This window comes from Pontibacter chitinilyticus (assembly GCF_039748935.1).
Taxonomy (GTDB): domain Bacteria; phylum Bacteroidota; class Bacteroidia; order Cytophagales; family Hymenobacteraceae; genus Pontibacter; species Pontibacter chitinilyticus.
Map to the genome: position 1 here is coordinate 1 of NZ_JBDIZJ010000020.1, position 43,875 is coordinate 43,875.

The 43,875-nt window shown below is 49.7% G+C and carries 41 protein-coding genes; 29 read left to right on the forward strand and 12 right to left on the reverse strand.

From position 1 onward, the window contains the following. The 5 genes from ABDW72_RS19810 to hisB all read left to right on the forward strand — a co-directional run. Positions 1–1,635: MBG domain-containing protein (locus ABDW72_RS19810; RefSeq protein WP_347160362.1), on the forward strand; the 1,635-nt coding region annotated here is incomplete at its 5' end. 351 nt (positions 1,636–1,986) lie between these two features. After that, complete coding sequence (gene hisG / locus ABDW72_RS19815) at positions 1,987–2,838, forward strand: ATP phosphoribosyltransferase (protein WP_347160363.1); 852 nt, start codon at positions 1,987–1,989, stop codon at positions 2,836–2,838. A 4-nt stretch (positions 2,839–2,842) separates the two neighbouring features. After that, the gene (hisD, locus tag ABDW72_RS19820; RefSeq protein WP_347160365.1) at positions 2,843–4,132 is read left to right on the forward strand and encodes a histidinol dehydrogenase; all 1,290 of its coding nucleotides are present in this window, start codon (positions 2,843–2,845) and stop codon (positions 4,130–4,132) included. After that, on the forward strand, positions 4,125–5,168 hold the full coding sequence (gene hisC, locus ABDW72_RS19825) for a histidinol-phosphate transaminase (RefSeq protein ID WP_347160367.1): 1,044 nt from the start codon (positions 4,125–4,127) through the stop codon (positions 5,166–5,168). Before hisD ends, hisC begins: the two co-directional genes overlap by 8 nt. Positions 5,169–5,257: 89 nt before the next feature. Then, positions 5,258–6,361 (forward strand): bifunctional histidinol-phosphatase/imidazoleglycerol-phosphate dehydratase HisB, encoded by a 1,104-nt coding sequence (gene hisB / locus ABDW72_RS19830; protein ID WP_347160368.1) that lies wholly within the window; start codon positions 5,258–5,260, stop codon positions 6,359–6,361. Positions 6,362–6,404: 43 nt separating this feature from the next. On the opposite strand, the gene ABDW72_RS19835 is transcribed toward hisB, so the two are convergent. Beyond that, positions 6,405–6,818: a hypothetical protein gene (locus ABDW72_RS19835; RefSeq protein ID WP_347160369.1), complete on the reverse strand. Its 414-nt coding sequence runs from the start codon at positions 6,816–6,818 to the stop codon at positions 6,405–6,407. A 549-nt stretch (positions 6,819–7,367) separates the two neighbouring features. Here ABDW72_RS19835 and ABDW72_RS19840 point away from each other — a divergent pair. From ABDW72_RS19840 to hisIE, 13 genes are all read left to right on the forward strand, one after another. Next, positions 7,368–8,780 carry an anthranilate synthase component I family protein gene (locus tag ABDW72_RS19840; RefSeq protein WP_347160370.1) on the forward strand — a complete coding sequence of 471 codons (1,413 nt, stop codon included), beginning with the start codon at positions 7,368–7,370 and terminating at the stop codon, positions 8,778–8,780. A gap of 1 nt (position 8,781) precedes the next feature. Continuing rightward, positions 8,782–9,345, forward strand: a complete 564-nt coding sequence (locus tag ABDW72_RS19845) for an anthranilate synthase component II (protein WP_347160372.1) — start codon at positions 8,782–8,784, stop codon at positions 9,343–9,345. 195 nt (positions 9,346–9,540) lie between these two features. Beyond that, positions 9,541–10,548 (forward strand): anthranilate phosphoribosyltransferase, encoded by a 1,008-nt coding sequence (trpD, locus tag ABDW72_RS19850; protein ID WP_347160374.1) that lies wholly within the window; start codon positions 9,541–9,543, stop codon positions 10,546–10,548. 40 nt (positions 10,549–10,588) lie between these two features. Further along, the gene (gene trpC, locus ABDW72_RS19855) at positions 10,589–11,407 is read left to right on the forward strand and encodes an indole-3-glycerol phosphate synthase TrpC (protein WP_347160375.1); all 819 of its coding nucleotides are present in this window, start codon (positions 10,589–10,591) and stop codon (positions 11,405–11,407) included. Further along, the gene (locus ABDW72_RS19860; RefSeq protein WP_347160376.1) at positions 11,404–12,027 is read left to right on the forward strand and encodes a phosphoribosylanthranilate isomerase; all 624 of its coding nucleotides are present in this window, start codon (positions 11,404–11,406) and stop codon (positions 12,025–12,027) included. The genes trpC and ABDW72_RS19860 overlap by 4 nt, the downstream gene beginning before the upstream one ends. Positions 12,028–12,124: 97 nt before the next feature. After that, entirely contained in the window at positions 12,125–13,315 is a 1,191-nt protein-coding gene (gene trpB, locus ABDW72_RS19865; protein WP_347160377.1) for a tryptophan synthase subunit beta, read from the forward strand. Continuing rightward, positions 13,305–14,081, forward strand: a complete 777-nt coding sequence (gene trpA / locus ABDW72_RS19870; RefSeq protein WP_347160378.1) for a tryptophan synthase subunit alpha — start codon at positions 13,305–13,307, stop codon at positions 14,079–14,081. The genes trpB and trpA overlap by 11 nt, the downstream gene beginning before the upstream one ends. 1 nt (position 14,082) lies before the next feature. Next, positions 14,083–15,093 (forward strand): bifunctional 3-deoxy-7-phosphoheptulonate synthase/chorismate mutase, encoded by a 1,011-nt coding sequence (locus ABDW72_RS19875; protein WP_347160379.1) that lies wholly within the window; start codon positions 14,083–14,085, stop codon positions 15,091–15,093. A gap of 268 nt (positions 15,094–15,361) precedes the next feature. Continuing rightward, entirely contained in the window at positions 15,362–16,705 is a 1,344-nt protein-coding gene (gene mgtE / locus ABDW72_RS19880) for a magnesium transporter (RefSeq protein ID WP_347160380.1), read from the forward strand. A 264-nt stretch (positions 16,706–16,969) separates the two neighbouring features. Continuing rightward, positions 16,970–17,551 carry an imidazole glycerol phosphate synthase subunit HisH gene (hisH, locus tag ABDW72_RS19885; protein ID WP_347160381.1) on the forward strand — a complete coding sequence of 194 codons (582 nt, stop codon included), beginning with the start codon at positions 16,970–16,972 and terminating at the stop codon, positions 17,549–17,551. After that, on the forward strand, positions 17,548–18,270 hold the full coding sequence (hisA, locus tag ABDW72_RS19890; RefSeq protein WP_347160382.1) for a 1-(5-phosphoribosyl)-5-[(5-phosphoribosylamino)methylideneamino]imidazole-4-carboxamide isomerase: 723 nt from the start codon (positions 17,548–17,550) through the stop codon (positions 18,268–18,270). Before hisH ends, hisA begins: the two co-directional genes overlap by 4 nt. Further along, on the forward strand, positions 18,264–19,031 hold the full coding sequence (gene hisF / locus ABDW72_RS19895; RefSeq protein WP_347160383.1) for an imidazole glycerol phosphate synthase subunit HisF: 768 nt from the start codon (positions 18,264–18,266) through the stop codon (positions 19,029–19,031). Before hisA ends, hisF begins: the two co-directional genes overlap by 7 nt. A gap of 93 nt (positions 19,032–19,124) precedes the next feature. Beyond that, on the forward strand, positions 19,125–19,742 hold the full coding sequence (gene hisIE, locus ABDW72_RS19900; RefSeq protein WP_347160406.1) for a bifunctional phosphoribosyl-AMP cyclohydrolase/phosphoribosyl-ATP diphosphatase HisIE: 618 nt from the start codon (positions 19,125–19,127) through the stop codon (positions 19,740–19,742). A gap of 192 nt (positions 19,743–19,934) precedes the next feature. Here the strand turns inward: hisIE and ABDW72_RS19905 are convergent, their stop codons facing one another. Together ABDW72_RS19905 and ABDW72_RS19910 are read right to left on the reverse strand one after the other, a co-directional pair. Beyond that, entirely contained in the window at positions 19,935–20,774 is an 840-nt protein-coding gene (locus ABDW72_RS19905; RefSeq protein ID WP_347160384.1) for a 5'-nucleotidase, lipoprotein e(P4) family, read from the reverse strand. Positions 20,775–20,882: 108 nt separating this feature from the next. Next, entirely contained in the window at positions 20,883–21,746 is an 864-nt protein-coding gene (locus tag ABDW72_RS19910; protein ID WP_347160385.1) for an alpha/beta fold hydrolase, read from the reverse strand. Positions 21,747–21,974: 228 nt separating this feature from the next. On the opposite strand from ABDW72_RS19910, the gene ABDW72_RS19915 reads away from it, so the two are divergent. Next, complete coding sequence (locus tag ABDW72_RS19915) at positions 21,975–23,654, forward strand: hypothetical protein (RefSeq protein WP_347160386.1); 1,680 nt, start codon at positions 21,975–21,977, stop codon at positions 23,652–23,654. A 75-nt stretch (positions 23,655–23,729) separates the two neighbouring features. Here ABDW72_RS19915 and ABDW72_RS19920 read toward each other — a convergent pair whose 3' ends face one another. Further along, positions 23,730–25,508: a chloride channel protein gene (locus ABDW72_RS19920; protein ID WP_347160387.1), complete on the reverse strand. Its 1,779-nt coding sequence runs from the start codon at positions 25,506–25,508 to the stop codon at positions 23,730–23,732. Between the two features lie 203 nt (positions 25,509–25,711). Between ABDW72_RS19920 and prpE the strand changes: the two genes are divergently transcribed. From prpE to ABDW72_RS19940, 4 genes are all read left to right on the forward strand, one after another. Then, complete coding sequence (prpE, locus tag ABDW72_RS19925) at positions 25,712–26,524, forward strand: bis(5'-nucleosyl)-tetraphosphatase PrpE (protein ID WP_347160388.1); 813 nt, start codon at positions 25,712–25,714, stop codon at positions 26,522–26,524. A 174-nt stretch (positions 26,525–26,698) separates the two neighbouring features. Beyond that, positions 26,699–27,619 (forward strand): universal stress protein, encoded by a 921-nt coding sequence (locus ABDW72_RS19930; protein WP_347160389.1) that lies wholly within the window; start codon positions 26,699–26,701, stop codon positions 27,617–27,619. A gap of 201 nt (positions 27,620–27,820) precedes the next feature. After that, positions 27,821–28,474 carry a DsbA family protein gene (locus tag ABDW72_RS19935; protein ID WP_347160390.1) on the forward strand — a complete coding sequence of 218 codons (654 nt, stop codon included), beginning with the start codon at positions 27,821–27,823 and terminating at the stop codon, positions 28,472–28,474. Positions 28,475–28,591: 117 nt separating this feature from the next. Continuing rightward, complete coding sequence (locus ABDW72_RS19940) at positions 28,592–29,299, forward strand: DUF1003 domain-containing protein (RefSeq protein WP_347160391.1); 708 nt, start codon at positions 28,592–28,594, stop codon at positions 29,297–29,299. An 11-nt stretch (positions 29,300–29,310) separates the two neighbouring features. On the opposite strand, the gene ABDW72_RS19945 is transcribed toward ABDW72_RS19940, so the two are convergent. Continuing rightward, positions 29,311–30,027 (reverse strand): spheroidene monooxygenase, encoded by a 717-nt coding sequence (locus ABDW72_RS19945; protein ID WP_347160392.1) that lies wholly within the window; start codon positions 30,025–30,027, stop codon positions 29,311–29,313. Positions 30,028–30,238: 211 nt separating this feature from the next. After that, positions 30,239–30,739, reverse strand: a complete 501-nt coding sequence (locus tag ABDW72_RS19950; RefSeq protein WP_347160393.1) for a pyridoxamine 5'-phosphate oxidase family protein — start codon at positions 30,737–30,739, stop codon at positions 30,239–30,241. A 144-nt stretch (positions 30,740–30,883) separates the two neighbouring features. On the opposite strand from ABDW72_RS19950, the gene ABDW72_RS19955 reads away from it, so the two are divergent. After that, complete coding sequence (locus ABDW72_RS19955) at positions 30,884–31,474, forward strand: acyl carrier protein phosphodiesterase (RefSeq protein ID WP_347160394.1); 591 nt, start codon at positions 30,884–30,886, stop codon at positions 31,472–31,474. Here the strand turns inward: ABDW72_RS19955 and ABDW72_RS19960 are convergent. Next, on the reverse strand, positions 31,469–31,885 hold the full coding sequence (locus ABDW72_RS19960) for a hypothetical protein (protein WP_347160395.1): 417 nt from the start codon (positions 31,883–31,885) through the stop codon (positions 31,469–31,471). The genes ABDW72_RS19955 and ABDW72_RS19960 overlap by 6 nt on opposite strands. 160 nt (positions 31,886–32,045) lie before the next feature. Between ABDW72_RS19960 and ispG the strand changes: the two genes are divergently transcribed. From ispG to ABDW72_RS19985, 5 genes are all read left to right on the forward strand, one after another. Beyond that, positions 32,046–34,019, forward strand: coding sequence for a (E)-4-hydroxy-3-methylbut-2-enyl-diphosphate synthase (gene ispG / locus ABDW72_RS19965; RefSeq protein WP_347160396.1), 1,974 nt, complete (start codon positions 32,046–32,048; stop codon positions 34,017–34,019). A 139-nt stretch (positions 34,020–34,158) separates the two neighbouring features. Then, on the forward strand, positions 34,159–34,353 hold the full coding sequence (locus ABDW72_RS19970; RefSeq protein ID WP_347160397.1) for a hypothetical protein: 195 nt from the start codon (positions 34,159–34,161) through the stop codon (positions 34,351–34,353). A gap of 93 nt (positions 34,354–34,446) precedes the next feature. After that, entirely contained in the window at positions 34,447–34,650 is a 204-nt protein-coding gene (locus tag ABDW72_RS19975) for a DUF6728 family protein (RefSeq protein WP_430438171.1), read from the forward strand. A gap of 2 nt (positions 34,651–34,652) precedes the next feature. After that, complete coding sequence (locus ABDW72_RS19980; RefSeq protein WP_347160398.1) at positions 34,653–35,009, forward strand: MmcQ/YjbR family DNA-binding protein; 357 nt, start codon at positions 34,653–34,655, stop codon at positions 35,007–35,009. A 225-nt stretch (positions 35,010–35,234) separates the two neighbouring features. Then, on the forward strand, positions 35,235–35,738 hold the full coding sequence (locus tag ABDW72_RS19985) for a MarR family winged helix-turn-helix transcriptional regulator (protein WP_347160399.1): 504 nt from the start codon (positions 35,235–35,237) through the stop codon (positions 35,736–35,738). A gap of 115 nt (positions 35,739–35,853) precedes the next feature. Here the strand turns inward: ABDW72_RS19985 and ABDW72_RS19990 are convergent, their stop codons facing one another. From ABDW72_RS19990 to ABDW72_RS20010, 5 genes are all read right to left on the reverse strand, one after another. Continuing rightward, positions 35,854–38,733, reverse strand: coding sequence for a leucine--tRNA ligase (locus ABDW72_RS19990; protein WP_347160401.1), 2,880 nt, complete (start codon positions 38,731–38,733; stop codon positions 35,854–35,856). A gap of 897 nt (positions 38,734–39,630) precedes the next feature. Further along, positions 39,631–40,257, reverse strand: a complete 627-nt coding sequence (locus tag ABDW72_RS19995) for a carbonic anhydrase (protein WP_347160402.1) — start codon at positions 40,255–40,257, stop codon at positions 39,631–39,633. Between the two features lie 118 nt (positions 40,258–40,375). Then, positions 40,376–41,449, reverse strand: coding sequence for an alanine racemase (locus ABDW72_RS20000; protein WP_347160403.1), 1,074 nt, complete (start codon positions 41,447–41,449; stop codon positions 40,376–40,378). A 2-nt stretch (positions 41,450–41,451) separates the two neighbouring features. Next, positions 41,452–41,904, reverse strand: coding sequence for a GNAT family N-acetyltransferase (locus ABDW72_RS20005; protein WP_347160404.1), 453 nt, complete (start codon positions 41,902–41,904; stop codon positions 41,452–41,454). After that, entirely contained in the window at positions 41,844–43,583 is a 1,740-nt protein-coding gene (locus ABDW72_RS20010; RefSeq protein ID WP_347160405.1) for a sodium:solute symporter family protein, read from the reverse strand. Before ABDW72_RS20010 ends, ABDW72_RS20005 begins: the two co-directional genes overlap by 61 nt. Between the last annotated feature and the right edge of the window lie 292 nt (positions 43,584–43,875).

The following is a 43,875-nucleotide window of genomic DNA, read 5'->3' on the forward strand; positions in this document are numbered from 1 at the left end:
GCGAGCGCCAGCTACACTTACGCAGGAGATGCAAACCACATGGGCTCTTCTGACAGCAAGGAGTTCACCATCGGTAAGGCCGCTTTAACAGTAACTACAGATCCGAAGAGCCGCGTGTACGGCGATACTAATCCTGCTTTCACTGGTTCTATCACCGGTATCCAGAACAGCGACAACATCACGGCTACTTATACTTCTTTAGCAACTGCTGCTTCTGCTGTAGGTGGCTATGCCGTCACAGCTACGCTGTCTGACCCAACAAACAAGCTGGGCAACTACACGGTGACCAACGCCGGCAACACGTTAACAGTAACGCCTGCTGCCATCTCTGTAAAAGCGAATGATGCTGCAAGAATGCAAGGTGCTGCCAATCCAATATTCACTGGTGCTATCACTGGCATCAAGAACGGTGACGCGATCACAGCCTCTTACTCTACTGTAGCCACTGAAACTAGCCCTGCAGGTGAGTATGCGATTGTTCCTGAGCTTTCAGGTGATAAGTTGAGAAACTACCAGACGCCTGAAATAATAAAAGGCAAGCTCATAGTATACCTTGTTCCTGTTATAGCCATTGTCAATCCGGCACCAACTGAAACAGGTAAAGTAGTAAGTGTTGAAGCTGCTTATACCGGTACAATTACTTCCCCCAAATGGATATGGAGTTTTAATGTTTCAGGAACAGACGGAGCTTTAGCTACTGGTAGTAAGGTTACTGGCTCAACAACTGCTCCAACAACTCCAGGAGTCTATACAGTTAAGCTCTCATATCAGAATGCTATGGGTGAAAACAAAGAATCAGAATCTGTCTTTGTTACTGTTTATGATCCGAATGGAGGATTTGTAACCGGTGGCGGCTGGATTAACTCTCCAAAAGGTGCTATCAGAACATCATCCTATGGTTTAGCAGGTGGAGATGCTACAGGAAAAGCTAATTTTGGTTTTGTTGCCAAGTATAAGAACGGCAAAACTAACCTTCCTGAAGTGGATGGCAATACAGAGTTTCAATTTACCGCTGGCAATCTAAACTTTAAGAGCTCTTCTCTTGAAGCAATGAGTCTTGTTGTTACTTCTGACAAAGCCACTTACAAAGGTGTCGGTATTATGAATGGTATCACAGGATTTAAGTTTACAGTTATTGCCATTGATGGTGATGTTAAAGGAAAGCTGAACAACGACAAGTTTCGTATCAGAATATGGGATGCTTCTAACGCTCTTGTTTATGACAACCTCGTTGGCTCTACTGGTGCTGAAGATTATACAGAAGCATCCGATTTTATCGGAGGTGGTTCTATCGTGATTCACGATGCATCTGTGAAAGGCGGTTCCACGACCAGCAAAGCAGTTGTTGCTTCTGCTGTGAAATCAGAGCTTCCTACTACGCAGTTCTACAACTATCCGAACACGTTCTCTAACAGAACAACCATTGCTTTCTCGCTGGACAAAGCGCAGGACTTCGCTTTGGAAGTATATGATGTCAGAGGCGCGTTGGTGAAAAAGGTAGTTTCTGGTGTGGCTGAGGCCGGCAAGGTATATGAGTATGACCTGGATGCCCATAACATGTCAGAAGGTATCTACTTTGGTCGACTTATAACCAGTTCTGGTGCGCAAACGATTAAGATGCTGCTGAAAAAGTAGCAGGGTATTAGAGCCCCACTAAAACAGAAAGAGGTCTTCGCTTTTCGCGGGGGCCTCTTTCTGTTTTAGTGGGGCTCATCCTGAAAGATAATGCTAACAATTTTTTCATAAGAAGAATTTTATCCTACATTTGTAGCATCAGATGAGCACAACAGCATACAATAGCACCACCTCTTTACTGGCAGCGCCTGCTGCCGGGGTTCCTGCTGTGCATCTTCACCACTTCCATCATTCCTCGTAAGAGGAATAAAACAACCATATTGCCCCCGTAGGGCCTAAGCCCGATTTTACTTTACCGACAGGTAAGGCGAAATTCTTTATTATCTTTATTCCAGAAATTAAACAATTTATATGCTACGTTTAGCAATTCAGAAGTCCGGCCGGCTTAGCGACGATTCGCTGGAGCTTATCCGTGAGTGCGGGATTTCCTTTATCAACAGTTCTCTCAAATTAAAAACAGAATGCACCAACTTTCCACTGGAAATTCTCTTCCTCCGCGATGATGATATTCCGGGCTATGTAGCTGATGGGGTGGCTGACATTGGTATTGTCGGCGAAAACGTGCTGGTAGAAGAGGGTAAAGCGCAGTTGGCGGTAGAGAAGCTGGGATTTTCTAAATGCAGGTTGTCGCTGGCCGTGCCCAAAAGTGCTGATTATACTTCAGTAAAAGACCTGCAGGGCAAAAACATTGCTACCTCTTATCCTAACTTGTTGCAGGCTTACCTGCAGGAGCAGGGCGTGGAGGCACAGATCCATACCATTAGCGGCTCGGTAGAGATAGCACCAAGTATAGGATTAGCTGAGGCCATTTGTGACATCGTGAGCTCTGGCAGCACCCTAATCAGCAATGGCCTGCGCGAAGTAGAACGTGTTTTTAAGTCAGAGGCCGTGCTCATTGCCAACCAGGGACTGAACCAGGAAAAGCAACGGGTTTTGGAGAAATTGCTGTTCCGGATACATGCTGTGCAGCGAGCCCGCAAAGCGAAGTATATCCTGCTAAATGCCCCAAACGACAGCTTGGAAACCATCAGCGCTTTGCTGCCCGGCATCAAATCACCGACCATACTGCCGCTGGCAGAAGAAGGCTGGAGCTCACTGCACTCCGTTGTGAACGAAGATGATTTCTGGGAGATTATCGAAAAGATCAAAGACGCCGGAGCCCAGGGGATCCTGGTGATTCCTATTGAAAAGATGATCGTCTAACAGTATGCGCAGACTACTATACCCCATACCGGAAAACTGGCCCGAACTGGTGACGCGGCCTACCAAGAACCTGGAGGAACTGGAAGAAGGCATTCAGCAAACCTTTCGGTTAGTGCAGGAGCAGGGCGACGCGGCGCTGATCAGCCTGGCCCAAAAGTATGATGGCGTCAGCCTGGAGGAGCTTGTGGTTTCTGCTGCTGAAATTGCCAGGGCAGAAACAATGCTATCGGTTGAATTGAAAGAGGCTATTTTACAGGCTTACAGCAATATACAACTGTTTCATACACAGCAGGCGGAACCTATTAAGCAAGTAGAGACGATGCATGGTGTTACCTGCTGGCGCAAAAGTGTTCCTATCGAAAAAGTAGGCTTATACATACCTGGTGGCACAGCGTCCCTGTTTTCTACCTTACTGATGCTGGGTGTGCCTGCCCGCATAGCCGGTTGCAAGGAACTGGTACTGTGCACGCCACCGGCTAAAGACGGCAGCATTCACCCGGCTATACTTTATACCGCTTCGCTGCTAGGAGTAACGCGCGTGGTGAAAGCGGGCGGTGCGCAGGCGATTGCTGCCATGGCCTATGGCACTGCGAGCGTACCTGCGGTGTACAAGATCTTCGGGCCGGGCAATCAGTACGTCACGGTAGCCAAACAGTTGGTAAGTAAAGCTGGGGTTGCTATTGATTTGCCTGCTGGTCCGTCTGAAGTGTTGGTGATGGCTGATGAAACGGCAAACCCAGCTTTCGTAGCGGCCGACTTGCTGTCGCAGGCGGAACATGGGGCTGATTCGCAGGTTGTGTTGCTTACTACTTCCGAGGCCCTGCTGACCAATGTAGAAGCAGAACTTAAAGCCCAGCTTAAAGTATTGCCCCGGGAAGCCTTTGCTACTAAAGCATTAAGCAATAGCCTGGGCATTGTACTGAACAGTGTTGAGGAAATGCTGACCTTTTCGAACCTGTATGCGCCGGAGCATCTTATACTTGCCTTGGCTGATTTTGAAAATATATTGGATCGGATTACCAATGCCGGTTCTGTTTTCCTGGGTAACTATACTCCGGAAGCGGCAGGAGACTATGCTTCGGGCACGAACCACACGCTGCCGACCAATGGCTATGCCCGGGCCTATAGCGGCGTATCGCTAGATAGCTTTGTGAAAAAAATCACGTTTCAGCACATTACTCCGGAAGGTTTGCAGGGCATCGGCAAGACCATCGAAACCATGGCTGAAGCCGAGGGGCTGCAGGCGCACCGGAATGCTGTAAGCATCAGACTTAAAGAACTTAATCGTGTTTAGCTTAAACCAAATACTCAGGGCAAACGTGCAGCAGATGAAAGCCTATTCATCGGCGCGCGACGAATTCGAAGGAACTGCCAGCGTGTACCTGGATGCCAATGAGAACAGCCTCGGCAGCCTGGCTGGTGAGCACTATAACCGCTACCCGGACCCGCATCAGAAAGAACTGAAATCAAAGATCGCTGCTATCAAAGGGGTACAGCCGAAGCAGATCTTCTTAGGCAATGGGTCGGATGAGGCGATAGATCTGCTGTTCCGGATGGTTTGCCGGCCAGGGCAGGACAGCATGCTGCACCTGCCGCCAACATACGGCATGTATGAGGTGTCGGCAAATTTGAACGAAGTCGCGATGGAAGCGGTACAACTTACGCCCGATTTCCAGATTCCGGTAGAAGAAGTGCTGCTAAGTATAAAACCCACTACCAAACTCCTCTTCATCTGCTCGCCCAACAACCCGACCGGCAACTTGATTGACGAGGAAAGTATAGAAACCTTACTCCGCCATTTTCATGGGCTGGTGGTGGTAGACGAAGCGTATGCTGATTTCTCAGAAAGCGCCAGCTGGACCACCCGTTTAGCCGAGTTTCCGAACCTGGTGGTACTGCAGACATTCTCCAAAGCTTGGGGTATGGCGGGCCTCCGTCTGGGGCTGGCGTTTGCGTCCGAAGAAATTATTGCTGTGCTCGATAAGGTAAAACCGCCCTACAACATTAATGAAGCGACACAGGTTCTGGCGCTGCAGGCCCTGGAACACACGGAGGCCCTGCGCGATATGGTAGAAGAACTGAAGCAGGAACGCGAATTGCTGCTGCTGGCCCTGCCTTCTCTTGCTTCAGTGGAGAAGGTCTATCCGTCTGATGCTAATTTTATACTTGTTAAAGTAACAGATGCGAATGGCATGTATAAATATTTGTTAGATAAAGGTATTGTGGTGCGTAACCGTTCTTCTATACCTGGATGCGAAGGTTGTCTGCGCATCACCGTCGGAACGCTGGAAGAAAATCAGAAGCTGTTGCAGGCAATGGCAGCATTTTAAACCTACCCGTATCAGAGTCAGCACCGTTAGTTCTGCAGTGGTGCTACTGGCTTGATACTTAACTGTGGTACTTGATACGTAAAGCATACATGAAAAAAGCATTGTTTATTGACCGGGACGGTACGATACTGGTTGAGCCGAAGACCGACTTTCAGGTAGACTCTTTTGAGAAATTCACCTTTGTCCCCGGCGCTATTGCCAGCCTGGTAAAGATCTACAAAGAACTGGACTATGAATTTGTAATGGTCACCAACCAGGACGGCCTGGGCACGGCGTCGTATCCGGAGGAGACGTTCTGGCCTTACCAGCAGAAGATGCTGAACATACTGGAAAGCGAAGGCGTGACTTTTGATAACGTGCTGATCGACCGCAGTTTTGAGCATGAGGGTTTGGAAACGCGCAAACCAAGCATCGGAATGATGAAAAAGTACCTGACCGGTGACTATGACCTGGCCAACAGCTACGTGATTGGCGACCGCCTGACGGACGTGCAACTGGCAAAGAACCTGGGAGCGCAAGCCATCTTTATTGGTGAGCAGGAGGCAAAAGGCGCTGCCCTACGAACTGAAAGTTGGGATGAAATTTATATTTTCCTGAAACAGCAGCGGACTTCGCGCCAGGCCAGTATACGCCGGCAAACATCTGAAACAGCCATACAAGTTGATTTAAACCTGGACGGCACCGGCGTGATGAACATCAAAACGGGGCTTGGTTTTTTTGATCACATGCTGGAGCAGGTAGCTAAACACGCCAGGATCGATTTAGCTATTCAGGTACAAGGTGACCTGCACATCGACGAGCACCACACCATTGAAGATACGGGCCTAGCATTGGGCGAAGCATTCCTGCAAGCACTTGGTGATAAGCGTGGCATCAGCCGCTACGGTTTCTTTTCGCTGCCAATGGACGATGTGCTGGCGCAGGTTGCCATCGATTTCAGCGGGCGCCCCTGGACTGTATGGAAGGCGGATTTCAAACGGGAGAAAGTAGGCGATATGCCTACTGAAATGTTCTTTCACTTTTTCAAGTCTTTTAGCGACACAGCCAAAGCGAACCTAAATGTTCGCGTAGAGGGAGAAAACGAGCACCACAAGATCGAAGCGATCTTCAAAGCATTAGCCCGTGCAATTCGGATGGCTGTAGAGCGCGACCTGCGCGATACCTCTATCCCCAGCACCAAAGGTATTTTATAGACCTCTTGTAATCTAAAGCAGCATGCTACGATGCTGCTTTAGATTATGTGGAACTGGAGCGGAGCCAGTCTTTCGCCAGGTCGATGTCATCAAACACCTTTATGTAGTCAGGGCTTTTAGTGTGGCGTAAAGTTTTATCGGTCGAGAGGCGGCTTAAAACACTTGGCGAGTAAATCCAGGCAAAACGTTGCAACCCTGCAGTTCGGAGAGCCGGAAACCATACTTCGCCACCCCATTTCGCAGCACCGGACCACATGCCCTCTACCAGCGTGTTATCATTCAGGATGGCTGTTATTTGTCGTTCCTTGACCAGGCGTAACATCTCTTCGCACCCGTCCACCACATCATGATGGCTCACAAAGCCGCGCCAGTTGACGTACATCCAGTCATCTTCATGTTGAAACTCTATTGCAATAAAGTTATTGCGAAATAAAAGTTCGTTCCTGGTTATTTTCATCGGATTCAAGCGTTAGGGAACTGCTAAAATTTAAAGTATGACGTAATGCGGGTATATCTTTAGCCTGGCAGCAAGTACAATTACCGGTAAGCGACGTGAAGGAAAGCTGCCTACTGCCCTAACTTCGGCTTTAAGAGTGCTTCGATAGGGAAGACACAGCAACACGCCGGCATTGTGGCAGAAATTTCGCTCCTCTTGCTATAGCCTGGGCAAAGAATATAGAGCATTAACGACAAAATTTCGGCAAAAATTTTCAGTTAAAAAGAGAGAAGATGCAAAAAAAGAAAAAAGTGAAGATAAATTTTGGAGTTCTCGCTTTAGCCTATACTTTTGTAAAAGCAAGGAGGCAGGCAAAATGCCTTCTGCGATAAACAAGCAATAGTATGACGCAGAATTTTCATAAAGCATGGTGGTGGCACGTTACAGAAAGTACCGTGAACAGCACTGCTATGTATTTGATGAAATAAAAATATAGCAAACAACCAAAGGCAATAAAGCCCGCTGTTCCTCCTGAGCAGCGGGCTTTTTGTTTAACCTATTTCTATACCTATGAGCAAGTATAACCTGTACACTACCTATAAACGCCTGCTGGCCGATACGCTGACACCCGTAAGCGTGTACCTGAAGCTGCGTGACAAGTTTCCCAACAGCATCCTGCTGGAGAGCTCTGACTACCATGGGGCCGAGAACAGCTTTTCCTACATCTGCTGTAACCCGATGGCCAGCATTAAGGCGGAGAACGAAGTGCTGACAGAAACTTTCCCGGATGGTAGCATACGCGCCACGAACATTACCAACGAAACGAATGTGCCGGCGCTGCTAGGCGCGTTCTCCAGGAGCTTTGAAGTAGAGGAGCAAAAGCAGTTCAGTTTTATCCACAACGGCCTGTTTGGTTACATGAGCTACGATGCGGTGCGCTATTACGAAGACATAAACCTGACCATGCGCGAAGGTCGGGCCGATATACCGGATCTGTACTATGCTGTGTACCGCCACATCATCGCCATCAACCATTTTACCAACGAAGCCTATATTTTTGCCCACAACTATAACCAGGGCGATGACGATGGCATTGCGCAATTAGAGGCCCTGCTCAATAGCCGCAACATTCCGAGCTATACTTTCAAAACGGCAGGCGAAGAGGAGCACAACATCAGCGCCGAAGATTTTCTGCTGAACATCGCCAAAGCCAAGCAGCATTGTTTCCGGGGCGATGTGTTCCAACTGGTGCTCTCGCGCCGCTTTGCACAAGGCTTTCAGGGTGATGAATTCAATGTATACCGCGCGCTGCGCTCCATCAACCCGTCGCCTTACCTGTTTTACTTCGATTACGGCAGCTTTAAAATCTTTGGTTCTTCACCGGAAGCACAGCTGGTAATTAAAGACCAGAAAGCCAGCATTTTCCCGATTGCCGGCACCTTCCGCCGGACAGGCGATGATGCGGCTGATGCGGCACTGGCCGAGAAGCTGCTGGCCGACCCTAAAGAGAACGCCGAACACGTGATGCTGGTAGACCTGGCCCGCAACGACCTGAGCCGCAATGGTCACAGTGTGCAGGTAGAAACTTTTCGGGAGATACAGTTCTACTCGCACGTCATTCACTTAGTATCCAAAGTAACAGGCACGTTACACCGGCAGGAGGATGCGCTGCAGATGGTGGCCAGCACCTTTCCGGCTGGCACTCTTTCCGGTGCTCCCAAGCACATGGCCATGCAGCTCATCGACCGCTACGAAACTACGAATCGTGCCTTTTACGGCGGCTGCATCGGCTTCCTCGACTTCAATGGCAACTTTAACAGTGCCATTATGATCCGCTCTTTCCTGAGCAAAGACTATAAATTATATTTCCAGGCGGGTGCCGGCATTGTGGCCGCTTCTAACCCGGATAGCGAGCTGCAGGAGGTAGATAATAAATTAATGGCGCTACGTCGCGCCTTACAACTGGCCCAAGATATTAACTAATATGGAAGTTCTGGTAATCGATAACTACGACTCATTTACTTACAACCTGGTGCACCTGCTGCAGGAACTAGGTGCTACCGTTACGGTACGCCGCAACGACAAAATCACCCTGGAAGAGGTAGGAACTTTTGATAAGATCCTGCTTTCTCCTGGCCCCGGCATTCCGGACGAGGCCGGTTTGCTGAAAGAAATCATCCGCACCTATGGAGCTAGCAAAGATATTTTTGGCGTTTGCCTCGGACATCAGGCAATAGGTGAAGTATATGGGGGTAAATTGTTTAACAGCAACGAAGTATGGCACGGTGTTGCCACGCCCGTACAGGTGGTGAATGCAGAGGAACAGCTCTTCAAAAACCTGCCCCGGCAATTTGGAACAGGCCGTTACCATTCCTGGTTAGTGGAGCAGGAGCTTCCCGATTGCCTGGTGCCTACTGCTGTAGACGATCAGGGCCACATTATGGCGATGCGCCATCGCGAGCACAATGTACGCGGGGTGCAGTTTCATCCGGAATCGGTGCTGACAGAGCACGGCAAAGAGATCATCAAAAACTGGCTGAACGGTTAGAAGTCAAAGGGCTAAAGAGTTAGAAAGATATACTTTGTACCTGTTCTTCCTTTGAAAAGATTTTTCTGGAGTGATATTCTCCTTTTGGAGCCGGAATATCTACTGATCCAGTAAGGCGGAATTAAGCGATTAGAGATAAAAGGAATTGCGTAGCATAAATTCTTTGTCTTCGGTTAAACCATTTGTCAAGAAAACATGAAAGAAATACTACAGCACTTATTTGAACATAAAACACTCACCAAATCTGAGGCTAGAGAGGTGTTGGAGAATGTAACGGCCGGTAAGTATAACCAGAGCCAGATCTCCAGCTTCCTGACGGTGTTTATGATGCGCAGCATTACGGTGGATGAATTAGAAGGCTTCCGCGATGCACTGCTGGCCCTTTGCCACCGCGTGGACCTGGACGCCTACGATCCGATAGACCTCTGCGGCACCGGCGGCGACGGAAAGGATACCTTTAACATCTCCACGCTATCTTCTTTTGTTGTAGCGGCCAATGGCGTTTCGGTGGCCAAGCATGGCAACTATGGCGTTTCTTCTTCCTGCGGTTCCTCTAATGTGCTGGAGGCTCTTGGCATTAAGTTCACCACCGATACCGATGCACTGGAGCGCAGCATGGACAAGTATTGCATCTGCTTTCTGCATGCTCCCTTGTTTCACCCGGCCATGAAGAGTGTAGGGCCGATCCGGAAGGAACTCGGCGTAAAGACCTTCTTTAACATGTTGGGACCAATGGTGAATCCGGCTTTCCCGAAAAGGCAGTTGGTGGGTGTGTTCAGCCTGGAGTTGGCGCGCATGTACGGGTACCTTTACCAGCAAACCGGCACCCGCTATACTATTCTGCATACCCTGGACGGCTATGATGAAATCTCCCTGACCAGCCCTTTTAAAGTGATTTCAGATAACCGGGAGGCCTTGCTGGACGCTGAAGCGCTAGGATTACCGCAGCTGCGGCAAGAGCAAATCAGGGGAGGTGGCACTATTGCTTCTGCCGCAGACATTTTTTTGAAGGTGCTGCGGGGCAAAGGCACCGACGCACAAACGGCCGTTGTTGCTGCCAATGCGGGCATGGCGCTGCAATGTGCACGCCCCGAGTTGCAGCTCAAAGAAGCCGTAGGTTTAGCCTCCGAAACATTGCTTTCTGGTAAAGCTTATACTTTGTTTAACAATTTGATACAGGATAAAAGTCTGGTGGAAGCGTAGTTTCGTGCCACTGTTCACCCTTCATAGTCAAGCAAAACATATGAACATATTAGATGAAATTATTGCCCGTAAATACAAAGAAGTAGCAGAGCGAAAGGAGCTATACCCGGTAAAGCTGCTGGAAAAGAGCCTATACTTTGCAACGCCTTGTATTTCGCTGGAGCGCTACCTGCTGCGCCCCGATAAAACCGGTATCATTGCCGAGATCAAACGTAAATCTCCTTCTCGTGGCGATATCAATCCCTATGTGTCGGTAGAGCGCACGTCTATCGGGTACATGCAGGCAGGTGCTTCGGCTTTGTCGATCCTGACAGATGGACCGGGCTTTGGGGGCAAGAACGAAGACCTGATGACCGCACGTAAGTATAACTATTGCCCGATTCTGCGCAAAGACTTCACCGTGGACGAATACCAGCTGGTGGAGGCCAAATCGATCGGGGCTGATGCCATTCTGCTGATCGCGGCTGCGCTAACTCCAGCCCGCGTAAAGGAGCTGGCAGCATTTGCCCGCTCGCTGGGGCTGGAAGTGCTGCTGGAAGTGCACAACAAAGAAGAACTGGATGCCGCTCTGAATGAGAATGTAGCCGTAGTAGGCGTGAACAACCGCAACCTGAAGGACTTCAAAACAGAGATCGGCACTTCTTTCGAGCTGGCGGATTACATGCCGAAAGACATCACTAAAATCTCGGAAAGCGGCATCATTAACCCACGGGTGATGGTGGAGCTCAAAGAAGCTGGCTTTAACGGGTTTCTGATCGGCGAGCGGTTTATGTATAACAGCCGACCGGAGCGCGCTGCGATGGAGTTCATTAAAGAATACAAAACCTTGCTGGAGCAGGCTCAGCAGCTAACGCAATGAAAGTAAAAGTTTGCGGTATGCGCGATCCGGAGAACATCCGGCAATTGGCTGCGCTGCAGCCGGATTATATGGGGTTTATCTTTTACGCGCAGTCCAAACGCTATACTGAAGGGTTTATTACGCCGGAGTTGCTGGCAGAAGTGCCGGCAAGTATAAAAAAGGTAGGGGTGTTCGTGAATGCCGCTACGCAGGATATCAGCGAGACTGTTAACAAGTATAAACTGGATGCTGTGCAGCTGCATGGAACGGAAACGCCCCGTGCCTGTGCCGAAGTAAAAGCATTGGGTGTGGAGGTGATCAAAGCGTTCTCCGTTGATGATCGGTTTGTATTTGAGAACACGCTACTCTACGAAACCTGTGCCGACTACTTCCTGTTTGACACGCGTGGCAAGGAGTATGGCGGCAACGGCTTTCCCTTTGATTGGGAATTGCTCAAAGGATACCTTTCGCCAAAGCCTTATTTTTTGAGCGGTGGTCTGAACCCGGACAACGTGCAGCATCTAAGTAAAGTACGCCCCAAGCCCTACGCTATTGATGTAAACAGTGGCTATGAACTGGAGCCGGGGCTGAAGCAGATCGAAAAGCTGCAGGAACTATTCAGTTTGATCAGAAGCAAATAACAACCAAGGTGCAAGCAGCTGCTTGTGCTGGTCTTACAACATAACGAAAGCACAAGCAGCTGCTTGCGCCAGGATAAAGAACATAGAAGTTATATCCATGAGCTATCACGTTAACGAAAAAGGATTTTACGGCCAATTCGGCGGGGCTTACATCCCGGAAATGCTGTACCCGAACGTAGAGGAACTGCGCCTTAATTACCTGCGCATCATGCAGGAACCTGCCTTTCAGGAGGAGTTGCAGCTGCTTCTAAAAGATTATGTGGGCCGCCCCACGCCTTTATACTTTGCAAAACGGCTTTCGGAGAAGTATAACACCAAAGTATACCTCAAGCGCGAAGATCTGAATCACACCGGCGCGCACAAGATCAACAATACGGTGGGGCAGGTGCTGATGGCCAAGCAATTGGGCAAGAAACGCATTATTGCTGAAACTGGCGCCGGGCAGCATGGGGTAGCCACAGCCACTGTTTGCGCGCTGATGGGCCTGGAGTGCATCGTATACATGGGCGAGGTGGATATTGAGCGCCAGGCACCGAACGTGGCCCGCATGAAAATGCTGGGTGCGACGGTAGTACCGGCCACCAGCGGAAGCAGAACCTTGAAAGATGCAACAAACGAGGCTATTCGCGACTGGATCAATAATCCCGAAGATACCTATTACATCATCGGTTCGGTGGTAGGTCCGCATCCGTACCCCGATATGGTAGCGCGTTTCCAGGCCGTGATTTCGGAGGAAATGCGAAAGCAACTGCTGGAGAAGGAAGGCACAGAACTTCCGAATTATGTCGTAGCCTGCGTTGGTGGCGGCAGCAATGCAGCAGGTGCTTTTTACCATTACCTGGATGAACCGGACGTGCAACTGATCGCGGTGGAAGCAGCTGGCAAAGGGATTAACTCCGGGGAGTCGGCGGCAACGTCGGTGCTCGGCAAGGACGGCATCATTCACGGTAGCCGCACGCTGCTGATGCAAACTGAGGACGGACAGGTAACGGAGCCATACTCCATCTCGGCCGGACTGGATTACCCGGGTGTGGGACCGCTGCATGCGCACCTGTTTGTAAGCCAGCGAGCCCGCTTTATGAGTGCTACAGACGAAGAGGCGCTGCAAGCTGTGTTAGAACTGACCAGGCTGGAGGGCATCATCCCGGCCTTGGAAAGTGCCCATGCTTTAGCCGTGCTGAACCAACTGCAGGCCGGCCCAGATGAGATTGTGGTCATCAATCTCTCCGGACGTGGCGACAAAGATCTCTCTACTTACCTCACGTATTTCCACTTCGATGAAAAATAGAATCAAAAGCCTGTTTGCTCAAAAGCCTAAACAGCTGTTATCAGTATACTTTACAGCCGGCTTCCCGAACCTCAACGATACGGAAACCATCATCCTGGAGCTGGAGAAAAACGGCGTCGACCTGATTGAGATAGGCATGCCTTTTTCTGATCCGCTCGCGGACGGCCCGACCATTCAACAGAGCAGTACAGTGGCGCTGCGCAACGGCATGACCATTCCAAAACTGTTTGAGCAGCTGCAGAATATTCGCCAGAAAACGCAGATCCCGTTGGTGCTGATGGGCTACCTTAACCCGGTGATGCAATACGGCGTAGTGCGTTTCTGCCAGAAAGCGAGTGAGATTGGCATCGATGGCATCATTTTACCGGACCTGCCGCTGCAAATGTATGTGGATGAGTATAAGGCCCTTTTTGAGGAGTACAACCTGAGTAAAGTGTTCCTGATCACGCCGCAGACACCCGAGGAGCGCATCCGCGAGATCGACACCCATACGAATGGCTTCATCTACATGGTCTCTTCTGCTTCCACTACAGGAAAAACCATTGGCTTAGCAGAGCAGAGCGAAGCGTATTTTCAGCGCGTAGCGGGCATGCAACTGCAAAACCCTGGCGTGATTGGCTTCGGCATCCACGATAAAGAGACGTTTGCAGCCGCCTGTCATCATGCCAGCGGAGCCATCATAGGCAGTGCTTTTGTTAAAGCATTGCAGCAGGAGGGAAGCCTTGAGCAAAATATTTCCACATTTATCCAACGCATCAAACACTAACATGATCATACAACTGCAACAAGGCATCCCTGCCGATGTAAAAGAAAATATTTTGCAGCAGGTAAAAAACATCGGGTATAAAGCCAACGAGGTAAAGACACAGCACGGCGAATACTTGGTTGCCATAGGCAAGAAAGATTTTGATATTCGCGTGATCGGGCAATTGCCGGGTGTGGCTGACATTCACCGTGTTTCAGAAGAGTATAAACTGATCTCGCGCAAATGGAAAGTGGAGCCGACCCGCATTGATCTCGGTGATGGCGTAACCATAGGCGAAGGCAGCTTTAGTATAATGGCCGGCCCCTGCTCCATCGAAAATGAAAAGCAGATTGAACTGGTGGTGAAACACCTCAAGGAAAACAATGTGAAGATCATGCGCGGCGGCGTGTTCAAGCCCCGCAGCTCGCCGTACGCTTTCCGTGGGCTGGGAATTGAAGGGCTGCAGCTTTTCCACCGCATCTGCCGCGAAAATGGGATTAAGATTATTACGGAGGTAATGCAGGTATCACAGATAGAGGAGATGATGGACTATGTGGATGTGTTTCAGGTAGGCGCACGCAACAGCCAGAACTTTAACCTGCTCGACTCGCTGGGAGAAGCACAAAAACCGGTGCTGTTGAAGCGCGGTATTTCAGGTACCATCGAAGAACTGCTGCAGGCAGCGGAATACATTTTTTCGAACGGCAACGAGAACATCATGCTTTGCGAACGCGGTATCCGCGGCTATGAAAAAGCCTATCGTAATATACTGGACCTGAATGCTGTGCCGGTGCTGAAAGAGAAAACCCACCTGCCTGTGATCGTTGATCCGTCGCATGGTATCGGTCTGCGCGATTATGTGGCTGACATGGCCCTGGCAGCAGTGATGGCCGGGGCGGACGGTGTGATCTACGAAACACACCAGAAACCGGAAGAAGCTTTCTCGGACGGACAGCAAACCCTCAACTTCAAGGAATCGGAACGCCTTATCAGCCGAATGCGGCAAGCGTATGCGCTGCGGGAAAGCTTTTAAATGGGTTAAACTTTATTATGTGGTGTCAGTTTAAAGTATAAGTTGTAATTTGCATCCATGAAAAAACAACAAGCTTCTTGGTACGTGCCATCGAGTCGTAACTCCGAATAACTTCGGAGCCAAGTGCTTTTATGATTATACTTCAATCAGAAATAAAAAGCCTGCCTCCGAATAGGGTGCAGGCTTTTTATTTGATGATGCAATAAAGAGTAAGTATGGCGGGCGTGCCTGCTAACAAGTTTCAAAACAGTTTACTCAAAAATAGATCATGACCCCACTGATAGCAGACCTGAACCTGAATGACTTGAAGGCACAGCACCCCAGCGATATTGCCGAAGTACTGGAGGAACTGAATGAAAAGGAGCGCCTGCTGGCTTTCCTGCTACTGCCGGGGGAACTGAAGTCGGAGGTATTTACTTACTTCAACTACTCCACGCAGGAGGATGTGCTCAAAAAGCTGGGCTCTACCGATACGGCTGAAATGCTGGAGAACATGGCTCCGGACGATAGAACGGAGATCTTCGAGAACTTCCCGGACCTGCTTATCAAAGAGTCGATTAACCTGCTTTCGCCGGAAGAGAAACGTATTGCCCTGAACCTGCTTGGCTATCCCGAAAAGAGCATTGCCCGCCTGATGACGCCCTATTACATTCAGGCTAAAAAAGGCTGGACAGTGCAGCAGGCTCTTACCAACATCCGGCGCTTTGGAAAAAAGGCAGAGACCCTGAACCACATCTATGTGGTAGACAAAGACAACAAGCTTATTGACGACATCCGCATTGGCAAGCTGCTCATGGCCCAGGAAGACCAAACCATCGAATCGCTGATGGACTATCAGTTTGTGAGCCTCACTACTACTATGAGCCGCGACGAAGCCATCGAGCAGTTCAACAAGTATGACCGTGCCGTAATGCCTGTAGTCTCCGAAAAAGGCGTGCTGGTGGGCATTGTAACGTTCGACGATATCTTTGATGAGATCGAGCGACGCGATACCGAGGATATTCAGAAATTTGGTGGTCTGGAGGCTTTGGAGCTGTCTTATACCGAAACGCCTTTGCTCACGCTCGTGCGCAAGCGGGCAAGCGTGTTGCTCATCCTGTTTTTGGGGGAGATGCTCACGGCTTCAGCCATGGGTTTTTTTGAAGACGAGCTGAACAAAGCGGTGGTGCTGGCGCTGTTCATTCCGCTCATTATCAGTAGCGGCGGCAATTCCGGTTCTCAGGCGGCCACACTTATTGTGCGTGCTATGGCTATCAGCGAGCTCAAAATATCTGACTGGTGGTATGTGATGCGCAAAGAGATTCTTTCGGGCCTGTTGCTGGGTGTCATACTGGGTGGTATTGGCTTACTGCGCATCGTTACCTGGCAATATGTGGGCTTATACAACTATGGCGAACACTATTTGCTGGTAGGCTTAACGGTTGGCTTTTCACTGATTGGTATTGTGTTGTGGGGTACGTTGTCTGGTTCTATGATCCCGTTTCTGCTCCAGAAACTACACTTGGATCCCGCCACTTCCTCGGCTCCCTTTGTGGCCACGCTGGTAGACGTAACAGGCCTGGTGATCTATTTTACCATTGCTGCTTCACTGCTTAGTGGCACCTTGTTGTAGGTAACGCTAAAATAATTCTGATTTAGCTGTACATTCATCCCCTGGTTCGCTATATTTGCATACATGACAGGCACAATGGCACATCTGCATCATCATTCTGCACGAAGCAATTGTTTCGGAGCCGCCAGCCTGTGGATTTGCTAGAAGTATAAAATAGAAATATCCAAAAGCCTGACTCCGAACAGAGTCAGGCTTTTTTATTATTCAGTTTTAAACCTATAAGGTTTAGAGAGACACAGCAAACCTAATCTAACATCTATAGAGATGAACCTAGTTATAGTTGATTACAAAGCAGGTAATGTGCAGTCGGTGTTGTTTGCGCTGGAGCGGTTGGGCGTACAGGCAACCCTGAGCAGCGACTTCGAAACGATCAAAGCGGCGGACAAAGTGATTTTTCCGGGCGTAGGCGAAGCCTCCTCGGCTATGGCGCAGCTTCGGGCCCAAAACTTGGACAAGCTGCTGCCAGAACTACAGCAGCCTTTTTTCGGTGTATGCCTGGGCATGCAACTGCTTTGCCAACACTCCGAAGAAGGAGAGACAGATTTGCTGGGTATCATCCCACTATCTGTAAAACGTTTTGAGACAGAGCTGAAGGTGCCGCACATGGGGTGGAATCAATTGGAGAGCCTGAATTCACCATTATTTGCCGGTCTGCCAGAGCAGGAGTTTGTTTATTATGTGCACAGTTATTACGTGCCGCTGTCTGCTTATACTATTGCGCAAACCAACTATCCCGATCCTTTTTCAGCCGCTTTGCAGTATAAGAATTTTTACGCCGCGCAGTTTCACCCCGAAAAGAGCGGGCCTGCCGGCGCTCAGATTTTAAAGAACTTTTTAGCCTTATGATGGAAATCATCCCTGCCATAGACCTGATCGGCGGACAATGCGTGCGCCTCACCGAGGGCGACTTCGCCCGGCAAACGACCTACGACAGCAACCCCCTGGAGGTAGCCAAGCGCTTTGAGAGCCACGGCATCAAACGCCTGCACCTGGTGGATTTGGACGGTGCGCGCGCCCGAAAACCCGTGAATCTTGCCGTATTGGAAAATATTGCTTCTAACACAAACTTAACGATTGATTTTGGCGGCGGCTTGCAGTCTGAGGAAGCGGTGAGGCAAGCTTTTGATGCTGGTGCGGCGCAAATTACGGCTGGCAGCATTGCTGTGCGTGAGCCGGAGACGGTGAAAGCCTGGCTACTAAAGTATGGCGCAGAGAAGATCATCATTGGCGCAGATTTCAAAGGCACCAACATCGCTATTAGTGCCTGGACGGAGGAGAGCAAATACCCGCTGCAGGACTTCATGTCGGGCTATGTAAAAACTGGAGCCAAACTATTCATCTGCACCGACGTGAGCAAAGATGGCAAACTGCAAGGGCCAGCCACTAATACTTACCGCCACCTGAAGCTGACCTTGCCCGAAGCCAATGTGATTGCCAGCGGTGGCGTAACTACGCTGGCCGACTTGGAGGAGCTACAGGAGATTGGCGTAAAAGGGGCCATCATTGGCAAAGCCATTTATGAAGGCACCATTGCTTTAAAAGACTTAGCACCATTTATATGTTAACTAAACGCATTGTACCCTGCCTTGACATTAAGAACGGCCGCTGCGTAAAGGGCGTGCAGTTTGAGAATATCCGCGATGCCGGCGACCCGGTGGAACTGGCTAAATGGTATGCTCAGCAGGGAGCCGATGAACTGGTGTTCCTGGATATTACAGCTACCAACGAAGAGCGGAAGACCTTTGCCGAGTTGGTGCGCGACATAGCCCGCCACATCGATATACCCTTCACTGTAGGCGGTGGCATTGGAGCGGTAGCGGACGTAGAGGTGCTGCTGCAGAATGGGGCTGACAAGGTTTCAATCAACTCTGCCGCCATCCGAAATCCGAAACTGGTAGAGGAGCTGGCGAGTCGCTTTGGCAGTCAGTGTGTGACGGTAGCCGTAGATACCAAGTATACTGACAGCACCGGTTGGAAAGTATACGCCCGCGCCGGCACCCTAGAAACGGAGCATGCCACCGTAAACTGGTGCCGTCAGGTAACCGATCTTGGCGCTGGCGAGATCCTGCTGACGAGCATGAACAACGACGGCACCAAAGCAGGCTTTGCCCTGGACATTACCCGCACTGTATCTGAAGCTGTTTCAGTGCCGGTTGTAGCCTCCGGTGGCGCAGGCACCATGCAACACTTTGCCGATGTGTTTGAACAAGCAAGTGCAGATGCGGCCTTGGCAGCCAGCCTCTTTCACTTCCGCGAACTGGAGATCCCGGACCTGAAACGCTTCCTCAAAGAGCAGGGCATAGATGTGCGAACTAAAACAAGATGAAGAGTTAATGAGTTTGGCAGTTAGAGCGTTTAGGAGCTCCACAAGATTCATACGCTTTAAAGCTTCAACTTTCTAACACTTAAACTTTCTAACATTTTAACTCAAACCATGGATTTTGATAAAATGGGCGGCCTTGTGCCAGCCGTAATACAGGATAACCTCACCGGTCAGGTATTGATGCTGGGCTATATGAACCAGGAAGCCTTAGATAAAACACAGCAGGAGGGGCTGGTTACTTTCTTCTCCCGTTCTAAAAACCGCCTTTGGACCAAAGGCGAGACTTCCGGCAACACGCTGGAAGTCATCAGCATCACCCAGGACTGCGACAACGATTCGCTGCTCATAAAGGTGAAGCCCAACGGCCCCACCTGCCATACCGGCGCGACAAGCTGCTTTGGAGAAGAAGCGGCCTCGAACAGAGCTTCTGCCATACGCTTTTTGGCGCAGCTTGAGGAGGTGATACAGGAGCGTAAGGCCAATCCGGCGGAAGGCTCTTATACAAATTACCTGTTTGGCAGAGGTGTAAATAAGATCGCCCAGAAAGTAGGAGAGGAGGCCGTAGAAACGGTAATTGATGCGGTAGCGGGCCAACTGGACACCATGAAAGGCGAAGCCGCCGACCTGCTATACCACTTGCTGGTGCTACTTGCAGCAACCGGCCTGGAACTGAAGGACGTAGTGACGGTGCTCGAGGAGCGGCATAAGAAGTAAAGCGGAGCTACCTGGCAGTGCTTACAAATAAGCACTGATTATATAACTAAATTGTCGGAACAGTATGGCTTCAAACCTTCATCTAAATGTATAGGATGGTGCTGTCTCCGAAGTAAATTTAGCGCCAGCTTTACTGTTACTGCAGCCATATAAATCTCTAACTCTTCCGTTTTAAAGGGCTAATTGCAACTTTCAGTATTTAGCGCTTCTGTCGCTTTCCTGGATCAGTGCTGCTTTGATCATCGCCTCTTTTTGCTCAGGTGTCAGGCCATAATTATACTTGTAGATGGCACCTTCCCAGTCGCCGTAGTTGGCATTGGGCAACACAATAAATTTGTCGCCAAAGTTAGCGGCCTGTTGCTGCACAAACTGTGTGCGGTCTTCTATCGATCTTTTCTCGAACAGCGTCGCAAAATCAGCCAGGTTATCGCCCAATAGCAGCACGATCGTGTGGGTTTGCTGCACTTGCTGGCGCCGCGGCTCCTTACCCGAACTTGCCTGCTTGAGCAGTAGATGGGCATCATCCGCATTCGGGAAGCCATACTTCTGCAGGTTAACTAAAGTACTTTCCCGTTCTGGCTCGCTTCTGTTGGTAATATAGTATATCGTAACACCTTTGGAAGCCGCATACTTCAGAAACGATGGAGCCCCCGGCACCGTATCGGCAACAGCTTTGCTGGTCCAGTTCAGCCACGCCTGCGGCTCATAGTCTTTGCCCTGCAGCGCCTGGCTAACGGAGTTGGGGCTGTTGTCCAGCACAGTTTCGTCTATATCGGTGATGATGGCGAGCGGCTTACCGGCAGGTTGCTGTTGCAAGGCCAGGTCGAGGCGAAGGCGTGCGATGTTGTAGGCCTGAAAGCAAAGCGCTTTATACTCCGCCGCCCGTTGCTGCCACAGGCTCGACCACAACTTTCCGTCAACGGCAAGGGTGCTGCTGGCGGGAACAGCCGCAGGCACAACAGCTTTTTGCGTGGCACAAGCGCTTAAAAGTCCGGCAAGCAGGACGCCATAGGTATAGCTGAGATTTTTCATAGGATGAGTTTAAAAGAAGCCAAAGATAGATACTGATTCTTCCTAAAGGAAGCACACCTATGCATGAAACCTCAAGTAGAGAAGAGCACAAGTATAAACAGCAGGATACTAACAATTCATAAACTGGCGGATGGCATCGGCTACTTCGCTACCTCTTTCCTCCTGCAGAAAATGCCCCGCCTGTAATGTCACAGCCTTTGCCTTAGGGAAAGCCTGCTGCCAGATACTCCGGAAATGCAGTGGAAGCAACTTGTCTTTTTCGCCCCAAAGTATAAGTATGGGCTTATCTTTCAATTTATTGCGTTGTTCCCAAAGTGCAGCGAAGTAAGGGTTCGCCTCGTGCAGGGCTACGGCAAAGCGCCAGGTGCCCTGCCGTTTGGAGGCGCTGGCGAGCGGCTTCAGGTAGTGGCGCTGGATGTCTTTTGTAAGGTGCTGGCGTTTATAGTAGCCTTGCGGCAACAGCATACGCGCCGAAAAGCCTAACTGCAGGTACAGCAACTTGCCGAAGCTGCTGCTCATAAACCGGCTGGCCTTCATCATGCTTTTTTCTTCTTCCAGGCTCCACATCCAGGTGTTCAGGAGCACAATTCTTTTTACATTCTCCGGATGCCTCAAGGCATAGCGCAGCCCAATCGGACCACCGAAGTCGTGCACCACCAGCGTCAGGTCTTTCAGCTGCAGGTGCTTAATAAGCTGCTCCAGGTTATCGGCATGCGCTTCCGGGGTATAGCTGAAAGTAGCAGGCTTCTCCGATAAACCAAAACCTATATGATCGGGCGCTACGCAGCGGAACTGCCGGCTAAGCGATTTGGTCTGTTGCCGCCATACAAAAGACCAGGTAGGCGTGCCATGCACAAATACGATGGGTTGTCCATCACCCTCATCCACATAGTGTAACTTTCCGCCATTTACTGGCAGTGTATGGTATGCAAAAGGATAAAGTATGGGATCAAGCCAGTTTGGAGCTTTCATGATGACAGTTGTTTGGAAATTTCATACTTGCAATTCAGACGGACAGCCACAATCTCTAGTTTTTACCTGCTTAGAGAACAGGAGAGGATGCTTTTAAATTCATCTTGCCTTCTACTACGAAATTACCTGATTTGGTACAACCCATTCTAAGTATAAATAACGCTGATTTAAAATATAGCATATCGCTTTTGTTGTGTTTCGCGTACCAATCACAAAAAAATAAACGTGTTGAGAAGAAAAGATACTAAAAATAACGCAAAGCACTGGTTCTGGACCGGAGCAATTATTGTTGGGCTTGCCTTACTGTTGTTTGTAGGATTCTTCTTCTTTAATGGATGGATGCAGCGAAAGCTGGAGCGCATGGTGCATAAACAGACCAATGGCATTTATACCTTGCATCTGTTGGGCTTTCAGGCATCTCCCTTCACCGGAACTCTCAGCATCGACAGCATTGCCTTGGAGCCGGATCTTAACAGGTGGGAGCAACTGGAGAAGCAGGATACCAAAGCACCCGCTATGTTAGTAGAGATAACAAGTGGCCCCTTGGCATTGCGCGGACTTAACTACTCCCGCATGCTTTTCAGGGAGGGCTTAGGCATGCACCTCCTGCGGCTGCAGCATCCAAATATCACCTTGCTGCAGATGAAGCAGGACAGTTCGCAACAGTCCAAACAACCGCTCTATAAGTCCCTGAAAGGTATGCTGCAGGGTATGCGTATAGACCGAATCGACGTGAACAGGGGCATGCTGCAGTACAAGCAAAAACCGGATGAGAAGATCCCTACTTTTAAAGTGCAGCAGTTTAGCTTGGTTGTAGAAGACATGCAGCTCGACAGCGCTGCTTTTGTGGCCAAAGATAGAGCTTATTATGCTCGTAAGATTGAACTGAATGCGGAGAAAACACACTTTTTGCCACCAGGAAGTTTTTCCCGGCTCACCATCGATTCCATACAACTAAGCACCGCTAAACATAATTTACTGGCAACAAGTCTGGTGTTGCAGCCAACAGGAAGTGCCGCGGAATTGTCGCGCGCCAAAGGGCAGGCTACCTCTTATACCAAAGTAACGATTGATCGTGTTGCATTATCGGGTGTTAACTATGAGGCACACTCCCGCAGCCATACGTATGTGGTAGGAAAGGCCGTGATCAATTCGCCCCACCTGAATTCCTTTAAAGACAAGAAAAACTTTAGGGATAGTGGTGATAAAAACCCGCTGCCGCACCAGTTAATGCAGCAAATGAAGCAGCAATTCTTAGTCGATACCGTGCAGATCCGGAATGGGTATATCCGCTATGCCGAGTTGGTGCCGCAAGCGACAAAGAGAGGGTATATTACCATGGAGAACCTATACGCCACAGCTACGAACCTAACCAATATACCCGGGCATATATCGCATAAGAACCCGGCTGTAATAGAGGCAAAAATGAAGGTGATGGGAAAAGCGCCGCTGTCGTTTACCATCCGAATGCCGCTGCTGGACAAAAATGGCTATCATACTATCAGCGGCAGCATAGGCGAAAGTGAACCGGAAATATTGAACCCGATTTTAGCTCCTACAACGTTTATAAGCGTGGAAAGCGGCCATATTCGCAGTGGTCAGTTCAACATCACCCTCACCAATGACCATGCGGATGGCACGATGAAACTGCTGTACAGCAACCTGGAAGTTGAATTGTTGTCGAAAGGGAAAGGTGAGCGCCAGAGCTTAGGTAAGGAGATCCTGTCTGAAATTGCAAACTGGGTAGCTATTAAGTCCAGCAACCCCGAAGATAAAGGCGAACAGCCCCGCATTGGCGACATCACAGTAACACGTAATCCACAGAAAACCATCTTCAGCTATTGGAAAGATTGTATAGCCAGTGGTTTTCTCTCCAGCATGGGCCTTGAAAAGAAATCGAACAAATAAGTAGAATTTATCTTATATAGAAAAGCCGCTAATGTTTATTATTGGCGGCTTTTCTATATAAGATATCCTTTGATGTTAAACGTTGGTTGTTTTGATCAGGAGCTTTCTATACTTGGTGAAGATGCTGCTTTTTGAGACAAACCCCAGGTACTGCTCGTCCTCCAACACCGGCAGGTTCCAGGCGCCTGTCTCGTCAAATTTCTTCATTACATCGGCCATGCTGTCGTCATGCTGCACCACGTCAGGCGGCTTCACCATCAGTTCCTTCGTCTTCACAGTATCATACTTGTCCGTCTTAAACATAATCTCGCGGATATCTTCCAGCAGAATAATGCCTTCCAACTTGCCTTTGGCATTAACAACCGGAAAAAGGTTGCGGCGCGAATGAGCGATCACCTCCACCAACTCCCGTAGGGTAGCATCCGGCGCAATCGCCTGAAATTCCGTCTCGATAAGGTGGCGGATTTTCATGATGCGCAGGATCGTATTGTCTTTGTTATTTGTTAGCAGCTGCCCTTTTTGTGCCAGCTTTTTAGCCTCCAGAGAGTAAGGTTCAAAGTATTTTACTACAGCATAGGAGGTAGCTGCTACCACCATCAGCGGAATCATCAGGGTATAGCCGCCGGTGATTTCCGCTATCAGGAAGATGCCCATCAGAGGCGCGTGCATTACACCACTCAGAATACCGGCCATGCCCACCATGGTAAAGCTGCTGATTGGCACATTCCCAATATTGGTCAGGTTGATAAATTTGGAAAAGAAATGACCCGCATAGGCGCCTACAAACATCGAAGGACCAAAGTGGCCGCCTTTACCTCCTGCTTCCATGGTGAGGGTGGCGGCAATTACCTTTACCAAAGCCAGCGCGCCGGTAAAGCATAGCACCAGCCACTCATTGGTACCAAAAAAAGAAAGCCAGCTGCCTTTCAGCAGTTGGTCAGCTTTGTCGCCTTCCAGCAAAGCTATAGATTCATAGCCCTGGCCGAACAGCGGCGGGAACAGCATGATCAGCAAACCGAGACAGAGCCCCCCCACCAGCGCCCGCTGATATACTTTGTTGATTAGCGGCTCAAAAGCTTCCTCGATGCGGTGCACGGTACGAGTATAGTATACCGATAGAAGCCCTGTAAGCGCGCCCAGCATCACATAAAAGGGAATATTCATCGCTTCGAACGTTGAATATTTGCTTGCAAAAAACAGCACCTCTTCGTTGAGCGTAAGGCTGGTACAAAGGGTGCCTACTACGGCTGCAATAATAAGCGGGATAAAAGCGGAAATACTGATATCAGTCAGTAGGATTTCGATGGCAAAGAGTACGCCAGCTATTGGGGCGTTAAAAACGGCAGCAATGCCGGCAGCAGCACCACAGGCCAACAGCAAGGTCCGCTCGCGGTAATTAAGGTGGTAAGAACGCCCGTAATTGGATCCCATCGCTGCACCTGTTACCACAATAGGTGACTCTAACCCTGCTGAGCCACCAAAACCTGCCGTAATGCCACTGGTGATAATGTAGGAATACATTTTGCTGCGCCGGATGATGCTTGACTTTTGCGAGATACTGAACAGAATACCGGCGGTACCCCCTTCAACTTTGCCTTTGAAAAACAACTGTACCACCAGCACGGTGAGTAGAATACCAACAATTGGAAGTACGACCAGCCACACCGGCCGGTCGAGGAGACGACCACCATAGGCTAGTGCAATAAAAATGTAGTGAACGAAGGTTTTCAGTACAACAGCGGCGGCGCCTGCTGAAAGTCCCACTAAAGCGCTCGAAATGAGCATAAATTCACGGCTGGACGTGTGGCGGCGCAGCCAAAGGAGCGGAACCTTGTAACGTTTATAATAGGGCATTCCTGGGTGTGACCTTCGTGAGGGTCTTATCAAATAATATAGGATACAAAATTAGCGATTCCATTATCCCTGTTCAACCTTTATTTTGTATTGTTTCTTTATATTTCTTCCGGATTACGGATGTTTCCTTACTTCTGACACTGTTTTTCCGTATGCCTGAAATTTGTGCCAGTCCTAATTGAATAGAGCTACTTTATCCAAGTATGAATACAGCAAATATGAGCGGGGGCTTTAGGGATATATCAGAAGAACACGGTCCTTTTCACATCATTGGTGATGTGCATGGTTGTTTCCGTGAGCTACAGGCGCTGCTGCATAATTTGGGCTATAGGGTAACGTTTCAGCAGGCGCAGCAGCGCTACCATATTACACCAGCAGGCAAATATAAACTGGTTTTTGTAGGCGATCTGGTGGACCGTGGTCCTAATGCACCGGAAGTGCTCCGGCTCGTGATGGACATGGTTGCGCAAAAGCTTGCCTACTGTGTCATTGGCAACCACGACGATAAGCTTTACCGTTTTCTCCTGGGCCACAACGTGCAGGTGCGGCATGGACTTGAACTGACGGTGGCGCAACTGGCTGCGTATGATCAGGCTTTCCATACGCGTGTGCGCGATTTTATTGGCTCGCTGCCGCACCATCTGCTGCTGGATGCTGGGCGGCTGGTGGTGGCGCATGCAGGGTTGGAGGAGCGCCTGCACGGGCGTCATTCCAAAAGCGTACGCGCCCTTTGCCTTTATGGCCCCACCACTGGCGGCCAAGATGCCTACGGTCTGCCGGTGCGGTTGGACTGGGCTGCCGGGTATTGCGGCAAAGCTGTTGTCGTTTATGGTCACACGCCTGTACAGGAGCCTTTCTGGCGCAACAACACCATCAACATAGATACCGGGTGCGTGTATGGCGGGCGATTGACGGCTCTCTCGTATCCGGAGCAGAGGGTTACGTCTGTTCCAGCCTTTGAACAGTATGCAATTCCGGCACGGCCATTCCTTCAATCTTCTGATTCTTCCAATTAAGCAGAGGCTACACTGCTGCGAATAAGTATAAGCCGAGATATAGGTGCCCGGTTAATGTATTTGGTAAACAAGTATAGCTGCAACGCACGTATACAGAAATCAGAATATAATACGTGCAAAGCTAACTGGTAGCCCAGTAACAGCTTTGACGGTAACATAACTATAACAATCAACATGAACTCACTACAACGGCTGCTGGTAGGGCTGGACTTTACTGCCATGGACGAAACGCTTATCCGGTATGCAGCCTTCCTGAGTGCTGATATAAATGTGCGGGAAGTATACTTTGTGCATGTAGAAAAAAGCCTTGATGTGCCGGAGGAACTACGGTCCGGCTTACAAAAGGAGCATCCCGGCGAGCACATCCGGCAACTGATGCTGGATAAGGTTGACAACTATTTTAACGGGCGCACAGGAGCGCAGGTGGAGGTGCTGGTGAAAGAAGGAGACCCGTTAAAAGTGCTTCTGAAAACTTCCAAAGAGCTGTCGATTGATACAATGATGGTCGGGCGTAAACTGCGGCTAAAGGGCAGCGGAGTGCTGGCGCAAAAGCTGCTGCGTACCAGCCATATAGGAGTTATGTTTGTACCCGAGGCTTTTGAGCCCAGGCTGCAGCGGGTAGTGGTCAGTACTGATTTCTCTGATTACAGTGCGCTTGCCCTGGAGCGCGTGCTGCATTCTTCTATATACAAGCAGGACCTCGACCTGATTTGCCTGCACGTGTATGAAGTGCCCACCGGCTATCGGACACTGGGCGTGAGCTACGAAGATTTTGACCAGCGCATGCAGCGGTTTGCCATGGAGAAGTATGAGAAGCTGAAAGAACGCTTCCCTGAACTGCGGCAGCGCGGCAGACTGCTACTGGTACGGCAGGAGCACCAGGACATAGGAGAGCTGATTGTGCTGGAGACAAAACGTGCACAGGCCGACCTGCTGGTTGTTGGGGCCCGAGGCAAATCGGCTGCAGCACAGTTTATCCTGGGTAGTATCACCGAGAAGGTTCTGCAGCTGGAAATAGATATTCCGCTGGCTGTGTACAAGAAAGAAAATGAAAATAACAGTTTTCTCGATTCTTTCCTTTCGTCGTACTACTAGCCGCCGACCTGCAGCACCTGCAATTCGCGAAGTATAAAACGGAGGGGCCAGGTGAAGTTTTATTCTTGCTGCAGGATAATCTAAAAGCCTGTGTTATACTTGCGTTACTAAATAGGCGAACCACTTTTCGGTCTTCCGTTCCAAAGTGGTGCTATGGATGTATACCTGTGAAGCCTTATCTTTGCTAAAACAACAAAGCTAATGGAGAAATATGATTTGCTGGATGTGCCGCACCTGATCTATGTGATGGACCCGATGTGCTCCTGGTGCTACGGGTTTGCGCCGGTACTGCAACAGCTGCTGCACGAGCAGGAGGGGAAGCTGAACTTTAAACTGGTGCTGGGCGGTCTGCGCCCCGGAACCGCAACCCCGATGGAAGAGGAGAGCAAAGAGAGCACCCGCCGGCACTGGCAGCAGGTAGAAGAGGTAACCGCTCAACCTTTCGATTATACTTTTTTTGACCGCGAGGGCTTTATCTATGATACGGAACCCGGCTGCCGTGCGGTAATTACGATGCGCTACCTGAAGCCTGAAGTAGAGCTGAAGATGGCAGAAGCCATACAGGATGCCTTTTACGCCCATAACAGCGACGTAACCAAACCTGAAGTTTTGGCCAGCATTGCCCTCGCCTTTGGCATAGAGGAAGATGTGTTCCTGGAAAAATTTGGTTCAGAACTGATGCTGGAGAAAACCCAGCAGGACTTTCTGATTGCCCGTCACCTGCGCGCCAACGCTTTCCCGAGCCTATACCTGCTCAATGGCAACGAAGTAAACCTGCTGTGCCGCGGTTACCGTATGTTTGAGGCAATCAGCAGCCGCCTGAAGGAGGCACTCGGCCGCATAACGCCTTTATAAAGTAAGCTTTTTGCCGGCAACGGTGCTGGCAAAGCTGTATTTCAATCCTATTTATAACCGGCAGCAATCGTGCGGCCGTTGCCTGGTGCACAGGTTAACGGCCTTAACCTGAAGTGTATGCACAAGCCAGAAAGTTTAGGTGTGAGTTTTATCTCTAAAAAGCACCTGCCTCAGCATCAGCTGCTACAGGGCACAAACATCCGGCCGGGTGTAATGGCTCTCATCCTCCGGGATTTTCCGGATTTTAAGGAGGATAGCCTGATCTCGTTTGAAGAGCTGAACGGGTACCGTAAAAAGTACTTGGAGCAGCTCCTGCGGCATGAAACCGGAGAACTGTCACAGCTCGACAAAGAAGTAATTGAGAGTGTTAACAGCAATGAGTTGCTCTCGTCGAATATTGAGTTCAGACTGGATGAACAACTGACCCTGGGCAACCGTGTGGCCGATAAAATAGCCAGCTTTGGCGGCAGCTGGACCTTTATCATTTTCTTTTTTGTATTCCTGCTGCTCTGGATGGCCATTAATGTGTTTGTGCTTGTTAGGCGCCCTTTTGATCCTTTTCCTTTTATTCTGCTCAACCTCATCCTATCGTGCCTGGCAGCTATACAGGCGCCCATCATTATGATGAGCCAGAACAGGAAAGAAGCCAAGGATCGCCAGCGCTCAGAGTATGACTATAAAGTAAACCTGAAGGCAGAACTGGAAATAAGATTGTTACACGAGAAGATTGATCACCTGATCGTTCACCAGAATCAGCGCCTGCTCGAGATACAGGAAATACAGGTAGACCTGCTTTCAGACATCATGACGCAAATGAAAAAGTAGCGGGTGTTTCGCTAAAAAAGCTGTGCTGCCGGATCGCTGCCGCCCCAGGTGCCCTGGCTGCCAACAGGTTTGAACCGGGCAAACAGCTCTTCTTTGTACCAGTTCTCCTCTCGTGTGCGCCGCATTACCTCCTGGTGCAGCGGGTTTTTGTAGGCATACGCTTTCATGGCCTCGCCTGACTCCCACACACTAAACGTTGCTTGCCGGATAAAGGGCAGCTCGCCAAGACCGATGGAACAGGCTAGCCCTTCCGCCGCATCGAGTGCTTTGCTGGTGCGGGGCACATAACGCCAGAAACTGGGCAAGGCGCGCCAGTTCAGGCTGGCACGCGTCAGCACCGCTACAGGCCCTGAAGTATAATTATCAGGCAGTACTGGCGCAAAAGGTTCCTGTCCATCCCAGCGGCCGTGTGCCTGGTAGGGTAGCAGCTTTATCGTCCATATTTCATCGGTATGCCGAAGGTAAGTTTCCAATACCGGCGAACTGTCGAGGAAAGCATCGGCTGCTTCTTCATTGTCCCAGGTGCAGAGCAGGCCATAACGCCGGAAGTTAGGTTTGATACTGAACCCCTTGCCTTGTCCGCTTCCCAGCAGTTTAAAAAAGCGGAGGCCCTGTACCTGCTGCAGCGGTCGCACGGACGTACCCATTTGCGCCAATCCCCAGCGAAGATGACCGTCGCGGATGCCAAACAAGGTTAAAGTGGTGAAGCGGGGAGTGGTGGTCAGCAAAGTAGCAGGTGTAGGGTTTAGGATCGTACTGGTCGCTTTTGGTTAAGTGGTATGTTAATAACAGCACCAGACAGCGAAAGTTAGAATTTATCCGGCTATTAAAGTGCTATGCGCCTGATTAGATGATAGGCTGAACATAAAAACACCTGCCTATACTTCAAAAGGCAGGTGTTTTTATGTGTAGTATAATTTTCCAGATTAGCTGGAAAGCTTATAAGTTTATCTTCTTGTTCTCTCCCGGGTGCGGGCGCTCACCAGTCAGTGCGGCTTTGGCCATGCCATATAGCTGTACCATCGTGCTGCTGGGCGAGTCCCAATACTCAGCTTTATCAATAGTGACTTTGATGAGACCAATGTTCGGATCTTCTTTCCCTTCTGGAAACCATGCTTTCATGGCCGGGCTCCAAAGTTCGTCTATCTTCGCCTGATCCTTGGTCAGGGTTGCTTTGCCTGAAACAGATACATACAGGTTATCGCCTGGTTTGGCATAGCTCAGATTCACATGCGCATCGTTCTGCATTTCATGCGTTTTGTCTGATTCATAGCCAGTAAAAAACCATACATAGCCATCCGCTTTGGTTTGTTGCGTTTGCATCGGGCGACTTCGGATGCTGCCATCATCGTCGATGGTGCTCATCATGGCAATGTCGATGTCCTTGATTTTATCTATTAGCTTTTCGAGGTTTTGTGTCGTATTTTGGTCGTTGTTCATAGTTTTATACGTCTTGTTCGTGTTAAGTTACGGTGTGCGCTGGCCTAGGGTTTATGCTGCTGAACAGGTCTGCGGATGGATACATACCAGTGAAAACATTTCTGGGAATTTCCTGTTTATACTTCTAACCTTAATCTGAATCTCTTGAATTTTCTGGCACATGCCTTTTTATCGGGCCAAGACGAGGAACTGCTCTTCGGTAATTTTATAGCAGACTCGGTAAAGGGCAAGCAGCAACACTTATACGCGCCGGGCATCGTCAAAGGTATCCGGCTGCACCGCCTGATTGATTCTTATACCGATACACATCCGGTAGTATTGCAAACCAATGCGAGGCTTCGCCCGCTTTACAGGAAGTATGCCCCCGTTATCTCAGATATATACTTCGATCATTTTCTGGCGAATCGTTTTGAGCTGTATGCCTCAGAACCGCTACAGGAATATACCCGTCGGGTCTATAGCATTATCCAGAGCCGGTTTGCGCTGTTGCCACCGCGCATGCAAGGCTTTTTTCCGCATATGATGCAGCACAACTGGCTGCTTTCATATGCGGCTGTGGAAGGAATTGCGCAGGCGCTGGCCGGACTGAGCCGCCGCGCCACTTTTGCCTCTGGCATGGAAACAGCCGCTGATGAACTGCAGGCGAACTACGAGCTATATGCAGCCGACTTCGCTATTTTTTTTCCGGAACTGCAGCAATACGTAATCCAGGCCATTCAGGAACTGGATCTATGAGCTACTACCGCTAACAGCATCAGGAGCTGCCGCCGGCTTATTTTTATCGGCGGGTTGCTGCTTAATACGTGTTATGACTTCCTGCGCTACTTTTGCCAGAATAAAAGGTATCAGGATGCCCGCCAACCCAACGGCAATAATCCGTCGCAGGCCCAACCGTATAATCAGATTACTGACAACGAGGCCACGAAGTTCCTGGAACAACAGCCCCGCTGCTTTAGTCATAGGTTTGCCTTTAAGCAGCTGCTCTACCTGCTGCCAGTTGCCGCGCTCCAGCTGTCTTTTAATAAAGCCTGTCACTGCATCTTTGGTCACTAGCACTGCCTCGCTCAATTGGTCTTGCCGGAGCTTACTCCAGTGTTGCAGCGCCTGTAGCTTCAGGTGCGGGTCTTTTGGGAGAAATCTATGCATTTGAATCATTCGCGTATGGTTTAGCGCCTGTATGTAAATTGCTGCCGCAGCATCGCTGTTCTAAATAATGATGCTAACTTTACAGGACTTACTTTTTGAACAAAGCAGCGCTTACTTCAGTTAAAAGTAGGAGCCAGAACATAGTTATAGCTGATGCTTTATGAATAAGATCTATTGTCCCAGCCTTACCGAATATGTACGTAGAAAAACGCGGGTGGTAAACATCGGCGGCGTACCGATAGGGGGAGATTACCCTATCCGGGTGCAGTCCATGACCACAGTGGATACGATGGATACGCCGGGTTCGGTAGCGCAGTGCATCCGCATGATCGAAGCGGGTTGCGAGTACATCCGTATTACAGCACCAAGTATAAAGGAAGCTGAAAATCTGCAGCTGATCAAAAATGAACTGCGCCTGCGCGGGTACCAGACGCCTCTTATTGCAGATATCCATTTTACACCTAATGCGGCAGAAGTTGCCGCCCGCATCGTAGAAAAGGTGCGCGTAAACCCCGGCAACTATGCCGATAAAAAGAAATTTCAGGTAATCACCTATGATGATACCTCATACCAGGCCGAGCTGGACCGGATACGGGAGCGGTTTGTGCCGTTGGTGCGCATCTGCAAGGAATACGGCACAGCTATGCGCATCGGCACCAATCATGGCTCTTTATCTGATCGTATTCTGAGCCGCTATGGCGATACGCCGCTGGGTATGGTGGAGAGCGCGCTGGAGTTTCTGCGCATCTGCGAAGATGAGCAGTATTATGATATTGTGATCTCGATGAAAGCCTCCAACACTCAGGTGATGGTGCAGGCTTACCGCCTGCTGGTGCAGAAACTGGAGGAAGAGGGATTACAGCCATACCCCTTGCATTTGGGCGTAACCGAAGCCGGTGAAGCTGAAGACGGACGCATCAAGTCGGCGGTGGGGATAGGCACTTTGCTCGAAGATGGACTGGGCGATACTGTACGTGTGTCGCTAACAGAGGCGCCCGAAGCAGAAGCGCCCGTTGCCCGCGCCCTGATCGACCGCTATACGCACCGGGCAGCAGCAGCAACCCCAATGAAGCCGATCTGCAACATTCCGATTGATCCATTTCAGTATCATCGCCGGGAAACAGCAGAAGTGGCAAACCTCGGCGGGCAGAACGTACCCCGGGTAATAGCCGATCTGAGCCGCCTGACCGACATCAGGTATGCGGATCTCAAAAGTGTGGGTCACCTGTATTCCATGCTGCTCGACAAGTTCAACATGAACGACCTTGGCGCTGATTACATCTACACCGGCAGTACGCCTATCACGTTCATGCTGCCTAACGGTCTAAAAGAAATCGTGGATTATACGGCCTGGCTGGCGGCAGAACAGCAGGAAGACCGCCATCCACTACTCATAGCAACACAATACCTGGAAGCAGCCGAGCTTCACGCCAAACTCAACTTTATACGTGCCACCATCAGCGACCTGAACCCCGCGCTGTTGGAGCGGCTGAAGCAGGATAGCACTGCCGTTTTACTGCTGCAGACACAAAATGCCCATGCGATGCCGGAGCTGCGGAAGTGCTTTTTCAGACTGATGAACCAGGGCGTACGTACTCCCTGCATCATACAGCGGGCATATGGCCACCTGACACCCGACGAGGTACAATTGTATGCCGCCACTGATGTAGGAGGCTTGCTGATTGATGGCTTGGGAGATGGTGTGCTGCTGAGCACGGAATTGCTGCCAGAGCAGGAGAAAACGGGATGGCTGCAAACCATCGAGCAGCTCAACAGCTTAAGCTTTGGCATTCTGCAGGCGGCCCGCACGCGCATGAGTAAAACCGAATACATCAGCTGCCCAAGTTGCGGCCGTACCTTATTCGATCTGCAGGAAACCACTGCCATGATCCGTAAGCGCACAGACCACCTGAAAGGCGTGAAGATCGGAATTATGGGATGCATTGTGAACGGCCCCGGCGAAATGGCCGATGCAGATTATGGCTATGTAGGCGTTGGCAAAGACAAAATAGCGCTTTACCGTGGCCAGAACGTGATTAAAAAAGCCGTACCTGCTGACCGTGCCGTTGATGAGCTCATTGAACTGATTCGCGAAGATGCTAGGTGGATAGAGCCAATGCAGGTGGTGGAATAAGGCTTTAAATGTTAGATATGACGCATGATATCCGCTGGCAACAGCGTTTCAAAATCTGAACAAAGCCTTTTCTCAACTTGAAAAGGTTGTAAATTTAAGTTCTTTTCTGATTTAGTAAGAGAAGGGCTAATTCAGCGATTTGAGTAAATTCAAACCTAGTTCTGACATTGACCTGGCTTTAAAAGGTAAGCCTCTAAACTTGGAGGAACTGCTGGCATTATATGATAAGCTCGAGCAACTAAACTCACCCCATACCTTTGATCTGATAAACTATACAACCATTAAAGAACCAGATTTAATTGCTCATATTGACCGTGTGGGGCAGGTGCTTTAGTCTAAAGCTGACATCAAACAAAGTATGAAGTAAGTAAATCTTTTACAAGCATTTATTGTTAAGTAGAGGTAGGGCAGCGATGAAAAAGCAAGTATGCGGCCTTACCGACACAAGTATAAACTGACATATATTATGAAGGGATTGTTTGATTTTTCTGAAGTAGCTACCTACTTTTTTCGTAAGAAAGACCCGAACCGCAAGTCAACCTTTAACCTACGTACCATGCACCGCATCAATAAAATTTCGATGCTGATGTTTCTGGCTGGTATCGTTTATTTTATCATCAAGCACATTTAAACGTGCATATCGAAGATTTCCGGACGCATTGTTTAGCCCTACCTGGCACTACCGAAGAGCTGCCTTTTGATGCAGATACGCTGGTTTTTAAAGTATGCGGTAAGATGTTTGCGCTTTGTAGCCTTGCTGAATACGGCAAAGGCATTGCACTGAAATGTGATCCCGAACATGCCTTGGAGCTGCGGGAGTTGTATCCGCAGGTGCGCCCTGGTTACCATATGAGCAAAGTGCACTGGAATACCGTGTTGCCTGAAGCTGGCCTGCCTGATGCGTTATTGCAGAAATGGATAGATGATTCGTACCACTTGGTAGTGGTCAAACTGCCGCGTGCTCAGCGGGAAAGACTGCAGGCTTTGTGAAAATTAAATAAAAGAGCCGCTGCTGTAGAAGCAGTGGCTCTTTTATTTATGGTGTAAATGCCACGGCTACGGCTTGCTGCGACCAGCTTTCGCTGCGGTATAAACCCGTAATTAGCTGGGTTTGCAGATGGCCAATACATGTATAAAATTAGGCTGAGTTACGAATGTTGTGACGTTGATAAAGTGAAATAAAATGCTTATCATTGACTAAACTCACCTGAAGAAATGATGAATCTAGAGAAAGAAATTGGAATCTCTTCATTCCGGAACGATTGGCAGAAAGCTAGTGTCAGCATCTTGTATACTTATGGACTTCTGAATAACGGTTACGAAAACTTTTTCAAAAAGCATGGCCTTACTTCCCAGCAGTATAATGCGCTCCGCATCCTGTATGACCAGTTTCCACAGCCAGTTTCTACCTCTTTTCTGCGCGAAAAAATGCTCGACAAAATGTCTGATGCCTCGCGCTTAGTTAATAGGCTAAGTATAAAAAGGCTGGTGGAGGTTGGGCAGAATACTTCTGATAAGCGCCTGGTAAATATTCTGATCTCTGAAGAAGGCCGGAAGGTGTTCGACAGTATTGACAGTGATCTGTTTAACTTGGATAGATTGCTAAAAGGGCTTACCCAGGAAGAGGCGCAGCAGGTAGTGATGCTGCTTGAAAAAGTGCGGCAATCCATTAAAAGTGCTGATGAGCGATTACCGGAAACTGAAGAGGTAAGCTCCTGAGTTCTGAAAGCATTTGCCACCCTAAAGCAGGGGCTAAACTGAAATTAAAGAAAGAGGAGCCACCAAAACAGCGGTCTTGGTGGCTCCTGAAAGTTAGTTGGTAAAATGGACCTTTTTATACTACCAGGTTGATGATTTTGTTGGGCACAATGATGATTTTCTTCGGGGCCTTACCTTCTAAAAACTTTTGTACCTGTTCGTCCTTCAAAACAGCCTCTTCCATTTCATTTCTAGGCGCATCTACTGCAAACGCAATTTTCGCGCGCATTTTGCCATTTACAGAAATCGGATAATCAAAAGTGTCTTCTGTTAGGTATTCCTCTTTCCAGGTCGGGAACGGGGCATAGCTTATACTTTCAGAATGCCCTAGTTGCTGCCATAATTCTTCCGCAATATGTGGCGCGTAAGGCGACAGGATGATGGTGAGGGGCTCGAGAATGGCGCGTTTGTTCGTCTTTAGCTGCGTTAGTTCGTTCACGCAGATCATGAAAGTAGACACGGACGTGTTGAACGAAAACCGCTCGATATCTTCCTCTACTTTTTTAATGGTCTTGTGCAGCGCCTTCAACTCTGCCGCTGTAGGAGCTTCGTCAGACACAGCAAAGTTGCCTTCGTTGTTGTGGAAAAGCCGCCAGTACTTGCGCAGGAACTTGTGCACACCGTCCATGCCATTGGTGTTCCAAGGCTTGAACTGCTCCAGCGGCCCCAAAAACATCTCGTACATGCGCAGCGTGTCGGCGCCCATGCGCTCCACCAGATCATCCGGGTTCACCACGTTATACTTCGACTTCGACATCTTCTCGATTTCCACACCGCAGATGTACTTGCCATCCTCCAGTATAAATTCTGCATCCGCATTCTCCGGGCGCCACTTTTTAAAAGCTTGCAGGTCCAGTACATCGTTTTCCACAATGTTTACATCAACATGTAAGCGAGTAAAGAAATCATCCAGAGTAGGATAGGCATATTTGCCGTCTTCTGCTATTTCGCCATGATTCAAAGTTTCCTTTAAGGAAGGTTGCTTCGAAAGCTCATTCGCTTTCTCTCGCGCTTTATTCAGAGAAAAATAAGTAGGTTTAGAGCTGTCCGATGATTTTATTCTATACACAAAATTAGAACGACCCTGGATCATGCCTTGGTTAATGAGTTTTTGAAACGGTTCCTGCTCCGGCACCAGGCCCAGGTCATACATAAACTTGTTCCAGAAGCGGGAGTAGAGCAGGTGACCGGTAGCGTGTTCGGAACCGCCAATGTATAAGTCCACATTGCGCCAGTAGTTCACGATGTCTTGGTCAGCAAAAGCTTCGTCGTTCTTCGGGTCCATGTAGCGGTACCAGTACCAGCTGCTGCCGGCCCAACCCGGCATGGTGCTCAGTTCATACTCATACTGTTCGTTATACTTCCAGCCCACAGCGCGGCCCAGCGGCGGCTCACCGGTTTCAGTAGGCAGGTATGCATCAATCTTTGGCAACTCCAGCGGCAGCTCACTTTCATCTAGCAGGTGCGGAATGCCATCCTTGAAGTATACAGGCACCGGCTCGCCCCAATAACGCTGGCGGCTGAACACAGCATCGCGCATACGGTAGTTGATCTTGGCTTTACCAATGCCATTTTCCTCCAGGAACTTTACCAGCACCGGTAGCGCCTCTGAATAGGTTAAACCGTTCACCGGGCCAGAGTTCATGTAGTGGCCTTCTTTGGTAGGGTCAGCCTGTTGGTCCATGTCTTTCTGGGCATCCGAAATCTGCACGATCGGCAGATCAAAATGACGGGCAAAGTTCCAGTCGCGCTGATCGCCGGAGGGCACAGCCATCACAGCGCCTGTGCCGTAACCTGCCAGCACGTAATCGGCAATATACACTGGTATTTGTTCACCATTGAACGGGTTTGTAGCATAAGCTCCCGTAAATGCACCCGAAATGGTTTTTACATCCGTCATGCGTTCCCGCTCCGAGCGGTTTTTAGCGACAGACACGTAATCTTCTACTTCAGCACGCTGCGTATCGGTTGTAATTTGCGCTACCAGTTCGTGCTCGGGGGCCAGCACCAGAAAAGTTGCGCCAAATACCGTATCCAGGCGGGTGGTAAATACTTTTATCTTTTCGGCTGAGGTTTTAAGGGCAAAGGAGAGCTCGGCGCCAATGGATTTTCCAATCCAGTTGCGTTGCATCTCTTTCACCGGCTCCGGCCAGTCGATGTCTTCCAGCCCCTGCAGCAGGCGCTCGGCATAAGCTGTGATGCGCATCATCCACTGGCGCATTTTCTTGCGCTCTACCGGGTAGCCGCCACGCTCCGATACACCACCTACTACTTCATCGTTGGCCAGTACCGTACCCATTGCCGGACACCAGTTTACGACAGCTTCGGCTACATAGGTCAATCTATACTTCAACAGCAACGCTGCTTGTTCCTGCTCATTTTTCGTTTTCCATTCATCTGCTGTAAATACCGGCGTATCTTCATCAGAAGCAGCATTTACATTGGCATTTCCATGCTGCTCAAACGCCTTGATCAACGCATCTATGGATTCTGCTTTACCGGAAGTATAGCTGTAATAGCTGTTGAACAATCGCATAAAGATCCACTGCGTCCACTTGTAATAACCAGGATCAGAAGTCCGGATCTCGCGCTCCCAATCGAAGGAGAAGCCGATGTTCTTAAGCTGCTCTATATACCGCTGGATGTTCTGCTCAGTGGTAATGGCTGGATGCTGGCCAGTCTGAATGGCATATTGCTCTGCGGGCAAACCAAAAGCGTCGAAGCCCATTGGATGCAGCACGTTAAACCCTTTTGAGCGCTTGTAGCGGCTTACAATGTCAGAGGCAATGTAGCCGAGCGGGTGCCCGACGTGCAGTCCTGCTCCCGATGGGTAAGGGAACATGTCCAGGGCATAGTATTTTGGTTTATTATCATTAGCAACGGCTTTAAACGTGTGGTTTTCTTCCCAGTAACGCTGCCATTTTTTCTCAATTTGAATAAAATTATACTCTGACATGTGTTGTTCTGTTCGCTGATTCGTAGTCAAGCTGCTAAGATAAGTAATGAATGGCTAATAGTGGAAGGGGAGGACTGTTTAATTGAAGTATAAGCGTTGTGGTACCGGGTCCAACCACCCCTGCCCCGTAGAGCTACGCTCGCAAGCTTCGAACTCGCGTTCTCGCTTGTCCAGGAGGGGAGCCTGTAACTGCTTTTAAGTATAAGCTTTGTAGGATTGGCTGATTAGGAACACCTCTCTGCTCTCCTCAAGGAAGGAATTTGGCTGGTGGAGGGAGTTGAAGTACACTTGCTATAGTTTAAGCTTCGCTTCTTGGATCTGTATTGTCCCTGCGGACCAGCAAAGTCAGGAACTTCACCTTTACCCTAAGTCACAAATCTGGAGATTCACGCCAGCATAATAGTTTGACTCTGGTATAAGCTAGCACAAGTATAAGCAGCAGCTATGAGAAAAATTCCAGTCCTTGGGTGGAGCGCCTTGGCGGGTTCCGGTGCCTGTAAGGCAGCGCGCCAGCGCAGGTTCACGCCACCGCGCGATGCCCTTGTCGGGGGGGCTGCACCCCCAGGACGAGCCCCCGCGGGCTTAGAGCGCTCTGCAACAAGGCAAGTATAAAACTGAGGAAGAACGGCAACTAGCAAGTATAGCCTATCTCGTAAAGTATCAAACAGCAACTAGTAAGGATAGCCTGCCTGCTAAAGTATAAATACCAGCTACCAAGTACAATCAGCTCGAACAAATAATGAAACCCCAGCTATAACAAAGAAGCTGTTAAGCATTTTTCAAAATACATAAATCATCCCGCCTTTATAAATACAAGCAGAAGCTTGCGCCAGGAATGACCAAGTACTGATAAACGTTAACAGCTTCTGGGTTGAAAGCAGATTTAAATTCAGCGCCCTACGGCATAATCCCGAGCTCCCGCCATTCCTCCAGCGGCAGTGGCAAGTCCTTGATGTGGCCGTTCTCAATCTCCAGCACCCAACCGTGTACCTGGGGGAAAGTGCCGTTTTGCATGGCCCGGTTCATAGCAGAAGTTTTGCAAATATTCGCTACTTGTGCGACCACGTTATACTCCGATAAGCGGTTAATGCGCTCCTGTTCGGTAGGCAAAGCATCAATCTCCTGGCGGTTTTTCAGGTATAACTCCCGGATAGGATTTACCCAGTTGCCCACAGCACCCCGGGCATTACCCAGGTAAGCGGCCGCCACCCCCCCGCAGAAGTGATGCCCGCAGACCACAATATGCTCCACCTGCAGCACATCTACAGCATATTCCAACACAGCCAGCAGGTTCATATCTGTTAACGATACCTGATTGGCCACATTGCGGTGAATGAAGAGTTCACCGGGGCCGGTTTTGGTGAAGTTGTTGAGCGGCATGCGGCTGTCAGAGCAACCGATGAACAGATAAGGAGGCTTTTGCCCCTGCGCTAGTTTATCAAAATAGGCGGGATCTTCTCCCAGCTTTTCCTGCACCCAAAGCAGGTTGTTGTTGATGAGGTCCTGGTAATTATGGTAATGCATATGTTCGTAGCGTATCTGGTGCCTGAACTGCTCAGGCACCAGGCTCAAATATAAGGAAAAACAGGTAAAATCATTGCGGCCGAAGGAGCAGCAGCTGTAGCCACTGCTATAAAGTGAATCAGGACACCACTTCTTTGCCAATGTAGCGGGAGTTCAGAATACTGAGTGCCCCCATGTAGCGCAGGGTAAACCGCAGCACATCGCCCACTTTATAGTTGTTTTCGTTTTCGCCAAGCTCCACCACCAGCATATCAGAGCTGGCCCCGATCACGCTTAAATGTTCGTCACGGGGCAGCAGGAATTTTGGGTTAATATCGAGCAGGCCAACGTCCAGTATGGCCCTGTGCGACATTCTGCCATACAGGCTTTCATCTATCTGGAAGCTCTCGCCACTCGGGTTCTCTGCCAGTATGCCGCTGGGCACCATTGGCTTTTCTGTCAGCTCAATGATCTCCGTCTCCAGTTCGAACACGTCATCATATATACCTTCAAAAGTTTCGTTGGTGAAGAGGTTCAGGCCAAAGAACAACGCTTCGCCTATCCGGAAATGGTTCACGCCTTTGGGCAACTGGCGGGAGAACAGGAGCGGCAGCGTAACCGATGTGCCCCCTGATACCCACGGAATTTCTTTCTCGAACTTCGCTTCTATGATCTGCGTGTAGAGGCTGAGCTGGATTAGTTTATCCTGCGTGGGCATCACGCCGTGCAGGCAATTAAAGTTAGCTCCAAGCCCGATTACGGAGATATTAGGCAGCTCGAAAACCTGTTCATAGAAATTTACCAGCTCATCGCCCATCACGCCTTCGCGCAGGTCGCCCATCTCGATCATAATAATGATCTTGTGGTGCCTGTTCTGGCGCACAGCTTCCTCCGACAAGAGTCGGATGATCTCCAGCTCCGTTTCAAAACTCACATCCGCACAGCTTACAATATCCGGTATACTTTGCTTCGGGGCAGGCTTGATGTAGACGGTTTGTACCTCCGGTGCCAGGCTTTTGATGGCTTTCAGGTTGGTTACCCGGGAGTCGTGGATCTCGTTTACCCCAAGCGCGAGCACCTCTTTCAGGAAAAGCTCGTTCCCGCACAGCAGCTTGGTAACTACGCCCCAGGTAATTCCATTTTCCTTTAAAGCACTGTCGATGTGTTGGTAATTATGCTGTAGTTTATCGCGATACAGTTTTAGAACTGCCATTGTTATCTGCTAAGTCTATACTCTAAATACTTGTTCGTAAAGCCGAGTTTTTCATACAAATGCCTTGCCGGATTCTGTGGCTCCACATGCAGGGCAATGCTTCCGGTGGTAGCATTCATTGCCTCCTGCACCAGTCTTTTACCTACGCCCTTGCCGCGCTGGCTGTTGTGGACGGCAACATAAACCAGTATGTTCTCTGGTATATACCCGCTCATGCCGGTATTGTTCAGTATTAATGCCCCTACCACCTGGTCGTTTTCGCGGGCTACCAGCACCGAGCCACCTTTACCTGCTTCAGATGATAAGGCATATGCCATGCACTTGGCTATGTCAGCGCGCTGGTCTCCGTATTCGTCCAGGTGCTCGAACAGGAAGTCCAGTACTTCGTCGCGGTTTAGTCCCTGCTGGTTCGTTGGGGTATAGGTGTTGTAGTGTACGTTTTGGTTTTCTGCCATTTCTTGTTGTGTTTTTCAGGATATAGTATGGTTAACGATACATAAAGAATAAAAGAAGCTGTTAAGCCGAACAAATTCGAATCGAGGTTATACGGCAGCCGGAAGGTAAGGTGTAGCCAGGGCAGGTGCACAATGCGCTGCGTCGCCAGTGTTTGCTGCACCAACTCCCGCAGCTCAAATTCACTTAAGCTGATCCAGGCATGCGACACTTCGGCCGGAAAATAGGAGTGGAGCTGGCCGGCTAGGCCCAGTATATCGGCATCTGGGCCTGGCGCACCTAGCTGGCCTACCTGCAGCACCACTGTTACGGCACCGCCAATTAGCATGGCCCAGAAAGCGGCTGTGCTGCTGCGCCGCTTCCAGAACAGAGCACCAATAATGGGCACAAACAAACCTGACACCATAAAGGCGTAGGAATACAGCATCAGGTCCAGTACGTTCGTCATCATGGTGGCAAGCCAAAGCGCAAAGGCGCCAACCAGCAGCGTAATAAGTTGGGAGAGCCGCAGCGTGGACGGTGCATCCGGGTCCAGCTTACGGAAATGGCTGATGATGTCGGTGACAAGATTGCCCGAGGAAGCCATTAGGCAGCTGTCCGCGGTGGATAGAATAGCCGAGAAGTAGGAGGAGAGCATCAGGCCCATCAGGCCAACCGGCAATACGGTACGCAGCAACATGGGCAAACCTGTTTCCGGGTCCATGGTGCCGCCGGCAGTTAGGTGTGCGAACATCCCCTGCTCAGCCGCCACACGCGCCAATATGCCCAGGCTTACGCCCATAAAAGCCATAATAGGCCACTCGAACAGTCCGGCAATATACCAGGCGCGGCGGGCGGTGCGGGTATCACGACAAGCGTAGATGCGCTGGTACAGCGTCATGCCCACAAACCAGATAGGGATGATGGTGATGGCCCAATTCACGATCTGTTGCCAGGTGATGTTCGTCAGGCTCAGAAACTCAGCAGGAAGGGTGTTGTGGATAGCGGCCATACTTCGCGCAGACTGCTGCGTCAGAAAGTCCAGGTCTAACAACTGGGAGAAGTGCAGGTGTTCCAGACCACCTCCAACAGCCAAAAAGGAAACCGGCACTCCAATAAAAACAAGGCCACCCATCAGCACCGCCCATTGAATCGTATCCGTATAGATGACGGCCTTCATGCCACCCATCACAGTATAGCCCACGGCAATAACGCCCATAATTAGCAGTGCCGTGTTCATGTCGAGGTTAGTGAAAGTGCCGCTGGCTAGCTTGGCGCCTGCCAGGATCTGCGAACTGGTGAAGCCGGTATACCCAATGGCGGAAATGATGCCGGCCAGCAGGGCAACACGCCTGTTAAAGTAGTGCCCGAAGATCTGCGGGAAAGTAAGGAAGAGGGCAAACGCGGGGTTGTCTTTCACCTTCGGGATGAGGAACACGGCTGCCAGCCAGGCACCCAGCAAGCCGGTAAACAGCATCCACGAGCCGGAAAGCCCCATCGCAAAACCCAGGCCTCCTAACCCGATGGAAAAACCACCGCCCACGTCTGTGGCCACTACAGATAAGCCTACGTGTCCGCTGCCCATTGTACGCCCGCCGACGTAGTAATCGTCGGCACCGCTGTTCTTATTCAGGAAGTAAAATCCGACTCCAAGCATTCCGAGCATGTATAGCACGAAAATGGATAAGTCTATAATGTGCATGTGTTAGAAAAGTATAATTTAAGCAAATGGTTTTCAGATGAGTGTTACTTAAAGATACCTAAAAATTTCTGCACGGCGGCCCTTATTGAGCTGTTGCTGCCTTTACAAGTTCTATAGCCGCAATATCTTTGGTGCTATTTCTAAGTTCCGTAGCCGTGTACCGGCAAACTGCTTTCCTCAGCTTTGGCCCATGCAAGCGGCTGCTTTGTTAGGATAACGTGAACTCGGAAATTAAACGGGTAAAAATCAGCATTTTACACAAACAATAAGGCTAAGGAGCAGGTAGAATAAA

Coding starts and splice junctions, on each gene's coding strand:
- mgtE (WP_347160380.1), top strand. CDS start 15,362: ATGACCCCACTGATAGCAGACCTGAACCTGAATGACTTGAAGGCACAG.
- hisH (WP_347160381.1), top strand. CDS start 16,970: ATGAACCTAGTTATAGTTGATTACAAAGCAGGTAATGTGCAGTCGGTG.
- ABDW72_RS20010 (WP_347160405.1), bottom strand. CDS start 43,583: ATGCACATTATAGACTTATCCATTTTCGTGCTATACATGCTCGGAATG.
- ABDW72_RS19960 (WP_347160395.1), bottom strand. CDS start 31,885: ATGCATAGATTTCTCCCAAAAGACCCGCACCTGAAGCTACAGGCGCTG.
- ispG (WP_347160396.1), top strand. CDS start 32,046: ATGAATAAGATCTATTGTCCCAGCCTTACCGAATATGTACGTAGAAAA.
- trpB (WP_347160377.1), top strand. CDS start 12,125: ATGAGCTATCACGTTAACGAAAAAGGATTTTACGGCCAATTCGGCGGG.
- trpC (WP_347160375.1), top strand. CDS start 10,589: ATGAACATATTAGATGAAATTATTGCCCGTAAATACAAAGAAGTAGCA.
- ABDW72_RS19950 (WP_347160393.1), bottom strand. CDS start 30,739: ATGAACAACGACCAAAATACGACACAAAACCTCGAAAAGCTAATAGAT.
- prpE (WP_347160388.1), top strand. CDS start 25,712: ATGAATACAGCAAATATGAGCGGGGGCTTTAGGGATATATCAGAAGAA.
- trpA (WP_347160378.1), top strand. CDS start 13,305: ATGAAAAATAGAATCAAAAGCCTGTTTGCTCAAAAGCCTAAACAGCTG.
- ABDW72_RS19930 (WP_347160389.1), top strand. CDS start 26,699: ATGAACTCACTACAACGGCTGCTGGTAGGGCTGGACTTTACTGCCATG.
- trpD (WP_347160374.1), top strand. CDS start 9,541: ATGAAAGAAATACTACAGCACTTATTTGAACATAAAACACTCACCAAA.
- ABDW72_RS20005 (WP_347160404.1), bottom strand. CDS start 41,904: ATGGCAGAAAACCAAAACGTACACTACAACACCTATACCCCAACGAAC.
- ABDW72_RS20000 (WP_347160403.1), bottom strand. CDS start 41,449: ATGGCAGTTCTAAAACTGTATCGCGATAAACTACAGCATAATTACCAA.
- hisA (WP_347160382.1), top strand. CDS start 17,548: ATGATGGAAATCATCCCTGCCATAGACCTGATCGGCGGACAATGCGTG.
- ABDW72_RS19910 (WP_347160385.1), bottom strand. CDS start 21,746: ATGAAAGCTCCAAACTGGCTTGATCCCATACTTTATCCTTTTGCATAC.
- ABDW72_RS19875 (WP_347160379.1), top strand. CDS start 14,083: ATGATCATACAACTGCAACAAGGCATCCCTGCCGATGTAAAAGAAAAT.
- ABDW72_RS19995 (WP_347160402.1), bottom strand. CDS start 40,257: ATGCATTACCATAATTACCAGGACCTCATCAACAACAACCTGCTTTGG.
- hisF (WP_347160383.1), top strand. CDS start 18,264: ATGTTAACTAAACGCATTGTACCCTGCCTTGACATTAAGAACGGCCGC.
- hisB (WP_347160368.1), top strand. CDS start 5,258: ATGAAAAAAGCATTGTTTATTGACCGGGACGGTACGATACTGGTTGAG.
- hisG (WP_347160363.1), top strand. CDS start 1,987: ATGCTACGTTTAGCAATTCAGAAGTCCGGCCGGCTTAGCGACGATTCG.
- hisD (WP_347160365.1), top strand. CDS start 2,843: ATGCGCAGACTACTATACCCCATACCGGAAAACTGGCCCGAACTGGTG.
- ABDW72_RS19990 (WP_347160401.1), bottom strand. CDS start 38,733: ATGTCAGAGTATAATTTTATTCAAATTGAGAAAAAATGGCAGCGTTAC.
- ABDW72_RS19840 (WP_347160370.1), top strand. CDS start 7,368: ATGAGCAAGTATAACCTGTACACTACCTATAAACGCCTGCTGGCCGAT.
- ABDW72_RS19920 (WP_347160387.1), bottom strand. CDS start 25,508: ATGCCCTATTATAAACGTTACAAGGTTCCGCTCCTTTGGCTGCGCCGC.
- ABDW72_RS19985 (WP_347160399.1), top strand. CDS start 35,235: ATGATGAATCTAGAGAAAGAAATTGGAATCTCTTCATTCCGGAACGAT.
- ABDW72_RS19940 (WP_347160391.1), top strand. CDS start 28,592: ATGCACAAGCCAGAAAGTTTAGGTGTGAGTTTTATCTCTAAAAAGCAC.
- ABDW72_RS19975 (WP_430438171.1), top strand. CDS start 34,447: ATGCGGCCTTACCGACACAAGTATAAACTGACATATATTATGAAGGGA.
- ABDW72_RS19905 (WP_347160384.1), bottom strand. CDS start 20,774: ATGAAAAATCTCAGCTATACCTATGGCGTCCTGCTTGCCGGACTTTTA.
- ABDW72_RS19860 (WP_347160376.1), top strand. CDS start 11,404: ATGAAAGTAAAAGTTTGCGGTATGCGCGATCCGGAGAACATCCGGCAA.
- ABDW72_RS19935 (WP_347160390.1), top strand. CDS start 27,821: ATGGAGAAATATGATTTGCTGGATGTGCCGCACCTGATCTATGTGATG.
- ABDW72_RS19835 (WP_347160369.1), bottom strand. CDS start 6,818: ATGAAAATAACCAGGAACGAACTTTTATTTCGCAATAACTTTATTGCA.
- ABDW72_RS19845 (WP_347160372.1), top strand. CDS start 8,782: ATGGAAGTTCTGGTAATCGATAACTACGACTCATTTACTTACAACCTG.